Below are 56277 nucleotides of genomic sequence, written 5' to 3'. Positions count from 1 at the left end.
TCGTGTCGAACGGCACCCACTCGGCCCCGGCGCCGAGGAGCACCTGCTCCAGCCGTCCCGCCGCGCGCGGGTCCTCGAAGAACGCCAGGTGCCGCACCTCGACCGCGTAGGCGTAGGTCCCCGGCAGCCCGTGCAGGAAGCCCGCCAGCGCGCCGAGATCGCCCGGCCCGAACGCGCCGGGCAACTGCACCCACAGCGCGTGCGCCCGCGCGCCGAGCGGTTCCATCGCGTGGAGGAACGCGCGCAGGTCGTCGCTCCCGGACGCGCCGAGCCGGTGCTCGTGCGTGATCGTCCGGGGCAGCTTGGCGACGAGCCGGAAGTCGTCCGGGGCCTGCCGCGCCCACGACTCGACCGTGCTCCGCGCCGGGATCGCGTAGAACGTCGTGTTCCCCTCGACCGCGTTGCACCAGCTCGCGTACGCGCGCAGCCGCTCGCCGGGCGGAAGGGGATGGGGGAGGAACCGTCCCTGCCAGGGCGCGAGAGACCACATCGCGCAACCCACGTGAAGCCGCATGCACCGAACGCTACCGTCCGCGGCGCGCCTAGCGAATTGTCAGCCGACCGTCAGATCCGCGTGCGCCATGTCAGAGGTTTTCCGGGCCTGTTTCAGAACATCGGCGGCCGTCTTGTTGGCCGCGCCCGGCGTGCCTAGCGTCGGGAGCGTGCGAAAAACAGAGGGACGGGCCGAGAGAATCCGCGAGCTGCTGGACGAAGTCGCGCGGCTGCACGAACAATGCGGCCGGCTGCTCGGCGGCAATGTCCGGCCGGGAGTGGGGAAAATAGCGAAGAAGCCGCCCGCGGCGGCGCCGTTCAACATCGAGGCCGCCGAGGCGCGCTCGAAGATCCAGAGTTTTCTGATCCAGTGGGCGCGCGTCGTCGTGGTGCAGCGCCGGGTGTCGGCGCCGCGCTGCGAGGTGTCCGGCCTCGCCGCCTTTCTCGGCACGCACGCCGCGTGGATGGCCGAGCACCCGTCGGCCGGGGACGTCCCCGACCGGCTCGCGTCCCTCGCCGCGCACGCGCGCTACGCCGCGTTCCCCGAGGAGCGTCCGCAGTCCATCGGCCGGTGCGTCGAGCCGGACTGCGGCGGCCGGCTCCTGCGGCGCACCGAGCCGGCCCAGATCGAGTGCAGCCGCGACCCCGGCCACGTCTGGCGGTCACACCAGTGGCTGGACCTGCGCCGCCGCATCGGTCAGCGACCCTGAGCCGAGCCGGTACCCCACCCCGCGCACGGTGACGATCCACTCGGCGTCGCCGAGCTTGTGCCGCAGGGAGCTGACGTGCGTGTCGATCGTCCGGGTCGAGGCGGCCCAGTCGTCCTCCCAGACGCGCGACATCAGCTCCCTGCGGGTGATCACCGACTCGGGCCGGGAGGCGAGGATGCGCAGCAGCTCGAACTCCTTGCGCGTCAGCTCCACGTCGCCGCCCCGGACCCGCACCTGCCGCCGGTCCAGGTCGATCTCCAGCGTCCCGTGCGCGATCAGCCCGCGGACGCCCCGGCCGTGCGGCAGCACCCGGCGCATCACCGCCTCCATCCTGGCCACGAGTTCCCGCAGCCCGTACGGCTTCACCATGCAGTCGTCGGCGCCGGCCTGCAGGCTCAGCACCCGGTCCAGCTCCGTGCCGGCCCCGGTGAACGTGATCAGCGGGGCGTCGGTGCGGTCGCGCAGGGAACGGCAGACCTCGATCCCGTCGAGGTCGGGGAGGCCGAGGTCCAGCAGGACGAGGTCCGCGGTCGCCGCGACCTCCAGCGTCCGGCGGCCGGTGTCGACGAGGTCGACCTCGTAGCCGTGCCGGACGAGCCAGTGGACGAGATGTTCCGCCGTCCGGCAGTCGGGTTCAACGACGAGCACGCGCATCCTCAGCCCCAGTGTGGGTCGTGGAACCAGCAGATTCTCGCAGTGAATTTGGGGTCGCGAACACTCGTATTATGCGTTCGTGTGTTGTCGGCTTCAAGCTGACTGAGGGTAATTGGACTGGTCCGTTCATTCGCTATCTATAGCGCATGAGCTGGCGGTTTTAGATATTCTTCAGGTCAAGATGAGAGGGTTTCGGTTTTCTTATTCTGCCCACTTCCGGACACGCGGCGGGCGGGGCATCGCGCCCCGCCCGCCGCGTTCTTTCTAGACCGCCGATCCGGTCGGCGCCGCCGCCGACCGGGTGTGGACCACCTGGTAGGTATTCCAGTCATGGAAAGTGGACGACGCCTCGACCCGTTCGGTCGCGGCGCGGCGCTCGGCCGACTGCTCGTCCGCGCTCACGGCACGGAACGCCGCGAACGAAGCCTCGTCGTCCCACTGGGAGTAAACGACGGCGAACGGGCCGTCGAGCCCGCGTGCCGCGCGGCCCCGCAGGACGGTGTGCGAGCGGTAGCCGGGGACGTCCCGCAGCCACGCGTGGCCCGCGCCGAGCGCCTCGACCAGGTCGTCCAGGCCCCCTTCCGTCGCGCCGATGACCTGGATGACGGTGAAGTCGTCGCGGTCCGGGCCGATCTCGATCTCCGTCTGCTCCGGCGCCCGCTGGGTGTAGACGACGTCGGTCTGGAGCAGCTTGATGGACGTGGTGATCTCCCGGAACAGCGGGAGGGTGCGGTGCTTGAACTCCTCGCCGGCGTAGCGGGCCTCCAGGTCCTCGCCGCTGCGCCACTGGATGAAGTTGGCCGTCCCCGGGCTCTCCTTGCCGCTGTGGACGGTGCTGGAGATCCAGCCCGGATAGGCGGCGTTGTCGACGACGTCGCGCATCGCGCCGATCAGCTTGCCCTGCTTCTCGTCGGTGTCGGTGGTGAACAGGTTGAGGACGGTCAGGTACTTGCCGTCCGCGGCGAACGTGGGCATCTACGACTCGCTTTCGCTCGTTGATGATTCGCTCGTTGAGGTGGATGAGGGGTCGGGACCGAACCAGCGGGTCAGTGCGGTCGTGAGGTCGGCGCCGTCGTCGGTTCCCGGCGTCAGCCAGGCGACGTATCCGTCGGGACGGACGAGCAGCGCGTCCAGCGGGGCCTTGCAGTCGTGCTGGTCGGCCCGGATGATGTCCAGCCGGTCCGCCCAGGGTTCGGCGCGGGCGGACAGGCCGGCGGAGTCGTCCAGGATCAGCAGCACGCCGCGGCCGTTGTGGAGGAGGTCGTAGTTGGTGGTCTTCCGGTCGGGCAGGACGAGTTCCTCGTTCGGCAGCCGGCGGCCGAGCAGCGGGTGCGACCCGGGGCCGACGTCGTAGCGGACGTCCAGGCCCGTGACCATGCCGATCAGGTGCCGCTGCACGTCGGGGTAGAACATCAGCTCGCCGAAGACGTCGCGCAGGGGCTGCATCGCGTCGCCGTCGAGGTAGAGGAACCGCTGCACGAGCGTGTTCGCGACGATCCGCGCGCCGACCGGGTGCCGCTCGGCGTGGTAGGTGTCGAGCAGGGCGTCGGGCGCGTCGCCCTTCAGGACGGCGGCGAGCTTCCAGCCGAGGTTCACCGCGTCCTGCACGCCGGCGCTCATGCCCTGCGCGCCGATCGGCAGGTGGACGTGCGCCGCGTCGCCCGCGACGAACACCCGCCCGTCGCGGTAGCGCTCGGCCTGGCGGCTGGCGTCGGTGAACCAGCTCACCCACAGCGCCTCGCCGTCGTGGACGCGCTCGCCGCCGGTCAGCCGCTCGAAGCGGTCCGCGACCTCGGTGAACGACGGCGGGGTCGTCCGGCCGGTCGGGGCCATCGCGCGCTCGTAGGCGACGATGCGGTTCACGCCGTCGCCGAGCGGCAGCACCATCACCATGCCGCCGTCGACGCGCTCGCCGGCGAAGCGGGGACGCAGCTCGGGTCCGGACACGTCCGCCAGCCACACCTCGACGGTCGCCTCGGTGCCGGGGAAACCGATGCCCGCGAGGTTGCGGACCGTGCTGCGGGCGCCGTCGCAGCCCACGACGTACTCGGCGCGGACCTCGCGCTCGCCGTCCGGCGTGCGCATCCGGACGGTCACGCCGTCGGCGTCGGTCCCGAGGCCGGTCACCTCGTGCTCGCGGTGGATCTTCACGCCCAGCTCGCCGATCCACGCGGTCAGCACGGCCTCGGTCCGGGCCTGGTGCACGCCGCGGGCGCCGTAGGACCCGTTGTCGACGGCCGTGAAGTCCATGAAGAACCCGCCGAAGTGCCCGAACGGAAGAGTCTCCAGGGTTCCGAAGCGGGGCAGGAGTCCGCGCTGGTCGAACTCCTCGATGGTGCGGGCGGAGAAGCCGAGCGCGCGCGACTGCTGCATCGGCTCGGCGAGCCGGTCCACGAGCAGGGCGGGGATTCCGGCGAGCGCCAGCTCGCCGGCGAGCATGAGTCCGGTCGGTCCCGCACCGACGATGACGACACGGGGGTTCTCGTCGTCCACGATCTCTCCTTCAGGGGGGAGGGTCAGCCGTTCATGAGGTTTGTCAGGTCTTCCTGGGAGCGGTGGTGCGGGCGGGCGGGCGCGGTTCATGCTCGGCGCATGAAGCAGATGCACAGCGACCTGACGAACATCGACCGGACGGACGTCGCCGAACTGCTCGCCCGCTACCTGATCGGCCTGGACGCCGACCCCCTGGACGACGACTGGGCCGGCGGCCTGTTCACCGCCGACGCGGTCGTGGAGTTCCCGATGAGCGCGCACCGCGGCCTCGCCGGGATGGCCGGCTACCACCGCGACGCGCTCGGGAACTTCGCGGCGACCCAGCACCTCGGGTCGCCGCCGGCCGTCCAGGTGGCCGGCGACCGCGCCGGCCTGCGGGCGAATCTGACGTCGACGCACGTCCACCACGCCACCCGCGATGGCGGGCCGCCCGAGTTCTTCCGGACCGGAACGCTGGTCGACGGGGACGCCGTCCGCACGGACGCGGGCTGGCGCCTCACCCGGCTGTCGTTCCGCGTCCAGTGGATGGACGGGCGGCCGCCGGCGGGGTCTAGCTGATCCCGTCGAGCACGCGGTCGACGGCGATCTCGATGACGACGCGGTCCGGCGGGCTCGGCGGCGCGTAGGCGTAGCGCTTGGCGTACCAGCGCGCCCCCTCCTCCACGCGCGCCCGCTCGCCGGACACCTCGGCCGTCCCCTCCATGGACAGGAACTTCGGCCCGGCGACCTGGCAGATCGTCGCGCGTCCGCCGGGGCTCTCGATCACGTTGCGCGCCTTGCGCGACGCGGCCCGGGTGAGCACGCGGACGAGCCCGGCGCCGGGGTCGAAGGTGAAGCAGACCGGCACGCTGTGCGGCGTCCCGTCGGGACGGAGCGTGGTGAGGACGCCGACCTGCGCGTCGCTCACGAACGTCTCGGCCCGTCTGGTCAACTTGACGATGTTGGTCATGCTGTCTCTCCGGGTCGGGACGGTCAGCCGATGACGGTGTCGGGACGTTCGGACGCGCGCATCATGGGCAGCAGCACCAGCGCGAGGACCAGCGCGGTGACGGCGAACCCGGCGCCGATGACGAACGCCTCGTGGAAGCCGGACGCCTGGGCGTCCTTGATGCGGTCGGCGTTGCCCGCCGCCGCGTCGCGCAGATCCTTGATCTTGGCGAACGCGGCCGTCGCGACCACCGCGACGCCGAGCGCGCCGCCGCCCTCCTGGCTGGTGTTGATCAGCCCGGCGGCCAGGCCCGCCTCGTGCTGGCGGACGCCGATGAACGCCGCGACCTGGAGCGTCACGAAGGACGCACCGAGCCCGGCGCCCGCGACGATGAACGCGGGCAGCACGTGCGTGAGATAGCTGCCGTCCTTGGGCAGCCGGGCCAGCATGACCAGCCCGGCGGCGCTGAGGAACATGCCGGTGAGCATGACCGGTTTCGCCGCGATCTTGGTGGTGAGCGTCGAGGCGATGCCCGCGGCGATCGCGACGACGAGCGCGAGCGGCACGTAGGCCAGGCCCGTCTTGAGCGCCGAGTAGCCGAGGACGACCTGCATGAACAGGCTGGCGAAGAAGAACAGCGTGACCGTCGACCCGAACAGCAGGACGGTCGCGAGGTTCGCCGTCCGCATCGCGGTGTTGCGGAAGATGCCGAGCGGCATCAGCGGTTCCTTCGTGCGGCCCTCCACGATGAGGAACGCGGCGAGCAGGACCGCCGCGCCGGCGAGGCCGCCGATCGTCCGGCCGTCGCCCCAGCCGCGGTTGACGGTCTCGTTGAGCGTGTAGATGAGCAGGAGCAGCCCGGTGGTGAGCAGGATCGCGCCGGTCACGTCGATGCGGTGACGCCGCTCGGTGTCGCGGCTCTCGGGGGCGAGCAGCGGGGCGAGCAGCACCGCGATGATGCCGATCGGGACGTTGATGAAGAAGATCCAGCGCCAGCCGGGCCCCTGGGTGAGGATCCCGCCGAGCAGGACGCCCGCGACGGACGCGAGCCCGGTCAGGGCGCCCCAGATGCCGAGTGCGCGGGTGCGCTCGGGGCCCTCCTTGAAGGTGCTGGTGAGGATGCTGAGCGCGGCGGGCGCGATGAGCGCCGAGCCGAGGCCCTGGAAGCCGCGCGCGCCGATGAGGACGCCCGGGCTCTGGGAGACCCCGGCGACGAGCGAGCTGGCCGCGAACAGGAACAGGCCGATCTGGAGCATCCGGCGGCGGCCGACCACGTCGGCGAGCCGGCCGCCGAGGAGCAGGAAGCCGCCGAGGACCGTGCCATAGGCGGTGACGATGTACTGCAGGTCCGTCTCCGCCATGTCGAGGCTCTTCTGAATGTGAGCGAGCGCGACATTCACGACGGTCACGTCGAGGAAGACCATGAACTGGGCGACGCAGATGAACGCGAGCACGATCCCCGGCTTGTAGACGCGGCCGGGTGCGCTGGTTCTGGGCGGTTTGAGCGCCGGGGTTTCGGGACTGGCCACGAGCCGAACTCCTCTTAATCGGAAGGGGATTCCTCTTCAGGATAAGTAGAGCGCGGCCCGTTGGCCCTGTCAACGAATTCGGCACGTCCCGGCCGGGCGGGGACGATCCGCCCCGGCGCTCACGCCTCCGGCGCGGGCGGATCGACGATCCGGCACACCGCGGCCCCGGCCGCCACCGTGGCCCCGGCCTGCGCGGACAGGTCCCGGACGGTGCCGGACCGGTGCGCGGTCAGCCCCTGCTCCATCTTCATCGCCTCCAGGACGAGCACGGTGTCCCCGGCCGCGACCGGGGCGCCGTCGGCGACCAGCACCTTCACGACCGTCCCCTGCATCGGGCTGACGAGCGCGTCGCCGCCCGCGCCGGCGGGCCCGGCACGGCGCGCGGCGCGGGCCGGGGCGGGGCGCCCCGCCGCCGGCACGAGCGCCGCGCCGAGCGCGTCGCGCAGCACGACCTCCAGCCGCCGCCCGCCGACCTCGACCGTCACCCGACGGTGCCCGGCGTCGTCGGCCGGGGCGTCCGGCGCGTCCGCGTGCGGCGGGACGGCCCCGGAGAACTCCGTCTCGATCCAGCGGGTGTGGACGGTGAACGGCTCCCCGGTGAACGCCTCGTCCGCCAGCAGCGCCCGGTGGAACGGCACGACCGTCGGGATGCCCGCGACCTCCAGCTCGGCCAGCGCGCGCCGGGACCGCTCGATCGCCTCCCGCCGCGTCCGCCCGGTCACGATGAGCTTGCCGATGAGCGAGTCGAACTCCGCCGGGACGGCCGCGCCCTCGACGTAGCCCGCGTCCATCCGCACGCCCGGCCCCGACGGCGGCCGGAACCGGGTCAGCGTCCCGGCGGCGGGCAGGAACCCGCGCCCGGCGTCCTCGGCGTTCAGCCGGAACTCGATCGCGTGGCCGCGCACGGGCGGGTCGGACGGTTCCAGCACGCCGCCGTCGGCGATCCGGAACATCTCGCGGACGAGGTCGATCCCGGTCACCTCCTCGGTCACCGGGTGCTCGACCTGGAGCCGCGTGTTGACCTCCAGGAACGCGATCGTCCCGTCCGGGGCGAGCAGGAACTCGCACGTCCCGGCGCCGACGTAGCCCGCCTCGCGCAGCACCGCCCGCGACGCGGACACGAGCTGGCCGGTCTGCTCGTCGGTGAGGAAGGGCGCGGGCGCCTCCTCCACGAGCTTCTGGTGGCGGCGCTGGAGCGTGCAGTCGCGGGTGGAGACGACCATGACGTTGCCGTGCCGGTCGGCCAGGCACTGCGTCTCGACGTGCCGGCAGTTCTCCAGGTAGCGCTCGACGAAGCACTCGCCCCGGCCGAACGCCGCGACGGCCTCGCGCGTCGCGGCCTCGAACGCCGCCGGGATCTCCGCGAGCGTCCGCGCGACCCGCAGGCCGCGCCCGCCGCCGCCGAACGCGGCCTTCAGCGCGACCGGCAGGCCGTGCCGCCGCGCGAACTCCAGCACCTCTTCGGCGTCGGCGACCGGGCCGTCGGTGCCCGGGGCCAGCGGGGCGTTGACGCGGCGCGCGATGTCCCGCGCCGCGACCTTGTCGCCGAGCGCGGCGATGGCCGCGGGCGGCGGGCCGATCCACGTCAGCCCGGCCGCCGCGACCGCCGTCGCGAAGTCGGCGTTCTCGGCGAGGAACCCGTAGCCCGGATGGACGGCGTCGGCGTCCGCCCGCGCCGCCACGGCGAGGAGCCCGGCGATGTCGAGGTAGGTCTCGGCGGGGCTGCGCCCGCCGAGCGCGTACGCCTCGTCGGCGGCCCGGACGTGCAGCGCGTCGACGTCCTGCTCGGCGTACACGGCGATCGAGACCAGGCCCGCGTCGCGGCACGCCCGCGCGATCCGGACCGCGATCTCGCCCCGGTTGGCGATGAGGACCCGGCGCATCGGCGTCATCGGAGCCCGGCCCTGCGCCGCAGCGGGTTGTCCAGGCTGTGCAGCGAGCCGCCGAAGAACACCAGCGGGTCGCTGCCGGCGTCGTGGATCGCGAGGTCCACGACCTCCCCGACGAGGATCGAGTGGTCGCCGCCGCCGTACTCGGCGGCCAGGCGGCAGTCCAGGTAGGCCAGGGACTCGGCGAAGACCGGGGTCCCCGACGGGGTCCGCCGGTGGTCCACCTCGTCCAGCACGGCGGTGCTGCGCCGCGCGAACGCGTGGGCGAGCGTGCCCTGCTCGGCGTGCAGCAGGTTGACGGCGAACGCCCGCGATCCGGTGATGATCTCGTGCAGCCGGGACTCCCGGTGCAGGCAGAACAGCACGAGCGGCGGGTCGAGCGAGACCGAGGTGAACGAGTTGACGGTGGTGCCGGCGGTCATGCCGCCGTGCGCGCTGGTGATGACGGTGACGCCGGTGGCGAACAGGCCGCAGGTGCGGCGCAGCGCGGCGGCGTCCACGAGCCCGTCGGACGGTCGTGCGGTGGTCACGGGTGTCCAGCTCCTTTCGTCGGCCGGGCGGGTACCAGCACCGGCGGGTCCGCCGCGCCCGCGCGCCGGGGCAGGAACGGCCCGGTCATCGCGGTGGTGAGCACGGCCATCAGCACGAGGACGGTGAACATGCGGCCGTCGAGGACGCCGAGGCTCATCGCGGCGTTCAGGATGATCAGTTCGGTGAGGCCGCGCGTGTTCATCAGCAGGCCGAGCGTCGTCGCGTCCCGCCAGCCGAGGCCGGCCAGCCGCGCCGGCACCAGCGCGCCGCCGATCTTCCCGGCGCACGCGCACACCAGGACGAGGGCGAGTTCGAGCAGTCCGGGGCCGTCCAGCGCGCCGACGTCGACGTTGAGGCCCGTGACGATGAAGAAGACGGGGAGCAGGAGCAGGATCACGTCGTCCAGGGGCCGCCGGACGTGCTCGGCGAGGACGCGGGCCGGTTCGCGCGGCATGACGAAGCCGAACAGGAACGCGCCGAAGATGGCGTGGACGCCGATCCAGGTCGTCACCCAGGACGACAGGAAGACGCCCGCGCACAGCAGGGTCAGCAGGGCGGGCCACCGCTCGGTGGCCGCCCAGCGCCAGACGATCCGGCTGAGAAGGGGCCGCACGACGGCGGCCATGACGGCGAGGTAGAGGGCGAACAGCACGGCGATCCGGGCGAGGCCCGAACCGCTGCCGTCCGCGCTGACCAGCGCGGACACGTACGCCAGCAGGAACCACGCGAGGACGTCGTCGATCGCCGCCCCGGCCAGCGCGACCGCGCCGATCCGGGTGTCGGCGAGGCTGCTCTCGGCGAGCATCCGCGCGAGGACGGGGAACGCGGTGACCGACAGCGCGATCCCGAGGAACAGGGCGAACGGCAGGAACCCGACGTGCTTGCCCGCGACGGTGTCGTGCCGCGCGTACAGGACCGCCGCCGCGCCGACGCCGAGCCCGAACGCCAGCACGGCCGACGACACCGACACGCCGATCGCCGCGCCGACGTTGCCGCGGATGAGCCGCTTCTCGAACTCCCAGCCCACCGCGAACATGAACAGGACGAGCCCGACCTGCGCGACGGCCGACAGCAGCGGGCGCACGTCGTCGGGGAAGATCCGGTGGGACGGGTCGCCGGGCAGCGCGCCGAGCAGGCTCGGCCCGAGCGCGATGCCCGCGACCAGTTCCCCGACGACGGCGGGCTGCCGCACCGCCCGCGCGATCCGTCCGAACACCAGGCCCGCCAGCAGGACGAGCGCGATGCCCGCCAGCATGACGGCGATCCGCATGTCGGCGGCGTGGGCGCTCATCGCACGCCTTCCGCCACCCCGCTGACCCCGGCGGCGAGGAACTCCCGCACGGGCGGGCGCTCCAGCAGCTCGGCGAGCACCGTCCGCACCGGCGTGACCTCCGGTCCGCCGAGCAGCAGCAGGGTCTGCGCCTCGACGTCGCGCTGGACGCGTGCGCCGACGGCATGGCGTCCGGCGGCGTAGGCGTCCAGGAGCGCGTCGCCGGACACGCCCGCCACGGCCGCCGCGAGGCGGGGGACGAGCGCGGCGGCGTCCTGGAGCCCGAGGTTGAGCGCCTGCCCGCCGACCGGCATCTGCTCGTGGGCGGCGTCGCCCGCCAGCAGCACCCGGCCCGCGCGGTAGCGCTCGGCGAGCCGGCTGGCGTCGCCGAACGCGTCGCACCACAGCGGCTCGCCGCCGCTGACGTCCTCGCCGGTGACCCGCTTCCAGGTCGCGGCGAACTCGGCGAAATCGGGCGGCCCGCCGCGGTCGCGGGCCGGGGTGCCGAACGCGTGCGTCATCAGGCGGGTGACGCCGTCGCGCGTCGCGGCGATGGCGAGGCCCGCCGGCAGGCGCTCGAAGCGCCGGTCGCGGACGTCGACGCCGCGCACGTCGGCCCGGAGCAGTTCCCGTCCCGCCGCGCGGCCGGGGAACGCGATTCCGGCCAGCGCGCGGACGGTGCTGCCGACGCCGTCGCAGCCCACGACGTAGGAGCCGCGCACGGCGGTCCCGTCCGACGCGGTCACGGTGACGCCGGCGGCGTCCTGCTCCAGCGCCTCCGCCGCCGCGCCGCGCCGGACGGGCACGCCGAGTTCGGCGAGCCAGGCGCCGAGCTTGGCCTCCAGCACGGTCTGCGGGATCTTCCACTGCCCGGGGTAGGGCGTCCCGCCGACCGCGCCGAGGTCGAGCGGGAGCCCCCCGAAGTGGCCGCGCGGCTCGCGGGGGAGCCCGCCGAGCCGGGACAGCGCGCCCAGCTCGGCGAGGACCTCCATGGTGCGGGCGTTGAGTGTCGAGGCGCGCGACTCGTCCATCGGCGCGGTCCGCCGCTCCAGGACGACCGCGCGCACCCCGGCGGCCCGCAGCCCGCCCGCCAGCAGCAGCCCGACGGGTCCCGCGCCGACGACGATCACGTCGGCGCCGGTGTCGGTGCCCATGTCAGCGGCTCTCGGCGAACGTCCGGGCGTGGCCGAGCGTGGCCAGGCTGTTGGCGCTCAGCGCGCCCTGGACGTACGCGCGGGCGTCGGCGACGGTCGCGCCCGCGCCGAGGACCTTCTCCACCGTGTCCGGGTTGAGCACGACGGTGTGCTCGGAGCTGGCGGTGGAGCCCGCGCCGTCGTCCCGGAACAGCCACGTCCCGGTGTGGGCGGCCATGAGCGCGGGGACGGTCGTCTGCTTGTAGACGATCTTGTGGTGCGGGAAGCAGACCCGGACGGACTCGGTCGTGTGCGTCGACCCGTCCTTGGCCCGCGTGTCCATCTTCAGCGTCTGGAGGCCGGGCGTGGTCTCGGTCAGCTCCGCCCGCGCGACGTGCGGCAGCCGCTCGGGCCACAGCGCCGCCTCGTTGACGAACGCGAACGCGTCCGCGGCGGCCCCGTCGATCTGGACGGCGTCGGTGAAGGAGAACACCAGGTCCGCCGCCGCCAGCTCGGCGTGCCGCTTCAGCGACGCCAGCTCCGACCGGCTGTTGCGGTCGACGGCCCGGTCGATCCAGAGCAGGTCGTGCGGGTCGTCGTCGACCGCGCGGTAGTCGTGGCCGAGCACCACCCGGCACGTCCCGCCCGGGCCGGGCTCGACCGTCCACGTCCCGCCCATCGCCGCGACGGGCGGCGAGGACACCTCCTGGCGGAACTCGATCCGCCGCGCGGCGGGGTCGACCAGCCGCCGCGACGTCCAGTTCCGCACCTCGCCGTTCGCGGTCGCCCAGATCCGGATCCGCTCCGCGCCGCCTCCCTCGGGGACGCGCTCCACGTAGACGCTCGGCGGGAACACGTGGGGCCAGTCCTCCGCCCGCGCCAGCAGCCCGTAGACCAGGTCGGCGTCCGCCTCGATCGTCGTCTCGTGCTCCACCACGCGCTCGGCCGGTTTCGTCGTCATGTGCCTCTTCCTTCCGGATGGACGCCGCTGTCAGAAGTTGCCGAGACCGCCGCAGACGTTGAGCGCCTGCGCGGTGATCGAGGACGCCGGGTCGGTGACGAGGTAGCCGACGAGCCCGGCCACCTCCTCGGGCGTGCTGTACCGGCCGAGCGGGATCTTGGCCTGGAACTTGCGCAGGATCTCGTCCTCGGAGGTGTCCCAGGCGGCGGCGTAGCCCGCCCGCACCCGCTGCGCCATCGGCGTCTCGACGTAGCCGGGGCAGACCGCGTTGACCGTGATGCCCGTCGGCGCCAGCTCGTTCCCGAGCGCCTTGGTGAACCCGACGACGCCGTGCTTGGAGGCCGAGTACGGCGCGCCGAGCACGACGCCCTGCTTGCCCGCGGTCGAGGCGATGTTGACGATCCGTCCCCGGTCGAGGTTGCGCATCCCGCCCGTGGTCAGGACCTCGCGCGTCATGCGGAACACGCTGTTGAGGTTGGTGTCGATGACCGCGTCCCACAGCTCGTCGGCGATGTCGGCCGTGACGCCGCCGCCGCTGCGCCCGGCGTTGTTGACGAGCACGCCGACCGGGCCGTACCGCTCGACGGCGGCCCCGACGAACGCGGCGATGTCGGCGGCGGACGTGACGTCGCAGGCGCGCCCGTCCACGTCCAGGCCCTCGCCGGTGAGTTCCTTGACCGTCGCGGCCACCGACTCGGGCGTGCGGGCGCACAGGTACACCCGGTGGCCCGTCTCGGCGAGCAGCCGCACGCAGGCCAGGCCGATGCCGCTCGTCGCGCCGGTGACGATCGCCGTCCGCGCCGCGCCGTTCATGCCGCGTCCGCCTCGGCGAGCACCTCGTTGACGGCGGTCAGCAGGTCGCGCGGGGTGGCGGCCTCGCTGATGAGGCCGTCGTCCAGCGTGATGCCGTGCGCGCGCTCGATCCGGCTGCCGGCCTCCAGCAGGGCCAGGGAGTCGTAGCCGATCGCCTCGAACTCCAGGTCCATGACGTCGCCGTCGAGGTCGATGTCCTGGACGTCGCCCGCGGCCTCCCGCAGGATGCGCCGCAGGTCGTCGATGGTGAGCTGAGCCACCTGTCACACCTCTTCTCTCACGATCAGTGCCGAGTTGTTGCCGTCGTAGCCGCGGGCGAGGACCAGGGCGGTGCGGACGGGCCGCCGCCTGGCCTCGCCGACGACGAGGTCGAGCCCGTATTCGGGCATCGGGTCGGTTCCGGTCGTCGGCGGGACGATCCCGTCGCGGATCGCGAGCAGTGCGCACGCGACCTGCAGCGCCGCCGCGCCCGCGTACAGCCGGCCGGTCATGGTCTGCGGCGCGGTGACCGGGACGCCGTGGCGCCCGAACACCGCGCCGATCGCCGCCGCCTCGGCCGCGTCCAGCTCGCGGACCCCGGCGGCGTCGGCGAACACGACGTCGACGTCGGCGGGGGTGATCCCGGCGTCGTCCAGCGCCAGGCCGATCGCCCGCCGCAGGCCCGGTTCGCGGTCGCGTGCGTCCGGGCGCGGGTCGAACGTGGAGCCGTAGCCGGCGATGCGGCCGTAGGGCCGCGCGCCGCGCTCGCGGGCGGGCTCGGCCGCCTCCAGGACGAGGAACGCGCCGCCCTCGCCGGGGACGTAGCCGGACGCCGTCGCGTCGAACGGCCGGTAGCCGTCCGGGCTGAGCCGCCGGCTCGCGAGCTGCGCGACCCAGCCCCAGGAGCACACCGCGCCGTCCACGCCGCCCGACAGCATCAGCCGGCTCGTGCCGCGCCGCACCTGGCGGCGGGCCTGCGCGACCGCGTCGAGACCGCCCGCGTGGTCGGAGACGACCACACCGCACGGCCCGCGCATGCTGTGCCGGATCGAGATCTGGCCGGTGTTGACGGCGTAGAACCACGCGAAGGACTGGTAGGCGCTGACGTGCCGGCCGCCCTTGCTCCACAGCGCTTGCAACTCGCGCTGCCCGAACTCGAAGCCGCCCGCCGAGCTGGCCGTGACGACGCCGAGGTCGTAGTCCGACCACTCGCCGGGGCTGACGCCCGCGTCCGCGAGCGCGAAGTCCGCCGTGACGAGCGCGAGCCGCGTCATGTGGTCGGTCTGCGGCAGCAGGCGGCTGGCCAGGTGCTCCTCGGCCGCGAAGCCGGGGACCTCCCCGGCCAGCGCGCTCGGGTAGCCCGAGGCGTCGAACCGCCGGACGGGGCCGATCCCGCCGACGCCCGCGCACGTCGCCGCCCAGTAGTCGGCGGTGCCGAGGCCGTTCGGCGCGGTCACGCCGAGGCCCGTCACCACCACTTCGGCCCGCCGGGTCGCGATGGCCGTCATGCGACCCGCCGCAGGACCATGGCGCTCTGGAAGCCGCCGAATCCGCTCCCGACCGTCAGGACGACGTCCGTGCGGTGCTCGCGCGCCGTCAGCGGGACGTAGTCGAGATCGCACTCGGGGTCCGGGTTGTGCAGGTTCACCGTCGGCGGGACGACGTTGTGCTCGATCGCCAGCGCGCTCGCCGCGATCTCGATGGACCCGATCGCGCCCAGCGAGTGCCCGACCATCGACTTGATCGAGCTGACCGGCGTCCGGTAGGCGTGGTCGCCGAGGCTGCGCTTGAACGCCGCCGTCTCGTGCCGGTCGTTCTGCCGGGTGCCCGAGCCGTGGGCGTTGATGTAGTCGATCGCGGTGGCGTCCAGGCGGGCCTCGCCCAGCGCGGCGGTGATCGCCTCGGCCATCTCCCGGCCGTCGGGGCGCAGACCCGTCATGTGGTAGGCGTTGCACCGGTTGGCGAAGCCCGCGATCTCGGCGTAGATGTGCGCGCCGCGCGCCCGCGCCTGCTCGTACTCCTCCAGGACGAACATCGCCGAGCCCTCGCCGAGGACGAACCCGTTGCGGCTCGCGTCGAACGGACGCGACGCGTGCTCGGGGTCGTCGTTGCGGGGCGTCGTCGCCTTGATCGCGTCGAAGCAGGCGACGGTGATCGGGGAGATCGGCGCGTCGGACGCGCCCGCCACCATCGTGTCGACCGAGCCCTCGCGGATCAGCTCCACCGCGTAGCCGACCGAGTCGAGCCCGGACGTGCAGCCGGTGGAGACCACGGTGTTCGGGCCGGTGGCGTCCACCGCCCACGCGACCTCACGGGAGAACGAACTCGGGACGAAGTAGTCGTAGAGGTGCGGGACGGCGTAGCGGTGGTCCACGAGGTCGAGGCGTCCGCCGTCGCTGACGATGCGGTACTCCTCGTCCAGCGACGTCGTCGCGCCGACCGCGCTGCCGACCACGACGCCCGTCCGCTCCGGGTCGGGCGTGAGGCCGCTGTCGGCCACGGCCTCCCCGGCGGCGATGACCGCGAGCTGCGCGCCCCGGTCCATCCGGCGGATCTCCTGGGGGGTGAGGCCGCACGCCTCGGCGTCCAGGTCGATCTCGGCGGCGACGCGCGACCGGAACGGCCCGGCGTCGAAGAACGAGATCGGCCGGGTCGCGGTGCGCCCCTCCTCCAGCAGGTTCCAGAAGTTCTTCACACCGACGCCGCCCGGGGCGAGCACCCCGATGCCGGTGATCACGACACGTCGGTCCATCGTCAGGCGCTCCACTGGTAGAAACGCTCGGCCATCGCGTCCGCCGGGGATCGCCAGGTCGCCGGGTCGTAGGCCTCGATGAAGGGCCGCAGGTCGGCGCTGACGCGCTGGAAGAGCGGGTGGTCCTTCGCCTTCTCGATGCGCTCGCCGCCGTCGTCGCCGTCGAAGTCCTGGAGGTGGAAGTACAGGCCCCGGTAGGAGAAGAGCTGCCGCCTGCGGGTGCCCATCAGGCCGGGCATCTCGGTCTGGTCGAACGCGCCGAACAACTGCGCCACGGCGGCGTTGTCCTCCGGCTTCATGCGGGCGACGATGAGGCTGCTGTGCATGCCAGGGGTCTCCTATTTCTCTGTGGGTCGTCCGAGCCAGCGGTCCAGCGCGCTGCTCAGCGGGATCGGGTCGGCGCCGGTCCAGGCGACGTAGCCGTCCGGCCGGACGAGCAGGGCGTCGCCGGACGCGAGCGGGTCGCCGGGGGCGAGGTCGTGCGGGGCCGCGGTGACGATCCGGAGCCGTCCGCCGGTCCAGGGCGCGGCCTCGGCGCGCAGCGCGGCGTCGTCGGCGAGGTCGAGCAGGACGGCCGTCGCGTCGTGCAGCACCTCGGCCGTCGTGAGGAGCCCGTCGGGCGTGGTGAGCTTGCGCGGCGGGATCCGGCGTCCGAGGAGCGGGTGGTCGCCCGCGCCGACGTCGTAGCGGATGTCCAGCCCGCTGACCATGCCGGCCAGATGACGGGCGACGTCCGGGATCCGCATCAGCTCCTCGAACACCGCCCGCAGCGGCTCCACCTCGCTGCCGCCGAGGTAGATGAGGCCCTGGGCGCGCGTGTTGGCGAGCAGCCGCGTCCCGACGGGGTGCCGCTCGTCGTGGTAGGTGTCGAGCAGCTCGTCCGGCGCGCGTCCCGCCGCGACGGCCGCGAGCTTCCAGCCGAGGTTGAACGCGTCCTGGGCGCTGACGCTCAGGCCCTGGCCGCCCGCCGGGAGGTGCGTGTGCGCGGCGTCGCCCGCCAGCAGCACGTTCCCCTTCCGGTACCGCGTGACCTGCCGCGTCGCGTCGCCGAACGCGCTGACCCAGGTGGCCGTCGCCGTGTGCAGCGACTCGCCGGTGAGCCGCTTCCACGCGTCGGCGACCTCGTCGAAGGACGGGCTGCGGTCGCCGCGCGCGGGCGGCGTCCCGTGCTCGCACACGATGATGCGGTCCACGCCGTCGCCGAGCGGCGCCGACATGACCATGCCGCCGGGGAGGCGCTCGCCGATCTGCCGGGCGCGGACGCCCGCGCCCACGACGTCGGCGAGGTACATCTCCATCGTCGCGTCCGAGCCGGTGGCGTCGAAGTCGGCCAGGTTGCGGACGGTGCTCCGGCCGCCGTCGCAGCCGACGACGTAGCGGGCGCGCAGGACCGTCCGGCCCTGCGGGGTGTCGGCGGTGACCTCGACGGTGCCGCCGTCGTCGCGCAGGCCCACCACCTCGGTGCCGCGCCGGATGTCGGCGCCCGCCTCGACGGCCCACGCCTCCAGGACCTGCTCGACCTGCGTCTGCGGGATGCCGCGCGCGCCGAAGTGGCAGTCCTCCAGCACGCTGTAGTCGAGCGGGATGCCGCCGAAGTGGCCGCGCGCGCTCGTCTCGATCGAACCGAACCGGGGGAGCAGCCCGCGCTGGTCGAACATCTCCACCACCCGGGCGGTGTAGCCGAGGCCGCGCGAGCGGGTGGAGCGCTCGGGCAGCCGTTCCAGCACGATCACGTCCACGCCGCCGAGCCGCAGCTCGGCGGCCAGCACGAGCCCGGTGGGACCCGCGCCGACCACGATGACCGGTGCGTCCATCGACGCCTCCTTGTCGCGAAAGGGTTTCGGGAACGCGCAAGGCCGGACCGAGCGGGTCGGTCCGGCCTTGCGCGGGCGGTGTCAGCGCGTCCCGGCGCGCCAGCTCCGGGGCGGGACGTACACGGGCGGGAGCGGTGGGGGGCGGTGGAGGGCCGTCGCGGGCGGCGGGGCCTGCTCGGCCGCCGCGAGGACGGCGACGAGCGCGGCCAGCTCCACCGGCGTCGGGTCGCCCCGGACGATGCGCAGCCCGGTCACAGCGGGGGATTCCCGTGCTTGCGGGCCGGCGCGTCGGCGTGCTTGGAGCGCAGCGTCGCGAGCGCCCGGCACAGGACGGCCCGGGTCTGGCCCGGCTCGATGACGTCGTCCACCAGGCCGCGCTCGGCGGCGTGGAACGGGTGCATCAGCTCGGCCCTGTACTCGGCGATGCGCGCGGCGCGCACGGCCGCCGGGTCGTCGGCCGCCGCGATGTCCCGGCGGAAGACGATCTCGGCCGCGCCCTCGGCGCCCATCACCGCGATCTCGTTGGACGGCCACGCGAACGACAGGTCGGCGCCGATGGACCGGGAGTCCATGACGATGTACGCCCCGCCGTAGGCCTTGCGCATGATGACCTGGACGCGCGGGACGGTCGCGTTGCAGTACGCGTACAGCAGTTTCGCGCCGTGCCGGATGATCCCGTCGTGCTCCTGCCGGACGCCCGGGAGGAAGCCCGGCACGTCCACCAGGCTGACGATCGGGATGTTGAACGCGTCGCAGAACTGCACGAACCGCGCCGCCTTCTCGCTGGAGACGATGTCGAGCACGCCCGCGAGCCGCGCGGGCTGGTTCGCCACGATCCCGACCGTGTGGCCGTCGAGCCGCGCGAGCGTGCAGACGACGCTCGCCGCCCAGTCCGCGTGGACCTCCAGGTGCTCGCCGTCGTCCACGATCTCCGCGACGACCTCGCGGACGTCGTAGGAGCGCGTGGGCTCGTCCGGGACGATCTCGGCGAGCACCGGCGTCTCGCGGTCGGGCGCGTCCGCGCTCGGCACGGTCGGCGGGAGCTGCCGGTTGTTGTCGGGCAGCAGCGACAGCAGGTAGCGGACGTCCTGGAGGCACGCCTCCTCGTCGTCGTACACGAAGTGCGAGACGCCGGACTTCGACCCGTGGACCTCCGCGCCGCCCAGCTCGTCGTGGGTGACGTCCTCGCCGGTCACCGCCCGCACCACGTCGGGGCCGGTGATGAACATCTGCGCGGTGCCCCGCACCATGAACACGAAGTCGGTCAGCGCCGGCGAGTACGCGGCGCCGCCCGCGCACGGGCCGAGCATCACGCTGATCTGCGGGATCACGCCGGACGCCCGCGTGTTGCGGCGGAAGATCCCGCCGTACCCCGCGAGCGCCGTGACGCCCTCCTGGATGCGGGCGCCCGCGCCGTCGTTGAGGCTCACCAGCGGCGCGCCGGCCGCGATGGCCAGGTCCATCAGCTTGTGGATCTTCTGGGCGTGCGCCTCGCCGAGCGCCCCGCCGAACACGCGGAAGTCGTGCGCGTAGACGAAGACGGTGCGGCCGAGCACGGTGCCCCAGCCGGTCACGACCCCGTCGGAGTCGGGCCGGCGGCGCTCCATGCCGAAGCCCGTGGCGCGGTGCCGTCGCAGGGCCTCGATCTCGGTGAAGGAACCCTTGTCCAGGAGCAGCTCGATCCGTTCGTAGGCGGTGAGCTTTCCTTTACCGTGCTGTCTTCTGGTGGCTTCGGAATCGGAACTCTGGCGTGCGGCCGACTTACGGTCGATCAGTTCGGAGATAACGTCAGCAGTTGTGGGCACGAGTGACTCCTGTAGGAATCAGGAACTTCTCGGCGGGAGGATGGGGCCGGGATCATAGAGTGGGACCCGCACGGCCGTTCGGGCATGGCTCCGCCGCTGTCGAAAGTGTGACACACCGCCGGGAATCGTGTCAAACTCCTTTCGACGGTTCCTGACCCCCCTTTCGTCTGCCCGCAGCGGTTCAGTTTCTCTCAACAGGAAGTTCACATGCCGGAAACACGGTTCGTCCCGACAAAGCTGGCGGCACTCGCCGCGAACGTTACGGAGGCAACCATCAGGAAATGGGCGAGCAGAGGCAAGCTGACACGGCACGGGACGCCGGGACGCGCCCTTTACGACATCGAAGAGTTGCTCGCCCTGCGCGCGGCGGCGGAGGACCGGGCGGCGCGGCGGACCTAGCGGGCGGCGGCGTCGTCCCGGCCGGCGGGCGCGGCCGGCCAGCCGCCGGTCGTGCTCAGCCCGGCGACGACGATGTCGATGTAGCGGCGCCAGTCGCCGCTGCCCCGGTGGACGACCGCGGCGAGGCCGCAGGTGACCGACAGCAGGTCGGCGCCGGCGATGTCCTCCCGGATCCGCCCGGCGGCCTGGCCCCGGTCCACCAGCTCCATCAACTCGGCCTCGAAGGCGGTGCGGAACTCGTCCGGCGGCCCGGTGTCGGAGCCGAGCGTGCTCTCCACCACGCGGGAGAACACCAGGTCACGGCTCTCCACCTCGCCGATGTGGCGCAGCAGCTCGGTCATCGCGGCCAGGGGATCGGCGGTGTCGCGGCACTGCGCGCGGTAGTACGCCACGATGTCGGCGAACCGCTGCTGCGCGGTGGCGCGGACCAGCGCCTCCTTGGTCGGGAAGTGCCGGTACAGGGTGCCGACGCCGACGCCCGCACGGCGCGCGACCTCGTCCATGTTGACGGCCTCGCCGCGCGTGCTGAACAGCCGGCGCGCCGTCGCGAGGATCTTCGCACGGTTGCGCTCGGCGTCCGCCCGCTGGCGCTTGGGCTGGCGCTCGTCGGCCACAGACATCCGGAATCTCCTTCCGTCTGGGAGTCTACACGGTGCCCGGCGAGGCCCGTCGCAGGCCGCTGAGAAGGGAATTTCACCTTCGCCTGACATGGGGCCCACGCGGCTCTGTGGAAGTGTCCGCAGATCTTGCATTCAATGCCTTGTCTCGTCCGCCGCCGTGTAGAAAAGATGGCTTTACAGGCGAAACGGCGGAGGTCCGCATGGCCGTGGCTCACCCTTCCGAAAAGATCACCTACGACGTCATCATTCTGGGTTCGGGAATCGCCGGATCCCTCCTCGGGACGATTCTGGCGCGGCACGGGGCCAAGGTGCTCCTGCTCGATGCCGCATCGCATCCCCGGTTCGCGATCGGCGAATCCACGATCCCCTACACCCTGGTCTCCATTCGCACGCTCGCCGAACGTTACGACGTCCCCGAGATCGCGACGCTCGCGACGTTCACCGGCAATACCCGGGCCATCGGCCCGCGTTTCGGCGTGAAGCGCCACTTCGGATTCCTGCTCCACCACGAGGACCAGGCGCAGGACCCGAGGGAGGCCAACCAGTTCAACACGCCGAAGCAGCTCCTGCACGAGGCGGCCCACCTGTTCCGGCAGGACACCGACTCGTTCCTGTTCAACATCGCGATCGCCCGCGGCTGCGTCGCGCGGCAGAACTTCCTGGTCACCGACATCGACGTCGACGACTCGGGGGTGTCGGTCGCCGGGCGCGACGGCGAGTACCGGGGCCGCTACCTCGTGGACGCGAGCGGGTTCCGCTCCCCGGTCGCCCAGAAGTACGGCCTGCGCGAGGACCCGTGCCGCTTCAAGCACCACTCGCGGTCGATCTGGAACCACTCGCTGAACGTCACGCCGACCGACGACCTGTTCGACCACCCGCGCCGGCTCACCCCGCCCGTCCCGTGGTACCAGGGGACCGTCCACCACATGTTCGAGCGCGGCTGGGCGTGGGTCATCGGGTTCGACAACAACAAGGTGTCGCGCAACCCGCTGTGCAGCGTCGGGATGACCGTCGACCCGCGCTACTACCCGAAGCCCGACAACCTCTCGCCCGAGGAGGACTTCTACGAGCTGGCGGGACGGTTCCCCGACATCGCCCGGCAGTTCGAGGGCATGAAGCCCGTCCGGGAGTGGACGTCGACGGGACGGCTCCAGTACTCGTCCAGCACGACCGTCGGCGACCGGTGGCTGCTGCTGTCCCACGCGGCCGGCTTCCTCGACCCGCTGTTCTCGCGCGGCCTGTCGAACACCACCGAGGCCGTCAACGTCATCGCGTGGCGTCTCCTGCGGGCCGTCAAGGACGGCGACTTCTCCGCCGACCGGTTCGGCTACGTCGACAAGCTCCAGCAGGGCCTGTTCGACTACAACGACTCGCTGGTGAACTCGGCCTTCATCTCCTGGACCGACTACGACCTGTGGTCGGCCGTCTTCCGCATGTGGACGACGGGCGCGAACTCGGGCGTCCTGCGCCTCCAGCGCGCGCTCAGCAAATACCGCGCGGACGGCCGCGAACAACACCTTCTCGACCTGGAGAAGGCCGCCTACCCCGGCCTCTACTGGCCCGACCACGACGGCTTCGCCGAACTGTACGAGACGATGGTCAAGCAGTGCGAGGCCGTGGAAGCCGGCGCCACGACACCCCGCGAGGCGGCGGACCTCCTCTACGACCGCCTCCAGGCCGCGCCGTTCGTCCCGAAGCACTTCGGCTTCGTGGAGCGCGACGTCCAGTTCCTCCACCCCGACCCGGTGAAGTTCCTGCGCATGCTCAACTGGGCCCGCAAGCACGGCGACCCCGACACCTACGACATGATCGCCGTCAACGGCCGCGAGGTCGTCAAGGCCCGCCTGAAGGGCCGCAAACTCTTCTGACCCGCCGCCCGCCAGGGCCGCCCGCCAACCCCCGGGCGGCCCAGCGCACCGCCCAAGCCCGGGCTGAAAGGGAGGCGAAGTACTCCGGGGTTTCGGCGGTCCCGACCCGCGAGTCCGTGAAGATCAGCAATCGCAACATCGGAGAGCCGATGACGTGGGCCCTGTCCCGGACGCCCCTCCCGGTCCACCGAATCCCCGAACCCCGGAGCAGCCGCGTATCCGTCGTCTCAACCGCCGCCCCGGCCTACGCCTCCCGGGCTCCTGCCCGCCCGATCGGTGCCGGTCCGATCATTCCTGTGCCGTCGGCAGAACGAGGGCTGCTGTCACGATCAGTGGCGGCTTGGCGAACATCGATGCCTGCTGGTCGAGCAACTCCAGGCGCTTGCGGAGCCGGTGGTCGAGCTCGATGGCCTTGCCACGAAGACTGTCGGATGACTCCCTCGGTTTATCGCCGAGACGTTCCTTTCTGCCGGCGAGAGCGGCATCGGTGAGCAGCCGGTCGCGTTCGGTCGCGAGTCGCTCGGTGACGAGCTGGCGGGTTCTGGCGAGCTCGGTCGACCGCCGGGACCGGACCGCGGCGAGGTACTCGGGCTGCCGGTGCGAGATGATCCAGCTCGTGGCTCTGTCCTCGGCGTCCGCCAGCCACGGCAGATTCTTCGCCGCGCTTACTTCTGGAGTGTCGGGGGCTGCGTCAAGTACGAGATGCGGTGCGGACTCGGCGGGGGTGACCGTGCCGTTGCTGTCGATGTAGGCATAGCCGAAGCGCCGGGCGATGGACGCGCCGGTCGCATCGGCCACATTTTCGATCATGCCGACGAGAAGGTGCGGTTCTGCCAGTTCCGGTGACAGCAGGACGGTGCCGGCGTTGAGCGCGCCGCCGAACCGCCTGAGTGTTTCGTCCATGACCGCGTCGTGGAGCGGGTGCCCGAGGGCGAGGACATCCGCGTGTGCCGGACCGTCGGCGGGGACGGAGGAGAGATCGAAGGTGACCCGGCCGTAGCGCGCGGCGATGGGGGCTCGCTTCCCTGCCCGGATGTGAGCGGGAACATTGGTGATCTCGTAGTGCCTCCGTTCGCGTTGGACGATGCGACCTCCGAGCCGGGTGAAAGCCGCCTTGAAGGCCGCTTCGATGTAGTGAGGCTGGAGTCTGCGGGTGTGGGCGTTGCGCATGGAGGCATCCAGTGCGGCGAAGTCGGCCTCGGTGAAGTGATCGGACACCAGCGCTCGTTCGTCGAGCAGATCTTTGAGGCCGTCGCCGACCGATTGGTCGATCACCCGGTGCATCCTGGCTTTCACGTCGGGGCGCTCGCCGTACTGGATGGCGTCCATGAGAAGGGCACGAAGGGGGGTACCGGTGAACGCCTCGCCGAGGACGTCGAACACCTTGCCGCCGTACGCCTTGCGCTGCTCCTCGATCTTGAGCAGCAGCCGGGTGAAGACCTCGCCTTCGCGGGTGTTGGAGGCGACAAGGTTCCACAGGCGGCAGATCTCTTGTTGACCGATGCGGTGGATGCGGCCGAAGCGCTGCTCGATGCGGTTGGGGTTCCAGGGCAGGTCGTAATTGACCATGAGATGGGCGGCCTGAAGGTTCAGCCCCTCGCCGGCGGCATCAGTGGCGACGAGGAACTGGCATTCGGGGTTGTTCGTGAACTCTTCGGTGATCTGGCGCCGCTCGCTGCGGTGTACACCGCCGTGTATCGCCTTGACGGCGTCGGGCCGACCGGTCAGTGAACCGATGCGCGCGGTCAGGTATGCAAGGGTGTCGCGATGTTCGGTGAAGATGATGAGCTTTCGGGGACTGTCGTTCGCGTCCCGCGTGAGTGCGTTGTCCCGGAGGATCGCTGATAGTTCGGTCCACTTTCGGTCGGTGCCGAGATTGCGGACCTGCTCTGCGACCCGAACCAACTCGGTTAGTTCGCGCAGCTCGGCGTCGAATTCATCGACCGTCTGCGCGACCGTGGCGGCGTCGAGCAGTTCGTCTTCGACCTTCTCGATCTCTTCGGCACTGAAGTCGTCGGTGTCCAGGCCTTCCAGGTCGATGGGCGGCTCGGCCTCCCTGTAGGTACCGGCGAGGATCTCGTGTCTCTTTTGCTCCAGCCGCTTCGATCGGCGGACGAGACTCTTGTAGATGGCTTCCGGGCTGGAGGCGAGACGTCGCTGGAGGACCGTCAGCGCGAAGCCGACGGTGTTCCTTCGCTTCCCGCCGATCCGCTCGGCCCGGTTCATGCCCTCGCGAACGTAGGCGGTGACCTGCTCGTAAAGGTCGTACTCCAGCCTGGTCAGCTTGTAGGGGACGGTCTCGGCGATCCGCTCGGGGAACAGCTTCCTGCCTTCGAACGTGAGCAAATCCTCTTTGATCATCCGACGCATGATTCCGCTGGTGTCGGCAGTGGTCTTACTCCTGCCCTCGAATCTGTCCTTGTCGAGCAGCGTGAGGAAGAGTTGGAAGTCCTCCTCCTTGCCCGGATGCGGAGTCGCGGTCATGAGCAGGAGGTGGCGGGTGATGCGACCGAGCGACTCGCCGAGCTGGAACCGCTTGGTCTTCTCGAGCTTGCCGCCAAAGTAGTGGGCGCCCATGCGGTGCGCCTCGTCGACGATAACCAGATCCCACTCGGACTCCCCGAGTTGGGCTTGTAGCCGCTCGTTGCGGGAAAGCTGGTCCATCCGCGCGATCAGCAGGGGATTGGTCTCGAAGACGTTGAGGTTGGCCTTGGCCTCGATGAGCTGGTTGGTCAGCAGGTCGAACCGGAGACCGAACTTGAAGAACAGCTCGTCCTGCCACTGCTCGACCAGCCCGCCCGGTGCGACGACCAGGCATCGTTTCACGTCCTCACGCAGGATCAGTTCCTTGACGTAAAGTCCGGCCATGATCGTCTTTCCCGCGCCAGGGTCGTCGGCGAGAAGGAACCGCAGTGGTGTGCGCGGCAGCAGCTCACCGTAGACCGCTCGAATCTGGTGCGGCAGCGGCCGAACGTCACTGGTTGCGACCGCGATCATCGGGTCGAACAGGCCTGCCAAGGTTATGCGCTGGGCCTCCGCCGCGAGTTTGAATTCCGAAGCGGGGGCGTCGAAAGGGCGGCCGCCGGACCGCGCGATGCGAAGTCTGCTTTCGTCCTTGCGGAAGACGACCTGCTGCCCGAGAGAGCCCGTCGTCGTCTTGTAGGTCAACTCGAGGGCGTCGGTGCCGTGGCGCTGCACGGCGATGATCGTGAGGGCCTCCGCCGGGATGAGCCCTTCGATGCGGAGGCCCGGTTTGAGTTCCTCGAGCAGCACTGACGACCTCCCAGTCCGCAGCCCGCCATCGCCGGTGCGGAACCCGACATGTCGGTTCCCGGCCCCGGCGTCGGTGCCAGGGGTTAATCTTTGCAGCAAATCCGACCGATGGTCAGGTCCATGGAGCGACACGAACGACAGCAACTCCGCAGTATCACCGACGAGGTCGCCGGCTGGGTCGGGCAGGCACGCACCGTGCTGGCGCACCGCGACGAGATCGCCAGGGCGGCCGACGATGCCATCGAGTCGCTGCGCCGTGCCGTCGTCGCTCTCCGGCGGGATGAGGCGGTCGACTGGGCCGTGATGCCGTTGCGGACCGGCGACGGCCAACTCTTGGGACGGGTCGCCGAGCGAGTGCACCAGCCTTCGCTCGCACCGGCCGAGGACCGTACGTTGCGGCATCTGACCACGCAGGTGGCCGGGGCGTTGCACGACACCAAGTCGGTGGCCGGCGCGCGGCGTTTCTTCAGCGGCCGGGCGAAACGCGATGCCGGACAGGCCGCCGCGAGTTTCGTCCTCGACTTCCGCACCTGGGGTGTTTCTTCCGGCGTCCCGCAGCTCCTGGATCGCCTGAGCCTTCACGACGGCAGGACGTTCGACGTCGGCGTCGCAGATGCGCTCGGCGACTGGGTCGGATTCAGGAAGCGGATCGCTGATCTGGGGGATGCGCCGGAAGTCATTTCCAGTGCGGCCGTCACCGACCTTCCGGCCTCGATCGGGACGATCGAGAAAGCCCTCCGGGACGAGGCCCGCTACCGGGCCGCCGCCGTGTCCGCCGGCGAGGCCGTGCGGAGTCGCGAGGTCCAGCGGATGCTCGTGGAGATGCCGGTAGAGCGGCTCAAGGACGCCACCCGTGACAGGCTCCGCATCGGTCCCCTGGCCGATGCGGGCATCACCACCGTTCAGGCCGTCCTGGACTACGGGGCCCGCCTCGAATATCTGCCAGGCGTCGGTGCTACGACCGCCACGCGGATGCGTGGCGCGGCTCAGACGTTGTGGCAGATGACGTATGACGAGATGCCGGTCCGCATCGATATCAAGCAGCGCACCGACGAGACCACCGAGCTGCTTCGACGCCTTGGGGCATGGGACGCCATGCGCAAGACAAAGGGCGCTACGACCGACTTGACGCTCGCCGGCGCGCTGGCGCCGCTCGCGCGCGTGCTCCACCGGGACGTTAGCCACCTCATCGTGTTCGCGGTCGGCGCGCAGGTCGCGGAGCTCGGGAAGGCCGTCGAGGCGGTCCGCCGTCGTGCCCGGAGCATCGACGGCACGAGCGGGACTGCGGCCTCCGCCGATCCCTGGGACGACTTCCTCGGCCGGCCCGCCGACTACTTCGCCATGCTGTCCGAGCTGGGCTTCTTGACCGAAGACGAGCAGAAGACCCATGGGGACCTCCCCGATGACATCATCGAAGCGGTCCGGCGGCTCCAGCTCGACACCGAGTACCTGTCGGCGTCGCTGCGCGGCTACCAGAGCTTCGGCGCACGCTTCGCGCTCGCTCAGCGCAATGTGATCATCGGCGACGAGATGGGCTTGGGCAAGACCGTTGAGGCTCTGGCCGTTCTCGCTCATCTGCGCGCCAACGGAGGCCATTACTCGGTGGTGGTGTGCCCGGCGGCCGTGGTGACCAACTGGGTCCGCGAGATCTCTTCCAAGTCCTCCCTCCGTCCGCACCGCGTGCACGGCCCGGGACGCGAGGCCGCGGCGCGCAACTGGGTCCGCAGCGGCGGAGTCGCCGTCACCACCTTCGAGACTCTCGGCTGGTTCGAAAACCATGCGCGCGCAGTGGACGGCCTGGCCTGCGCGGTCGTGGACGAGGCTCACTACATCAAGAACCCGACCGCGCTCCGAACCCGCCGGACGAGGCAGCTCCTGGACGCCGCGGAGCGGTCGATCCTGCTCACCGGTACCCCACTGGAGAACCGCATCGACGAATTCCGCAACCTTGTGAGCTACCTGCGCCCCGATCTGATCGTGGATGCCGACGAATTCTCACCTCGACGCTTCCGCAGGCAGGTGGCGCCCGCATACCTGCGGCGCAACCAGGAGGACGTGCTGACGGAGCTGCCGGAACTCGTCGAGGTCGAGGAGTGGCTTCCGCTGTCGCGCGAGGACTCCGCTGCTTATCGGAACGCCGTCGCAGCGGGGAACTTCATGGCGATGCGCCAGGCCGCGATGCTCCAGGGAGCGAAGTCCGAGAAAGTCCGGCGGCTCGTCGAGATCGTCGAGGAGGCGGAGGACAATGGGCGCCGGGTGGTTGTCTTCTCGCACTTCCGCGAGGTGCTCGATCACGTGGTCCGGGCGCTGCCCCGGGACGTGTTCGGGCCCCTGACCGGCTCGGTACCGGCCGCGGCGAGGCAGACGATGGTCGATCAGTTCTCCGCCGCCGGAGACGGCGCTGTGTTGGTCTCGCAGATCGTGGCTGGAGGAGTCGGCCTGAACATCCAGGCGGCCTCGGTGGTCGTCATCTGCGAGCCCCAGCTCAAACCGACCACCGAATGGCAGGCCGTCGCGCGTGCGCACCGGATGGGACAGCTCGAATCGGTGCAGGTCCACCGGCTCCTTTCGGAGGAAGGAGCCGATCTCCGTGTCACGAAGATCCTGGCTCGTAAGCGGGAGCTGTTCGAGAACTTCGCGCGCGTCAGCGAGACCGCGGACAGCGCACCCGAGGCTTTCGACGTCTCCGAGGCCGAGCTCGCCCGCGAGGTGATCGCCGCCGAGCGCGAGCGACTGTTCTCTCAGGACGCTGCGAACTTGCCTGAAGGTGAGGAAGCCGTCTGATTGTGTTCGGCCGGTGAGCGCCCGACCGTCGTGCGTCCGTCGGCTGCGACCGGATCGTCGCCGCTCGCTGGACAGGGCAGCTCTCCGTCGGTGTGCCGGAGGTTCTCGGTGTCGTCGTCGTGCCGTTCGAACTAATAGAGCCGACCAGCGTGATGGCGTCGATCTTCCGGGTCGGCCGCGCAAATCTGTCGAGCGCACGATGCCTTATTAGCTGGGGCTGGCAGATCCGCTTGTCGACAACGACGACCGAGACGCTTCATGATCCGAGCGGTCACAAGTCGTCTGGGCGGGCAACGGTCGTGCGCCCATGTCGGCGTGCACGACCTGCCCGGGCTCCCAGTGACCTCGGGCCAGTCGATCAAGGTCGATCAAGCCGACCGGGGAGTCCCTCACCAGCCCACTCGTCGAACCCGTCGCCCGCATCCGTCGCCCCTCGCTGGCTCCGTGTTTGGCTCCCGCACTCCAGCTGTAGATAGGGATCTTGCTCATCACGGGGACGGGTCGGTATCGGATCGCGTGGAGGGGTCGCCGGCTGGCACGCTGCGTTCATGGATTTCGCGGAAGTGCTGCTCATCGGGGGGCGAGCCGGAGTCGGCAAGACGACGGTGGGGTGGGAGGTTTCGGCGTTGCTGCGCGCCGCGGCGGTGTCGCATGCGGTCATTGAGGGTGACTTCATGGGGCAGGTGCATCCGGCGCCGGAGGGTGACCCCCACCGTTCGGAGATCACCGAGAGCAATCTGACGGCCGTGTGGCAGAACTTCGCCCGGCGCGGCTACCGCCGTCTGATCTACACGAACACTGTGAGTGTGCTGCCTGAAGCGACCGGCATGTTCGAGCGTGCGATGGCGGCGGAGGTGCGCATTACGCGGGTCTTGCTCACCGCTTCCGACGCCACTGCCCGTGAGCGGCTGGTCGGCCGGGAAATCGGCTCGGAACTGGAGCAGGAGCTGAAGGGCAGCGCGCGCAAGGCGCGGCTTCTGGACCAGCGGGCATGCGCGGGGACCGTTCGGGTGGTGACGGACGGACGGCCTGTCGCGGACATCGCGCGCGAGGTGGTGGCCGCCACAGGCTGGGCCGGGCGGCGTGCCGCCCCCTGCTGAGGAAGTACCACCCGCGCCAGGCCGCCTACCGGCTCAAGGCGGGCGACGCCCGGCAGGGCAACGGCCTCGTGTTCTGCCCGCCGACCGGTACGCCGCTCGACGCGGCGAACGTGCGGCGCGCGTTCCGGCTCATCACCAAGGGTGCTGAGGCGATGAACGCCGTGTTCGGTGTGAGCAAGTCCGCGTAGGTCTGATGTGAGTGGCTCCCCGTTCGGCTCCCGAGAGGCCTTGAAAAGCAGAAAAGGGTCCCGAGGCGAAGCCTCAAGACCCTTTGACCTGCGGTTGCTCTGTCGGGACGGCGGGATTTGAACCCACGACCCCTTGACCCCCAGTCAAGTGCGCTGCCAAACTGCGCTACGTCCCGGTGCCCGCCGCAGCAGGCGTGATTACTCTAGCGCAGTCGGCAGCGCACTGCGTACTTCGTTTGGTGAGGGTGGTCGGGTGGGGGGTTCGGTCGGTCGGGGCTGGGTCTTGGCTGTGGTGGTCGTTGTGGGGGCCGGTGGGTGTTCGGGGGGCGAGCGGTCGGTTGCTTCGCCTGCTGCGACCTCGGCGTCTCAGCGGGTTGAGGCTTCGCCGACTGTGGTGCGGCGGGTTGCTCCGGCGGCGCCCCGTGGGGTCAAGGCGGGGTACGTCGTTTTTGATCGGGCGGCGAAGGCCGTTGTGGTGCAGCGGAATCCGCGGCTGACGTTCCGGTCGGCGTCCGTCGTGAAGTTGCTCATCGCGCTCGACTACCTGCAAGGGCGGGTGCGGGTGCCTGCGGGCGACCAAGAGTTGTTGCGGGTCATGTTGCGGTCTAGTGACGACAAAGCTGCGACCGCGCTGTGGAAGCGGGGCGGGCAGGGGTCGATCGTCCGGCGTCAGGCCGCGCGGATCGGGCTGCGGGATACGGCTCCGCCGCCCGCCGCGTTGCCGGGGTTTTGGGGGTATACGGCGTTGAGTGCGGCGGATGTCATCGCCGTCTACCGGTTCCTGCTGGACCGGGCGCCGAAGCGCGACCGGGAGCTGGTGCTGGGGCATCTGCGGCGGTCCACGCGGTGCGGGACGGACGGGTTCGACCAGTCGTTCGGCATCCCGTCCGCTTCGAAGCGGCCGTGGGCGGTCAAGCAGGGCTGGTCCGGGTTCGGTGAGCATCCCGCGGTGCCCTGCCGCGCGGCGGCGAACGCCGTCTTCCGGAGTGCCGACCTCGGGCTCGGGCGGCCTGTCCTGCACACCACCGGCTTGATCGAGAACGAGCGGCGCATCGTCGCGATTCTGACGCTGCAGCCCGCCGGGGCGGGGTTCGGGGCGTCGGCCGCGCGGCTGACGGCCTTCACGACGAAGATCGAAAAGGCCGCCGGATGAGGTGCGGGACGCGCGCGGACGGGTAGGGATCATGAAGCGGAAGACGTCCTGCGGCGGCTGGACGGCGCGAGAAAACGCAGTGCAAAAACCTGGCATGAGGACGAAATTGCCAGAGGCCGCCCTTCCTCGACCTATGTACCTTTTCTAGGACGAGAGGTCACACGAGAAGGGGGACGGGGGAGCACGCGTGAGCGCTGACGACGGCACGCCTCCTGCGGACGAGGGCTCCGCCGACGCCCGCTCCGCGGATCTCTCCGACCTGCGCGGCGCCGTCCGGGACCGGGCGCTCATCGCCGAGGCGCGCGGCGCGCTCGCGAGCCGGCTCGGCGTCCCGCCCGGCGAGGCGCTCCAGCACCTGATCTGGCTGGCCCGCGACATGGACCTGGAGCTGGCCGAGGCGGCGGCGCTGGTGGCCCGCGCGCCGGGCGGCGAGGAGTCCACGCCGGACGTGCCGCCGACCCCCGCGCCGGAGGTCGAGGAATCGCTCAACGCGCGTCCGCCCGGCGAGAAGGACCGCGAGGAGGTGCTGCGGTCGGTCACGGCCGCCAACACCTCCGGCGACGCCGAGACGATCGCCGCGCTCCCCGAGGACGAGCACGCGCGGGCCGTCCTGGACGCGACCCTCGACAGCGCCGCGCACCTGGTGCCCGTCCGCCGCGACGACGGCCGCGTCTACGACTTCCTCTACGCCGATTTGAACGACACGGCCCGCGACCTGTTCGGCCGGGGCGCCGACGAGCTGCGCGGACGCCGGCTGCTGCGGATGGATCCGGGCACGGCGCTGTCCGGCCTGTTCGACGCGTTCGTGAACGTCCTGGAGAAGGGCGAGGCGTTCCACGGCGGTCCGCTGGTGTATTCGACGGCGCAGGAGGGGGTTTCCAAGTCGTCGCGGATGACGGTGCGGGTGGTGCGCGTCCCGACGGGCATCTGCCAGACCTGGCGGTACCACTTCGAGGAGGACCGGGCGCGCCGCCGGCTGAACCGCGTCGAGCGGCTGGGCCGGCTCGGGTTCGGCGAGTGGGACCTGATCAGCGGCGAGGTGGAGTGGTCCACCCAGATGGCGGCGAACTACGGGGTGTCGGTGTCGGAGGCGCCGCCGTCGCCGGGCGATCTGGCGAAGGTCGTGGCGCCCGCCGACATCCCGCTCGTCGAGGACGCCCTCCAGACGCTGTTCACGCGGCTGGAGCCGGTCGAGGTGGAGCACCGCGTCGCGCTGTCGGGCGGACGGTACCGGTCGCTGTGGGTGTTCGCCGAACCGGTGCTGGACAGCGGCGGCCTGCCCGTCTCGGTCAACATCGTGTCGCAGGACATCACCCGGCGGCGCCGCATCGAGCGCGCCCTGACGCAGACGCGCCGCCAGATGCAGCGCCAGCAGGCGCGGACGGCCGAGCAGCAGCGGCTCGCGGTGACGCTGCGGCGCGCGATCCTGCCCGACGACAACGACGTCCGGCAGTTGCCGGGGCTGCGCGTCGCGGTGCGCAGCCTGGCCGCCGAGACCGCCGCGCGGATCGGCGGCGACTGGTTCGCGACCCGCGAGCTGCCGGACGGGACGGGCCTGTTCGCGATCGGCGACGTCGCCGGGCACGGCCTCCCCGCGGCCGAGGCGATGGCCCGCAGCCGCAACGGCCTGCTCGGGCTGGCGTCGACGGGGGAGCCGCCGGGACGGCTCGTCGGCTGGCTGAACGAGCTGGTCAACGACACCGAGCCGACGACGGGCACGGCGCTGGTCGGCCGGTACGACCCGGACGGGAACAAGCTCGGCTGGGCGTCGGCGGGCCATCTGCCGCCGATCCTGCTGCGCGGCGGGACGGCCGTGCAGCTCCAGGGCGAACCCGACCCGATGCTCGGCGCGGTCGCGGGCGTGGAGTACACGACGCACGAGATCCGCCTGTACCCCGACGACATCGTGTTCCTCTACACCGACGGGCTGGTGGAGCGCCGCGACGCCGACCTCACCGACGGCATCAACCGGCTCACCGACCTGCTGCGCGAGAGCCCGGCCGACCTGGCGCAGGTGATGGACCGCGCGCTGACGGGCATGCGCCCGGACCGGTCGGCCGACGACACGACGCTGTTCGCCGTCCGGGTGGAGTGAACGCCGGCACCGCCCGGGGCTCGGCCGCCCGCCGGTTAGGGTGACGGCATGACCCCCTCCCCGGACGCACGGCGCCGCGACGACCTGCGGGACTTCCTGCGCTCGCGGCGCGCAAGGCTCACCCCGGCCGACGTGGGGATGCCGTCGTCGGGACGGCGGCGGACCCCGGGCCTGCGCCGCGAGGAGGTCGCGGTCCTCGCGGGCGTCGGCGTGTCCTGGTACACGTGGCTGGAGCAGGGCCGCGACATCAAGGTGTCCGGCGAGGTCCTGGACGCCATCGCCGGGGCCCTCCGGCTGGACCGCGCCGAACGTGAGCACCTGTACCTGCTGGCCGGGCTGAACCCGCCGCGCGCGGAATCGGAGGCGGCCCCCGCGCCGACGCCGGAGCTGCGGCAGGTCCTGGACGCCTGGTCGCCCCGGCCCGGCTACATCCGCGACCGGCACTGGAACTTCCTGGTGATCAACGACGCGGCCCGCGCGTGCTTCGGCTACGGCGACGCCGACCACAACTGCCTGGTCACGTTCTTCACGAGCGCCCGCTACCGGCGGATGAACGCGCACTGGGCCGAGTCCGCGCCCGGCGTCGTCGCCCGGTTCCGCGCCGACGCGGCGCGCTTTCCCGAGGACCCCGAGTTCGCGCGGATCGCCGCCGGTGTCGCCGCCGCCAGCCCCGAGTTCGCCGACCTGTGGGACCGGCACGAGGTGACCGCGCCCGCGCAGGCCGTCAAGGCGATCCGGCATCCGGAGGCGGGCGACATGGTCTTCGACGCGGTCGTGCTCGCGCTGCCCGACGCGCCGGGCTGCAACCTGGTGCTGCACCATCCGCGTCCCGGCACCGGGACCGACGAGCGCCTCGAACGCCTGATGGCGCGGATCCGGCTGGCCCGCCCCGCCTGACAGGGTGGTGGTGGCACACCCAGGATCAACCGCGTCTGTTCCCCTCCGGGCGGACCGAGCAGGATCGTCACCGGGGCGGCGCCCGCCGCTCCGCTGCCGGAGGGAGAGCACAATGCGCACACGGGAATTCGCGGGCACGCCGGTCGGCGCGGTCGGGCTGGGCTGCATGGGCATGAGCTGGGCGTACTCGGCCGCCGAGCGGGACGACGACGCGTCGGTCGCGCTGATCCGCCAGGCGTTCGACCTCGGCGTCACGTTCATCGACACGGCTCAGATCTACGGCGTCGGACACAACGAGACGCTGGTCGGGCGCGCCCTGGCCGGGGGCCGCGAGGACGTGGTCGTCGCGACGAAGACGGGCCTGGTCGCCGACCGTCCCGACCCGTCGGCGATGCGCCGCCTGGCGACGCCCGAGCAGGTCAAGGCGTCGGCGGAGGAGAGCCTGCGGCGGCTCGGCGTCGACGTCATCGACCTGTACTACCTGCACCGCGTCGACCCGCAGGTGCCGCTGGCCGAGAGCTACGGCGCGATGGCCGAACTGGTCGCCGAGGGCAAGGTGAAGCGCCTCGGGCTGTCGGAGGTGACGGTCGCGCAGGCGGCGGAGGCGCACGTGATCCACCCGGTCGCGGCGATCCAGTCGGAGCTGTCGCTGTGGACGCGCGACGCGCTCGGCGCGCCCGGCGGCACCGCGGGCGCCGGCGCCGACCAGGACACGTCCGTGGCGACCGAGATCGGGGACGTCGTCGGCTGGTGCCGGGAGAACGGGGCGGCGTTCGTGCCGTTCTCGCCGCTCGGCCGGGGCTTCCTCACCGGGACGGTCACGTCCGCCGACCTGGCCGACGACGACTTCCGCTCCCGCAACCCGCGCTTCCAGGAGGAGGCGATGAAGGCGAACCAGCGGATCGTGGACGCGGTCCGCGCCGTCGCGGCCCGGCACGGCGCCACGCCCGCGCAGGCCGCCATCGCGTGGACGCTCGCGCAGGGCGACCACGTCCTCCCGATCCCGGGGACGAAGAAGGAGAAGTACCTGCGGGAGAACGCCGGGGCCGCCGACCTGGACCTGACCGCCGCCGACCTCGCGGAGCTGGACGCGCTCCCCGCGCCCGCCGGCGGACGGTACTGATGCGCGCCGTCGTCATCCCCGAGTTCGGCGCGGCGGACGTGCTGCGCGTCGCCGACCTGGCCGCGCCCGAACCGGGGCCGGGCGAGGTCGCGATCGACGTCGCGTACGCGGGGGCCAACTTCGCCGAGATCCTGTACCGGCGGGGGCTGGTGGACGTGCCGCTCCCGTTCGTCCCGGGCATCGAGGTCGCGGGACGCGTCCGCGCGACCGGCCCGGACGTCGCGGGCCTCGCGCCGGGAACGCCGGTCGCCGCGCTGACGATCGTGCACAGCGGCGGGTACGCCGAGGTCGCGGTGACGTCGGCGGACCTGGTCGTCCCGCTGGACGGGCTGGCGCCCGAGACGGCGGCGGGCCTGCCGTCCAACGGCACGACCGCGTTCCTCGCCCTGGACCGGGTCGCGCGGATCGAGCCGGGGGAGAGCGTGCTCGTCCACGCCGCGGCCGGGGGCGTCGGCGGGATGCTCGGGCAGGCCGCGCGGCTGCTCGGCGCGGGCCGGGTCGTCGGGACGGTCGGCTCCCCGGCCAAGATCGAGACGGCGCTCGCGCTCGGCTACGACGCGGTCGTGCTGCGCGACGCGCCGCTCGCGGAGCGGTTCGACGTGGTCGTGGACATGGTCGGCGGCCCGGCGCGGCGCGCGAGCCTGGACCTGCTCGCGCCGATGGGACGGCTGGTCGTCCTCGGCAACGCGTCGGGTGCGGACGACGTCGGGGTCCCGGCGAACGAGCTGTGGCTGTCGAACAAGACCGTCTCGGGGTTCAACATGGCCGACTTCGCGGCGCGGTTCCCCGCCGAGACGGGCCGGGCGCTGCGCCGGGCCGTCACGGCGGCGGGCGGGGGCGGGCTGCGGCTCGTCCCCGAGACGCTGCCGCTGGACGCCGCGGCCGAGGCGCACCGGCGGATCGAGTCGGGGAGCACGACGGGCAAGCTCGTCCTCGCCGTGTGAGTCAGCGGGCCAGGGCGAGGATCTCGTCCACCGGCCACTGGTCGGCGGCGTGCCGTCCGAGCTTGTGCGCGACGACCGTGCCGTCGGGGGCGATGAGGAAGTCGCCGGGCAGCCCGAGCCGCCCGCCGGACGGGCGGGCGGCCGGGAGCCGGTCGCGCCCCCGCGCCGCCCGGACGGAGGAGGCCGCGACCGCCCGCACGATCGTCGGCCACACGCGCGGGTCGAGCAGCGCCCGCCGCGCCCGCTCCACGCCGAACTCGCGGTAGAGGGCGCGGCCGGGGTCGGCGACCACGGCGAACGGCAGGTCGCGCGTGTGCTCGCGCAGTTCGTCGGCGGGGGAGTGGAAGACGGCGACCTCGCGGATCCCGGCCCGCTCGATCTCGTCGTGCCGGACGGCCACCGACCGCAGGTGCAGGTTGCACACCGGGCAGCCGGCGAACCGGCGGAACTGGAGGTGGACGAGCTGGCCGGGGTCGGGGACCGGCACCGGCGGCCCGTGGACGGCGGCCAGCTCGCGGAAGGCGACCTCGCGCATCGGTGGCTCCTTTTTAGGCGTATGGCGTACACCTACGAGCGTAGGCGTATGCCGTACGCTGTCAAGTCCGATGCCTCGTCGCCGCTCTCTGACCCGGCCGCAGATCACCGCCGCCGCGCTCGCCGTCCTGGACCGCGACGGCCTCGCCGCGCTGACCATGCGCGCCGTCGCGCGGGAGACCGGCGTCAGCACGATGGCCCTCTACCGCTACGTCGACGACCGCGGCGAGCTGGAGGAGATGATCGTCGACGCCGTCCTCGCCGCCGTCGACACGACGCCCCCGCCGCCGGGCCCCTGGCGGGACCGCGTCGCCGACCTCGCCGAACGCGTCCGCGCCGCCGTCGCCGCCCACCCGGAGATCCTGCCGCTGACCGTCGCGCACCGGCACCGCTCGCCGGGGCTGCTGCGCTGGTCGGAGACGGTCCTGGACGTCCTGTCCGGCGCGGGCGTCACCGGCGCCGCGCGGGTGGTGGCGCTGCGCTCGCTGACGGCCTACGTGATCGGCGCCGTCCAGCTCGAACACCTCGGCCCGCTCGCCGGACCCGGCACCGGCGTCATCGCCGCGCTGCCCGCCGACGAGTTCCCCCTGATGGCGGCGACCGCCCGCGACGCCGCCCGGATCGACGCCGCGGTCGAGTTCCGGCGCGGCCTCGACCTGCTGCTCGGGGGAATGGACGCCCCCGGCACGGCGTTGTCGGGCGAGGAGCACGGGCCGTAAAACGGGTCGCCGCGCGCGGCCGTCCGGCGCTACCGTGCGGAGTTCGTGCGGCGGCCGGTCGAGGGACCCGGCGCGCCGCCGCCTATCCTGCTCTGTGGTTATGAGGTCTTCGTTGAGTTCGCCGCTCGCCGATCTGCGGGCGCGCCTGCCCGAGCTGGCCCCGTTCGACCGGCACCGGCTGCGGCGCCGCCTGGACGGCGCGCAGAAGCTGCGCGACGAGGGCCGGCGCTCCGGCGTGGTCGCCCAGATCGCCGCCGAGGTCGAGGCCGCCGAGGCGCGGATCGCCCGGCGGCGCGCGGCCGTGCCCGCCGTGACGTATCCGCCGGAGCTGCCGGTCAGCCAGAAGAAGGACGACATCGCCGCCGCGATCCGCGACCACCAGGTCGTCATCGTCGCCGGTGAGACCGGGTCCGGCAAGACGACGCAGCTCCCCAAGATCTGCCTGGAGCTCGGCCGGGGCGTGCTCGGCTCCATCGGCCACACCCAGCCCCGGCGGCTCGCCGCCCGGACCGTCGCCGACCGCATCGCCGAGGAACTCGGCACCGAACTCGGCGAGGCCGTCGGCTACAAGGTCCGCTTCACGGACCGCTCCAGCGACGGCACGCTCGTCAAGCTGATGACCGACGGCATCCTGCTCGCCGAGATCCAGACCGACCGGCTGCTGCGCCGCTACGACACGCTGATCATCGACGAGGCGCACGAGCGCAGCCTCAACATCGACTTCCTGCTCGGCTACCTGCGCGAGATCCTGCCGCGTCGGCCCGACCTCAAGATCATCATCACCTCGGCGACGATCGACCCCGAGCGGTTCTCCCGCCACTTCGGCGGCGCCCCGATCGTGGAGGTCTCCGGCCGCACCTACCCGGTCGAGGTCCGGTATCGTCCGCTCGCCGAGGACGGCGACGACGCCGACCAGGTCCAGGGCATCCTGGAGGCCGTGGACGAGCTGGAGCGCGAGGCCCCCGGCGACGTGCTCGTCTTCCTCAGCGGCGAACGCGAGATCCGCGACACCGCCGACGCCCTCGACAAGCACCTGCGCCACCGGCGCGGCCCCGCGACCGAGGTCCTGCCGCTGTACGCGCGGCTGTCGTCGGCCGAGCAGCACCGGGTGTTCCAGTCGCACCGGGGGCGCCGGATCGTCCTGTCCACCAACGTCGCCGAGACGTCGCTGACCGTCCCCGGCATCAAGTACGTCATCGACCCGGGCACCGCGCGGATCTCCCGCTACAGCCACCGGCTGAAGGTGCAGCGGCTGCCGATCGAGCCGGTGTCGCAGGCGTCGGCGAACCAGCGCAAGGGCCGCTGCGGGCGCGTGTCGGAGGGCATTTGCGTCCGGCTGTACTCCGAGGACGACTTCGAGAGCCGTCCGGAGTTCACCGACCCCGAGATCCTGCGCACCAACCTCGCGTCGGTCATCCTGCAGATGACGGCGCTCGGGCTCGGCGACATCGCCGCGTTCCCGTTCGTGGAGCCGCCGGACCGCCGCAACATCAAGGCTGGCGTGGATCTCCTGCACGAGCTGGGCGCCCTGGACCCGGCGGAGAAGGACCCGAAGAAGCGGCTCACCGAGACCGGACGGCGCCTCGCGCAGCTCCCCGTCGACCCGCGCCTCGGCCGGATGGTGCTGGAGGCCGACGCCAACGGCTGCGTCCGCGAGGTGCTGGTCATCGCGGCGGCGCTGTCCATCCAGGACCCGCGCGAGCGGCCCGCCGAGCAGCAGCAGGCCGCCGACGAGCACCACCGCCGCTTCGCCGACCCCACCTCGGACTTCCTGTCCTACCTGAACCTCTGGAACTACCTGCGCGAGCAGCAGCGCGAGCTGTCGGGCAGCCGATTCCGCAGGCTGTGCAAGAACGAGTTCCTGCACTACCTGCGCGTCCGCGAGTGGCAGGACCTGCACTCCCAGCTCGCCCAGGTCGCCAAGGGCCTCGGCGTGACGGTCAACAGCACCGACGCGCCGCCCGACCGCGTCCACGTGTCCCTGCTGGCGGGGCTTTTGTCCCACATCGGCCTGATGGACACCGACACCAAGGACGAGCCGCGCGAGAAGCGCCGCCGCGGGCAGGAGTACCTCGGCGCGCGCGGCGCCAGGTTCGCCGTGTTCCCCGGGTCCGCGCTGTTCAAGAAGCCGCCGCGCTGGATCATGTCGGCGGAGCTGGTCGAGACGTCCCGGCTGTGGGCGCGCACCAACGCCAAGATCGAACCGGAGTGGGTCGAGCCGCTGGCCGGCCACCTGGTCAAACGGACCTACAGCGAGCCGCACTGGTCCAAGAAGCAGGCGGCCGTGATGGCCTACGAGACGGTCACGCTGTACGGCGTGCCGATCGTCGGGCGCCGCCGCGTCAACTACGGCGCGATCGAGCCGGACCTGGCCCGCGAGCTGTTCCTGCGCCACGCGCTGGTCGAGGGCGACTGGCAGACGCACCACCAGTTCTTCCACGACAACCGCGCGCTCCTGGACGAGGTCGAGGAGATGGAGCACCGCGCCCGCCGCCGCGACATCCTCGTGGACGACGAGACGCTCTTTTCTTTCTACGACGCGCGCGTCCCCGCCGACGTCGTGTCCGGACGCCACTTCGACGCCTGGTGGAAGCAGGCCCGCCGCACCGAGCCCGACCTGCTGAGCTTCGAGAAGTCGATGCTCATCAACGCGAGCGCCGGCGACGTCAGCGAGGCCGACTACCCCGACGCCTGGCAGCAGGGGCCGCTGCGGCTGCGGCTCACCTACCAGTTCGAGCCGGGCGCCGCCGCCGACGGCGTGACCGTCCACGTCCCGCTGCAGATCCTCAACCAGGTACGGCCGGACGGCTTCGACTGGCAGGTCCCCGGGCTGCGCTCGGAGCTGGTCACCGAGCTGATCCGGTCGCTGCCCAAGCAGCTCCGGGTCAACTTCGTCCCGGCGCCCGACTTCGCCCGCCGTGTCCTGGAACGCGTCGCGCCGCGCACCGAACCGCTGCTGGACGCCCTCGAACGCGAACTGACCGCTCTCGGCGGCGTGCCCGTCGCGCGCGAGGCGTGGGACCCGTCCCGGCTGCCCGCGCACCTGCGGCTGACGTTCCGCGTCGTGGACGCCGGCGGCGGCACCGTCGCCGAGGACACCGACCTCGACGCGCTCAAACGGCGGCTCGCGCGCGAGATGCGCGGCACGCTCGCGCAGGCGGCGTCGGCGGGCGGCATCGAGCGGACCGGGCTGACGTCCTTCCCGCCCGGCGAGCTGCCCCGCACCTACGAGCGGCGCCAGGACGGCTTCGCGGTCAAGGCCTATCCCGCGCTCACCGACGAGGGCGAGACGGTCGCCGTCCGGATGTACGAGACCGAGGCCGAGCAGCGGCGCGCGATGTGGCGCGGGACCCGGCGGCTCGTCCTGCTCAACGCGCCGTCGCCCGCCAAGCAGATCCGCGCCGGGCTCGGCAACCGCGCCAAGCTGGCGCTCAGCCACAGCCCGCACGGCTCGGTGGACGCCCTGTTCGCCGACTGCGTCACCGCCGCCGCCGACGCGCTCATCGCCGACGCCGGGGGACCGGCCTGGGACGAAGCGGGCTTCACCCGCCTGTACGACCGCGTCCGCGCCGACCTCTACGACGTCACGGCGGGCATCGTCGCGCAGGTCGAGCGGGTCCTCGCCACGTCCCACGAGATCGACCGGCGGCTGCGCGGGACGGTGAGCCTCACGCTCGTCCCGGCGCTCACCGACGCCCGCGCGCGGCTGGCGGCGCTCGTCCACCCCGGGTTCGTCACCGACACCGGACGGCAGCGGCTGCCCGACCTCGCCCGCTACCTCAAGGCGCTGGAGATCCGGCTCGACAAGCTCCCCGAGAACCCCGGCCGCGACCGGCAGCTCGCCCACCAGGCCGAGACGCTGGACCACGAGTACGAGGCCGCGCTGCGCCGCCTGCCGCCCGCGCGGCGCGACGACGAGCCCGCCCGCGCCGTCCGGTGGATGCTGGAGGAGTACCGGGTGAGCCTGTTCGCGCAGCAGCTCGGCACCCGCTTCCCCGTGTCGGACAAGCGGATCCGCAAGGCGCTGGCCCAGCTCACCGGCTGACGGCCCCGCTGTCCGGATGCGGCTGCGCGCACGGGTGAGCACGGGCCGTCGCGACGCTGTGGCCTGGGCGCATGCGATGCGCACAAAACAAACATCCGCCCCTCAGATCACTGCGTTCCCGGCTACTTGCCCGTAAGGTGCCTTCCATGCCGAACAGTGATGAGCGCGACATCAACGGCCCCGAGGAGGGGGCCGGGGCCGCCGGGGGCCGGGTGACCGGTGACGGCCCGCCGCGCGACTCCGCCACCCCTGTCCCGAGCCCGGCGGGCGCCTCCGCCGTGGCCCGCGTGGGCGACCCCGTCACCATCTGGCCCTGCGCGAACTGCGGCCGTCCCGTGCCGCAGCCGCCGGGAGCCGTCCGCGCCGTCCGCTACTGCCTGGACAACGAGGGCGCCTGCGCCGGCGAGGCCCGCGAGCGCCGCGAACGCGGCCGGGACGCCCCCGGGCTGACCGGCCAGGTCGCCGCCGCCTGGGAGATGGTCGAGCGGATGGAGAAGGCGGCCGACCTGCTCGCCGACTCCCTCACCGCCGAACTCAGCGTCGCGGGCGTCGAACGCCGCGTCGCCGAGGTCCGCGCCGAGGCCGCCCGCGAACTGGCCACCGCGCAGAGCGAGCGCGACATCTCCCAGCGCCGCGCCGACGAGGCCCGCCAGGAGGCCGCCGGCGCCCGGGAGCGCGCGGCGGCGGCCGAGGCCGAGGCCGGCCGCGCCCGCGAGGAGGCCCGCGCCGCCTTCGCCAAGCGCGACGCCGCGCAGCAGGCGTGGGAGGAGGCCCACGAGATCGCGCAGCAGGCGATGACCGCCAAGCTCGCCGCCGAGAGCGAGCGCGACCGCATCGCCGCCCGCGAGACCGAGCTGCTCGCCGCGCTGGAGGCCACCCGCGCCGAACTCGTCGCGCTGCACTCCCGGGCCGCCGAGAGCGAGAGCGCCGCCGAGGCGCAGCGCGTCGAGGCCGCCGTCGCGCGGCAGGCCGCAGAAGACCTGCGCGCCGCGATGCGCGACGGGGAGGCCCAGCGCCAGCGCGCCCTCCAGGCCGCGAGCCAGGCCGACGCCGAGCGCGCCGCCGCCGACCGCGCCCGCGCCGAGGCCGAGACCCAGACCGCGCGGGCCGCCGCGCGCGTCGAGGAGGCCGGCCGGGACCGCGACGCCGCGCTGGCCCGCGCCAACGCCGCGCTCGCCGAACGCGACCAGCTCACCGCGAAGATCAACGACCAGTCGGTGCAGCTCCGCCAGCTCGCCCAGTCGGTCGCCGAGCAGCGCGCCGCGCTCACGGCGCTCGCCGAGGAGCGCGACGCCGCGCGCGCCGAGGCCGACCGGGCGCGCCGCCAGATCGACACGTTCACGCACAACACGCTGTCGTCCAACGTTCCCCCGGCCACGCGGCCGGGCGGCGCGCCCGCGCCGATGGGCCAGCCGGTCGGGCCGCCCCCGCATCCGCCGGGCGCGTTCCCGCCCCCGCAGGCGGCGCCGCCCCAACCGCCCGAGTCCCGTCCCTACCAGGGCACCGGACGGCTCAACGGCGCGGGCGACCGCGAGGACCCGCTGTTCACCGGCCCCTGACCCGCCGCGCGATCGTCACCGGGGCCAGGCGACGGCCAGCACCACCAGCCCGCACCCGGTGACGATCAGCAGCGTGCTCGCACGGTCGCGGAACGCCGCCGCGCTCAGCTCGGCCGCGCGGCGGCGCAGCGGCGGCGCGTCGAACAGCGCGTGGCGGGCGCGCTCCCACGTCATGCCGAGGCACACGCACAGCGCCGCGAGGGCGACGATCAGCAGTCCGTTCACGTTCATCGGTCCGGCCTCCCGGGGTCTCGGTACCGAGTGAAGCCCGTGCGGGCGTCGCGCACCGTGTCCCGTGACGCGTTTTCGGCCGGTTCAGGCGAAGTGGGCGGGATCCACTTCGACCCAGATCTGCTCCGCGCGGCCGAGCAGCCGTCCGTCCGCCCCGTACAGCGCGGTCGCCGCGTGCTGCTTGCGCCCTTCCTGGCTGCGGGCGAGGCCGAGGACCATGCAGTCCTCGCCGGGCTCGGGCAGCTCCAGCACCCGCGCGGTCATCGTGCCGAGGACGGCGGGGCGTCCGGCCGGGTCGAACGACCAGCCGCCCGGGCAGTCCAGCGCGGCCCACACCAGCTCGGGCGTGACGGGACCGTCCGGCCGCCACGGCGCCGCGACCGTGCCGTCGCCGACCGGGCCGGGGGACAGCAGCAGCCCGTCGCCCGGCGCGCGCTCGGTCCCGCAGACGAAGCAGTGCGGGAACGGATGGTTCTCGATCGCCCGGAACTTCTCGGCCGCCTCGGCGGCGACCGCGGCGGGCACCGGCGGCGGCGGAGGCACCACGATCGCGCCCGCCAGCGCCTCGGCGACCAGGTCCTCGCCGTCCCACAGCCACGCGCCCTGCCACCGGTCGTCGGCGGGGGACACGCGCAGCGCGGTCTCCAGCGGCGGCGGGCGCCGCAGGGTCACGGTCACGGTGTCGGACGGGACGTGGGCGGCGAGCAGCCCGGCGACGTACCCCCCGTTGCCGGAACCGCCGGGACCGCGGAAGCGCTCGGCGATGATCACCCTGAACCCCCCGGAGTCAGTCGAACAGACCGACCATTCTAGTGATCCGGGGAACGTTCCGATCGTGGGACACGTGTGTTTCAGATCGCCCGCGACGGCGTCGGACGTCCCGGGCGCGTCGTGAAGAACACCGACAGCGAGCCGCGCAGCCGCGCCCGCACCGTCGCCTCGTCCACCGCCGCGCAGGCCGGGACGGGCGTGCGCTCCAGCGCCCGTTCGATGATCCGCTCGACGCCCCGATCAGCGACGAGCACCGAGCACGTGTCGCACGCGTACCAGGGATAGAGCATGTTCAGCACCGCGACGGCCGTGTCGTCGTCGGACAGGCCGCTGGTGTCCAGCTCGACCTCGAAGATGTCGGTGTCCTCGGGGTCCAGCGTGGGGTAGTAGAGCCAGTGCGCGTCGTCCTCGCCGCAGAAGTCGCAGGCCCGCGCCGGCGGGCGCGGCGTGCCCACCGCCAGCTCCAGTTCGTGGTCCCAGGGCTCGACCCGGCGGTTGTGCCGGTAGCCGACGGCGTCGAGCGAGCCCTCGCGGTTGTGGGTCACATCGTGGACCTCACCGCCGCAGTGGGCGCACATGAAGCCGATGTCCTCCATGTCCCTCCCCGAGTCGCCGAGGCACCGGGTCACACAGTATCCGGCGGTGCGGGTCCGTCCTACCCGGCCGCGGCGCCCTCCACGCGGGCCATCGCGCTCGGGTAACGTCGGGGTCACCGCGTTCCCCGTCCGCGCCCCGGCGACCCCGGCAGGCTTCCGTTCCCTGCCCTCCGGAGGTCCCGTCCCATGCCGTCCGTCGTCCTCAACGCCGACAAGATCGACCTCGTCCGCGAGCGCCGCACGCTGCTGGACCAGGTGTCGCTGACCGTCCTGACCGGCGAGCACTGGGCGCTGCTCGGCGCGAACGGCGCGGGCAAGAGCACGCTCCTCGGCATCCTCGGCGCCTACACGCACCCGACGCGCGGCACCGCCGAGATCCTCGGGCACCGGCTCGGCCGGGTGAACGTCCACGACCTGCGCGCTCTCATCGGCCACGTCAACCCGCGCCATCCGCTGGAGTCGGCGCGGACGGTCCGCGAGGTCGTCCTGACCGGCGTCACCGGGACGATCGAGCTGGTCCCGCGCTGGACGCCGTCGGACGCCGACCTGGCGCGCGCCGCCGAGCTGATCGCGCTGCTCGGCCTCGCGCGCCGCGCCGACGCCCGGTGGCCGACGCTGTCGCAGGGGGAGCGGGGCCGCGCGCTCATCGCCCGCGCGCTCATGCCGGACCCGCGTCTGCTGCTCCTGGACGAACCCGCCACCGGCCTGGACGTCGCCGCCCGCGAACTGCTGCTGTCCAGCATCGACGAACTGCGCGCGAGCCGTCCGGGACTGACGAGCGTCCTCGTCACGCACCATCTTGAGGAGCTGCCGAGCACCACAACGCACGCGCTGCTGCTGCGCGAGGGACGGGTGCTGGCGTCCGGCGCGGCCGATGACGTCCTCACGACCGAGCTGGTCAGCGCGTGCTTCGACCACCCGATCGCGATCGCGCGCCGCGACGGCCGCTGGTCGGCGACCGCCGGACGCCGCTGACCCGTCAGGCGTGCGCCGCCACCCGGTGCCGCGCGAGATGGGCCAGGATCGCCTGGTTCGCCTCCCAGCCGTCCGGGAACCGCACCGGCACGCCGAGGCGGACCGGCTCGGCGGACGGATGGGCGTCGAGCAGCTCGGGGATCCCCGCGCGCGCCACCACCAGGCACGCGTGCCGGTGCCGGGACGTCAGCACGCACAGCCGTCCCGACTCCAGATGGAACGCCGTCGCGTCCCGGCGGCCCGACAGTGGATGCAGCACGACCGTCACGTCGTACTCGCGGCCCTGCAACCGGTTCGCCGTGTCGACCGTGATCCCCGCGCCGTGCGAGCCGAGCGCGGCGCGGATCGCGGCGACCTGGTCGCGGTGCGCCGCGCCGATCGCGATCCGGTCCGCCCGGACGGGCTGCGAGCCCCGCTCGGAATGCGCGACCGGCCCGCGTTGCAGCACCCGCACCGCGAGCGCCGCCGTCGCCCGGACGGCCTCGGCGTCGGTGCGCAGCGCGTGCCGGGCGGGCAGCTCGTACAGCGCCCACCCGGACCGGGCGGCCTCGTCCAGCGCGCGGTCGTAGGACGTGCCCATCCCGCCCGCGCCGTACTCCAGCCGCCGGTCGCCGGGACCGGTGCCGGAGCGGAAACCGGTGAACGGGTAGAAGGCGCGCGACACCACCGGCGCGGCGGACGCGGGCAGCCGCCACGACACCGGCAGCCGGTGGACCGGCAGCTCGGGGTTGTGAGCGAGCAGCACGGCCACGGCGCTGCGCATCGGATCCCAGGTCAGGCCCGCCCAGCGCTCCACCTCGACGGACGAGAACGGGTCGAGCTGGCCGGGGTCGCCGACGAACAGCGCCCGCTCGAACCGTCCCGCGATGCGCAGCAGCATGTCCGAGCGCATCTGGTACGCCTCGTCCACGATCGCCCACGGCCACGAGCCGTCCGACAGCGTCGCCCACTTGGCGGCAGTCGCGATGACGACGGCGCGGTCGGCGAGGTCGTCGGCCTTCTGCGCCACCTTCACCGACGCGCACGCCAGAATCCGGTCGGGCGGCAGGTAGCCCGCCGCCGACAGCCGTCCGACGGTGAGGCCGGGATGCTCGGCGGCGATCCGCTCGATGAGGTCGTCCACCTGCTCGTTCGTCTGCGCGACGATCATCAGCCGCTCGCCCGCCGCGGCCAGGTGCCCGGCCGCGCGCACCACCAGCGTGGACTTGCCCGCGCCGGGCGGCGAGTCCACGACGACGCCGCGATGGGCGCCGCCGAGATCGGCGAGGACGTCGTCCACTACCGCCCCGGCGGCGGCCGACGGATCGAGGTCCTGGACGGTCACGACCACTCCTCCGCCGCGTCCGTTTCCGCAGGGACGTACTCGGCGGGCGGCCCGCCGTGCGTCCACGGCGTGTCCTCGCGCTCGGGGAACCGCGCCGGGCCGAAGGACGCGTCGGTGAGCGCCGTGAAGCACACGCGGTCGCCCGGGGCGGGCACCGTCCCCGGCTCGGGGACGAGCTTCCTGCCGAGCCCCCCGGTCAGCTCCACCAGCACGCCGCCGGTGCCGTACTCCACGATCCTCCCCTTCAGGGCCGGACGCTCCGCGCTGCACACCGGCGTCCCCGCGTCCAGCCGGACGGGGTCCTCGGTCGCGACCCGCACCCGGGGACGCAGCTTAGGGCGTTTGCCCGACTCGTCCAGCCGGGTGGGGTCCGCCTCGGTGACCACGCCGCCGAACGCCTGCCCGTTCAGCCGGTGCTCGGCCATGACCATCGGATCGTCGAAGGCGCGCTGCGCGTCGTAGGCGTCCTGCGCCCGCTCCAGCGCGTGCAGCCGCCGCGCCGCCGCGACCGCCGTGTCCCGCCGGGCCTGCGGGACGCCCTCGGCGAACGTCTGGTGGAACAGGGTGAACGCGTCCCGGTCGCGCTCCCAGCGGCGCGGGACGCTCGCGCCCTCCGGCAGCGCGCGCAGCAGGTCGACCGCGTGCCACACCAGGTCCCACGTGGGGGTGAGCTGGCCGGCGAGCGCCGCGCGGACCCGTTCCTCGGCGCGCGGGTCGCCGTCCGTCGCGTCGTAGGCCGCGACGGCCGGGGCCAGGACCTCGTTGTCGAACGTCGGATCGGTGGCCGGGCCGGCGGGCGGGCAGCGCACCGGGTCCTCGGCGCGGGCGGCGGCGGCCGGGCCGTCCAGGCCGTCGGGCGGGTCGATCCAGCCGAGCAGGGCGGCGAGGTTGCCGTCCTCCAGGGCGCTCTGCCCGGTCGCCCAGTGCAGCCGCAGCGCCTCGGTCGCCGCCAGCAGCAGCGACGAGCCCGGACGGTCGTGCCGCTCGGCGAACCACGTCGCCCAGCGGCCGAGCGCCGGGACGGACGCCTCCACCGCGTACGGGCCTTCGGTGCTGCGGAACCGCGTCGAGCGGCCCAGCAGCCGCAGGAACGCCACACCGCCCGGATTCGGGACGATGACCTGCGGCGCCTCGGCGTACCGGACGCGTTCGGTGCCGTCCTTCGCGGGCGGCAGCTCCTCGGCCGCGCCGCGCGACGCCTCCACGTGCTCCAGCACCACCTTCGCCAGCTCCGCCGCGAACGCGAACCGCAGGTCGCGGTTGCGCGGCTGCGGGACGGCCAGCAGCGTCGGATCGGCGCGGTCGGTGCCGAGCATGACCGCCAGCGGCGCCGCCGCCTCACCGGCGAGCCGGAGCGGGATCAGGACGAGCGGCGCGTCCGCCAGATGGCAGTGCCGGACGGTCGCGACCGGCACGGCCCGCCGCGCGTCCACCGCCTCGAGCCGCGCGAGCGCCGACAGCGCGCTCACGTCGCGCCGCCGAGCGCCTCGGCGCGCAGCCGCGCCGCCGTCCGCAGCAGTGCCGCCGTCTCGGCCAGCTCGGGCGGATCGGCGGCGCCGCGCGCCAGGTCCAGCGCCGCTGCGACCGTGTCGACGCCGCCGAGGTCGTCGCGCACGCCCCGGCCGAGCGCGCCCGTCGCCCCGCAGGCGCGCGCCTCGTCGCGGCAGAAGTAGGCCAGCTCGCAGCCCGCCGCGCAGTCGGGGGCGTACCGGGCCTCGACCGTCCGGACGGCGGCGCCGAGCCCGTCGTCCAGCGCGAACGACAGGTCCGGCGGGAGGTCGTCGAGGATCGCGTCCACCCGGGTGAGCCGGTCGAGCTGGCGGCGCAGCACCGCGAGCTGCGGCCGGACGTCCAGCGGCGTCGCCGACGGACGGTTGGAGAAGTTCTCCGGGCACACCAGGAACACTTCGTGCGACACGCGCTGCGGGTCGTGGCCCAGGTCCGCGACCAGTTCGCGCAGCGCCAGCACGTAGACCGCCGCCTGCCGGGCCGCCGCCGCGACCTGCTCGGGCTCGGCCTGCCCGTCGACCACCGCGAACGACTTGATCTCCACGACGTGGAACCGGCCGCCGAGCTGGAACGCGATCACGTCCGGCTCCAGGTACGCCGGGGTGCCGCCGATGTCCAGGCGCAGCAGCGGATGGTCGAACAGGGTGCCGTTGGCGTCGTCCAGTGCCCTCGCTAGCAGCTTCCTGGTGCGCGCGTGGCGGAACTCGCGGCCGCCCTCCTCGTCCAGGTCGTCGTAGCCGACCTCGCCGACGTCCAGGCCGAGCCGGTCGCGCAGCAGGGCCAGCAGCTCGGCGCAGCCGTCGGCCTTGACCTGCGCCTCGAACGCGTTCCCGCGCGTGATCGCGAACTGGGACTGGCCGAAGGGCGTGCCGAACCCGAGATGGCGGGCGACGGCGTCCTTGTCGATCCCGGCGGCGTCCAGCAGGCCGCGCCGCGCGCAGCCGGGGTTGGCGGTGAGCGCGGCGATCGTCCGGGCGTCGTGGTTGCGCGGCGGCGCCCCGGCGCGCAACCGGTCCAGGTCCGGCGCGGTGTCGGTCATCGTCGTTCTCCGTGGGGTCGGCCCGTCCGGTCGTGCGCGGACCCGAACAGGCGCTCGGCGGCGTCGAGGTCGGCCGCCCGGCGCGCCGCCCGCTCCCGGTCGCGGCGGTCGTCGGCCGCGTGGACCTCGAGTTCCGCGCGCGCCGCCGCGATCAGGTCCGCCGGGTCGACTGTACCGACGGCGGCGCCCGCCGCACCGGGAATGGCCGCCGCGAAACGCCGCAGCAGGCGCTGCGCCGCAACGCTGCGCCCCGCGTGCTCCGCGACGCGGACGGCGGCGGTCAGGAAGTCGGTGCGGCGGCTGAGCGGCCCGACCACGCGCCGCTCCAGCGGCCAGGTGCTCACCGCGAGCAGCCCGCGCGCCGGGGTCAGCAGATCGGCCGTCAGCGCCGCGCACACATAGAACGGACGGGCGTCCGGCGCCGCGCGGAACGACCGTTCCTCCGCGCGCCGCAGGACGCCGATCCGCGCGGCGGGTATCGGCGCCGCGAAGAACGCCGCGTGCACCGCGCCGACGAGCTTCGGCCCCGCGGGGACGCCGAGCAGCTCCAGCGCGCGGTGCGCCTGCTCACGGACGTCCGGTGCGCCGCGCTGTGATCTGTGCCGCTCGCCGTCGCGTTCGGCCGCGCGCAGTTCGGCGCGCAGTCGCCGCGCCGCCGTCCGGTCGCCCGCCGCGACCGCCCGGCGGACCGCCGCCCGCAACGCCGCGACGCGCTCCTGCTGCGCGGCGGCGGGCACGTCGGGGGACATGGCGTGGACTGTAGCGCGGGCCTCCGACAATCCGTCCGTCATCCCCGCTGGTCACGGCGCAGCGGATGGTCGTCGGGCACCTCCACCAGCACGATGCGGACGCCGTCGGGGTCCTCGATCCACATCTCCACCAGCCCCCACGGCTCGGTGCGCGGCTCCCGGACGATCGTCGCACCCGCCGCCGCGAGCCGCCGGTGCTCGGCCGCCGCGTCCCTGACCTGCAACCACAGCATCGTCCCTGCGGTCCCGGCCGCGTCGCCGTGGCCCGACACCTCCAGGAACCCCGGGCCGAGGAAGAAGACGGTGCCGGGATCGTCGCGCGGACCGAACTCGCGATACACCGCCAACCCGAGGACGTCCCGATAGAAGCGACGGGTGCGTGCGGGGTCGGTGGGCCGCAACAGGATGCGACTGCTCAGTACGTCCATGCCGCCCATCCTCTCCCGGACCCGCGCCCGGCATGCCAGCATGAGCCCCATGCCCACGACTCTGCTGATCCGGCACGGCGAGAGCGAATCCAACGCCGGCCTCCCGACGTACGGACCGGGAGCGGCCCCGCTCACCGCCCTCGGCCGCGCCCAGGCCGCGACGGTCGCGGAGTCGTTCACCGCGCCGCCCTCGCTCATCGTCGTGTCGCCGTTCCTGCGCGCCCGCGAGACGGCCGAGCCGACACGCGAACGCTTCCCGGACGTTCCTTGCGCGGAGTGGCCCGTCCAGGAATTCACCTACCTCGGCACCCTGCACGGCCGGGGGACCACGGTCGAGCAGCGCCGACCGCACGCGGCGGCCTACTGGGCCCGCGCCGACCCGTCGCTCGTCCTGGGCGACGACGGCGAGTCGTTCACCGCCCTCATCGCCCGCGCCCGCGCGTTCCTCGACCGCCTGTCCGCCCTCCCGGACGACGCGACGGTCGCGGTCTTCACCCACCGCCTGTTCCTGCTGGCCGTGACGTGGACCCTGGACACAGGGACCGTCACTCCCGACAGCACGGCCATGCGCGCCTTCCACCACTACGCCGAGTCGACCCCCACCCCGAATGCCTGCGTACGCCCCCTCACCCCGGCCCGCTCCCACCCGTAACCACGGTCGCGCCTCCGCGAACGTCCTCGAACCGCAGCTCCGCGCTCGCCCACGCCGGCGCGCCGCTGCGTCCGGTCCCACCGCGTTCGCATACGAGTCCCCTCATCTTTGAACCGCAGCTCTGCGCCCGCGTGCTCGCCCGCGCCGGCGCGCGCTGCGTCCGGTCCCGCCCGCTCGCATACGGTTCCCCTCATCCTTGAACCGCAGCTCTGTGCCCGCGTGCTCGCCCGCGCCGGCGCGCGCTGCGTCCGGTCGCACCCCGCTCGCATATGGGGTCCCTCATCGAGGGCTCATGCGTGCCACCTCGGCCGTGCGGACGCGCCGCTGCGTCCGGTCCCACGGCGCTCGCATACGGGTTCCCTCATCCGTGAACCGCAGCTCTGCGCTCGCGTGCTCGCCCACGTCGGCGCACCGCTGCGTCCGGTCCCACCCCGCTCGCATGCGGGTCCCCTCATCGAGGGCTCGCGCGTGGCAGCTCAGCCGTACGGGCGCGCCGCTGCGGCCGGTCTCACCTAGCTTGCGTCCTAGGCTCGCGCGTGGCAGCTCGGCCGTGCGGGGCGGTGTCCGCTCGTTCGGGTCTCAGCGGACGGCCGTCCGCCGGAGTCGCGGGGGACGGTCGTCAGCCGTAGGCGGGGTTCTCGACCGGCTCGGTGCCGTACGCGGCGGGGAAGGCGTCGAGCGTCAGGTCCAGGTGCGCCGACCACCAGCCCACCAGCGCCGAGGCGCCCGCGGGCTCGCGCTCGCCGCCGACGTAGCGGTGGCGCAGCGGGGCGACGTCGCACAGCCGCTCCCACCAGGCGCGGTGCACGGCCGCCTGGATCTGCCCGGCGTCCAGCGGGAACGCCGACCGGTGGCCGCGCACGAACGCTCGCACCCGCTCCAAGTCCAGGCCGCGTTCGTCGCCGGTGGCGAACAGGCTTGCGGCGGCGCGGACGACCTCGCCCGCTACCGGACCGGTCGTCAGCGCGTCCCAGCCGAGCACGGCCGTGACGTTCCCCGAGCCGCCGTAGCGCAGGCGACGGGCGTCGAACGCGCCGTGCAGGTGCCCGACGGTGCTCACGTCCAGTTCCGGCGGCTGGTGGTCGGCGAACTCCACGAGCAGCGCGCGGCGCTCGGCGAGGCGCCGCCCGGTGAGCGCGGCGAAGTCCGTCCCGTCGTGGGGGACGGCCGCCAGCAGCCGGTCGATCTCGGCGACCGCGTCGGCGGCGCGCGGCGTCGACACCAGCATCTCCTGCTGGACGGGCGGCGTGTGCTCGTCCAGCGCCGCGTGCAGCAGGCCGAGCAGTTCCCCGAGCCGCTCGCACTGCGCGTAGGTCAGCTCCAGGCCGCCGCGCCGCCGCCCCGCGACCCACGGGTACAGGACGTAGCCGGTGCCGCCCGCGACCACGAGCGTCCGGCCGGCGCGGGACGGGACGGGCGCCAGCACCGGGAGGCCCGCCGCGTCCAGCGCGGCGGTCACCCGGTGCCGGAACGCCATGCGCCGCCGGTCGGGCGCGGGGTAGGCCTTCAGCAGGAACCCGTCCGGCCCGGCGCCGATCCGCCACGCGCGCTCCGCGACCCGCACCGGGGCCTGCGCCGCGTCGAGCGCCCAGCGGCGCAGCGGGAGCGACGGCGGTTCGGTGTCGCTTGCGCTCTGAGACGTCGGCACGCAGCACCCCGGAGACGATCGAACGGATGTTCCCCGCCGACGCTACACGTCGCGGCGCGCGGCGTGGAAGGGAACGGGCCGCGCGCTCAAACGCGTTCGAGGACGACCACCGGAATCTGCCGGTCCGTCTTCTCCTGGTACTCGTCGTAGGCGGGCCAGGCGGCCGTCATCTTCGGCCAGAGCCGCGTCCGCTCGTCGTCGCTCGCGGTGCGGGCGCGCGCGGTGAACACGTCGTCCCGGACCTGCACAGTCACCCGGTCGTCGCGGAGGATGTTCTCGTACCACTGCGGGTGCTCGTCCGCACCGCCCTTGGACGCGACGATCACGTACGCGTCGCCGTCGGGCTGGTAGATCAGCGGCGTCGTGAACTCGCGGCCGGTGACCCGTCCCGTCGTGGTGAGGAGCAGCGTGACCGTGCCGTTCCAGTCGTGGCCGATCTTGCCGCCGGTCTCCTGGTACTTCTCGACGTGCTCCCTGCCGTACAGCATGGACCGTCCCTCTCTCAGTAGATGATCTTCATGGGCTCCGTCGCGTCGATACCCCGGACGCGCGCGTCCGACGCTCCCGGCGGGTATTTCGCGGAAATTTCAACGGCTCGGGTGCCGTGCGGCCTGGAGCGGTGCCGGTGCCAAACCCGGCCCTCCGAGTTCACCGCCGCTGAAGATCCACATTCGTCCGGGCGGGGGTGATGGAACGCGCCGTGATCGACTGCGGATGCATGACGCCGCCCTGTCATCCGAGTGAATAGACCCGGTCGGGAATTGGCGGCATGATCGACGCTCCGGCCCTGTGGCACAGGGATTTCCGGGCACCGCGCCGGGCGCCGCCGCGCGGTCGGCTCAGACGTCGCGCAGGATGTCGCGGAGGAAGACGATCGAGTCGTCGGGACGCGCCGCCGTGATGCACAGGTGGTTCATCGCGCGCATGTACGTGTCCACATCGGACGGCTTGTCGAGGTACAGCGCGCTGGTGAGCTGCTCCAGGAACACCACGTCCGACAGGCCCGGCTCGGCGAACCGCAGGATGGTGAACGGACCGCCCGCCGCCGCGTGGCCGCCCGCGTTGAACGGCACGACCTGCAGCGTCACGTTCGGCAGCTCCGACAGTTCCAGCAGGTGTTCGATCTGACGGCGCAGCACGGCCCGTCCGCCGAGGGGACGGCGCAGGACGCCCTCGTCGACGACCGTCCACAGCGTCGGCGCGCCCGGCTCGGTGAACCGGCGCTGGCGCGTCATCAGCAGGTGGATCCGCGGGTCGATGTCCTCCTCCTCGGAGGCGTCGGGGAAGCCCAGGCGGATGACGGCGCGGGCGTAGTCCTCCGTCTGGAGCAGGCTCGGCATGAACTGCAGCTCGTAGCTGCGCAGCAGCGACGCCGCCTCCTCCAGCCCGAGGTAGGTCTCGAACCAGCCCGCGAGGACGTCGCCGTACTGGTGCCACCAGCCCGGCGTGTTCGCCTCGCGCGCCAGTTCCAGCAGCGACGACCGCTCGGCCTGGTCCTCGACGCCGTACAGCGTCAGCAGGTCCGCGACGTCGCGCTCCTTGAACCCGACCCGGCCCAGCTCCATCCGGCTGATCTTGGAGTGCGAGCCGCGGATCTCGTAGCCCGCCTGTTCGGTCGAGATGCCCCGGTCCTCGCGCAGCCGGCGCAGCTTGTTGCCCAGCAGAATGCGGAGGACGGTCGGCCCGCCGCGGCGCGGGTAGCCGAGCAACTCTCCGCCGGTCGGTCCGTCGCCGTTCGAGGGCATCGAGACAGCAGCATCCTGGGGCAAGGTTCACCAGCCGGTCGGTTGGTCCACGTACAGGGGGCGGAAAGGGCAACGTCCATCGTAGGGGATCACGGCCTCTAGCGGGAGGCGTCAGATGATCACGTTCCGAGGTGACCAAGCTCTCCCGCCTTTCCGGTCAACTTCGCCGCGACGCCGTTCGTCTCGTTGACAGAGACGTCTCCGCGACTCAGTCCCGAGGGCGTCCGGCGGAACAATGGAAAACCGCACTGCTTGGGGGAATGCAATGACCGACCACCACTTTCCCGCTATCAATTTCCTCACCTCCGGCGACGTCGCCGAGGCCGACCGCACCGCCGCCGCGGCGGCGGTCCGCACGGCCCTGGACGAGGAGGGGACCGACGTGACGAGCGTCCAGGTGACCCTCAGCGTCGTCCCGGGCGCGGACGTTCCGCGCCCGGCGCTGGCGCAGGCGATCGTCGGCATCGACGGCCACCGCCTCCGCGCCCAGGCCGCCGGCCGGACGCTCCCCGAGGCGATCGGCCTGCTCCGCGACCGCCTGCACGTCCGCACGGCCTACCTCCGCGCCGGCTGACCCGCCCTGGCGGGGCCGCGCCGGGGCGGCAGGCGCGCCCGACGCCGGTCCGGCCGCCCGGCCGGACCGTCCCCCGGCACCACCGGCCCCGCCTCCTTCCCCGGCGGCGGCTCCGACGACCGGAGCCGCCGCCACCCCTTCACCAAGTCATTCGAACCACGCGACCAAGGCACCCCCCGTTCTTGGACCAGAAGGTCGCCATAACGATCCTTGCCGCGCCCCCACGGCCGGACCGGCGTCGCCCGGCCGAAGTCCAGGCTCTCCCTCTCCGGGACAGTGAGCCACCACCTTCGGTGCGGCCCCGGGAACGGGGGCCCGGCGGCCTGTGGCCCCTGACCTGTGGCCCCCTGAGACGAAGGTTCCGGTGTCTGCGGCGCCGGGCGCCATTGGCCGCGTTCGGCTCGTCCCGTGCCCGGCACGCGTTGCCGCGCGGTGCGCTCCTTGTCTCTGTTGGAGCGCGGGTGCCGTGACAACGGGCACGCATCGCGGGGGCGCCTCGGCACTTGGACGTTCCAAGTCGGGAACGCCTGCCGTGCCGGGTCCTGACGGCCCGGTGCCGGTGGACGCTCATAAGGCGGGCTCCGTGTCGTAGCCGAGGAAGTCGTACAGCGGTCTGGGCAGTTCCTCCCACAGCCACTCGTTGAGGGAGCCGGGAAAGCGGCTCGGCGGCCCCACATGGAGCAGGCGCGGGCCGAGCGGTTCCAGGAGCACCGGGACGGGGTCGTCGTCCCACACGGGCCCGTTCACGCCCCAGTAGCCCGCCAGGTCGTCGCCCGTGAGCGACGGCTCGCGCGGGAGGTGGTGGACGCCCGGCCGGTCCCCGAGGAGCAGCAGCCGCCGCGCGGCGGCGCGCAGGAGGTTGAGCGCGGCCAGGTCGTGCCTGCACGCCACGCCGCTGACGCGCAGCTCCGGCAGCCCGAGACGGCGCAGCCCCCGCGTCGTCATCTCCACGCACGCGCAACCGTCGACGTCGTCCTCGTCG

General features: G+C 72.9%; 51 protein-coding genes and 1 tRNA gene (2 of these 52 running past the window's edge). 17 read left to right on the top strand and 35 right to left on the bottom strand.

All coding sequences use genetic code 11. From position 1 onward, the window contains the following. Positions 1-514, bottom strand: partial view of a DUF72 domain-containing protein gene (locus BTM25_RS11915; RefSeq protein ID WP_103562985.1) — the 5' portion only. It extends 341 nt beyond the left edge of the window; the window shows 514 of its 855 coding nt (coding positions 1-514); its start codon is at positions 512-514; the stop codon falls past the left edge of the window. Positions 515-662: 148 nt separating this feature from the next. Between BTM25_RS11915 and BTM25_RS11910 the strand changes: the two genes are divergently transcribed. Next, a complete protein-coding gene (locus BTM25_RS11910; protein ID WP_146059038.1) occupies positions 663-1202 on the top strand; it encodes a hypothetical protein in 540 nt (179 codons plus the stop codon). Here BTM25_RS11910 and BTM25_RS11905 read toward each other — a convergent pair. The 3 genes from BTM25_RS11905 to BTM25_RS11895 all read right to left on the bottom strand — a co-directional run bounded on the left by BTM25_RS11905 (position 1155) and on the right by BTM25_RS11895 (position 4349). Next, on the bottom strand, positions 1155-1856 hold the full coding sequence (locus BTM25_RS11905; RefSeq protein ID WP_103562983.1) for a response regulator transcription factor: 702 nt from the start codon (positions 1854-1856) through the stop codon (positions 1155-1157). The genes BTM25_RS11910 and BTM25_RS11905 overlap by 48 nt on opposite strands. Before the next feature lie 264 nt (positions 1857-2120). After that, entirely contained in the window at positions 2121-2831 is a 711-nt protein-coding gene (locus tag BTM25_RS11900) for an antibiotic biosynthesis monooxygenase family protein (RefSeq protein WP_103562982.1), read from the bottom strand. Beyond that, positions 2832-4349, bottom strand: coding sequence for an FAD-dependent monooxygenase (locus BTM25_RS11895; protein ID WP_235828376.1), 1518 nt, complete (start codon positions 4347-4349; stop codon positions 2832-2834). 99 nt (positions 4350-4448) lie between these two features. Between BTM25_RS11895 and BTM25_RS11890 the strand changes: the two genes are divergently transcribed. After that, on the top strand, positions 4449-4907 hold the full coding sequence (locus tag BTM25_RS11890; RefSeq protein WP_205648090.1) for a nuclear transport factor 2 family protein: 459 nt from the start codon (positions 4449-4451) through the stop codon (positions 4905-4907). On the opposite strand, the gene BTM25_RS11885 is transcribed toward BTM25_RS11890, so the two are convergent. From BTM25_RS11885 to BTM25_RS11815, 15 genes are all read right to left on the bottom strand, one after another. After that, positions 4900-5298 (bottom strand): pyridoxamine 5'-phosphate oxidase family protein, encoded by a 399-nt coding sequence (locus BTM25_RS11885; protein ID WP_103562979.1) that lies wholly within the window; start codon positions 5296-5298, stop codon positions 4900-4902. The genes BTM25_RS11890 and BTM25_RS11885 overlap by 8 nt on opposite strands. 23 nt (positions 5299-5321) lie before the next feature. Then, entirely contained in the window at positions 5322-6806 is a 1485-nt protein-coding gene (locus BTM25_RS11880; protein ID WP_205648089.1) for an MFS transporter, read from the bottom strand. Positions 6807-6925: 119 nt separating this feature from the next. After that, complete coding sequence (locus BTM25_RS11875; protein WP_103562977.1) at positions 6926-8689, bottom strand: acetyl/propionyl/methylcrotonyl-CoA carboxylase subunit alpha; 1764 nt, start codon at positions 8687-8689, stop codon at positions 6926-6928. Positions 8690-8694: 5 nt separating this feature from the next. Continuing rightward, a complete protein-coding gene (locus tag BTM25_RS11870) occupies positions 8695-9225 on the bottom strand; it encodes a flavin reductase family protein (protein ID WP_205648088.1) in 531 nt (176 codons plus the stop codon). Beyond that, positions 9222-10517, bottom strand: coding sequence for a cation:proton antiporter domain-containing protein (locus tag BTM25_RS11865; RefSeq protein WP_103562976.1), 1296 nt, complete (start codon positions 10515-10517; stop codon positions 9222-9224). The genes BTM25_RS11870 and BTM25_RS11865 overlap by 4 nt, the downstream gene beginning before the upstream one ends. Further along, on the bottom strand, positions 10514-11650 hold the full coding sequence (locus BTM25_RS11860; protein WP_103562975.1) for an FAD-dependent monooxygenase: 1137 nt from the start codon (positions 11648-11650) through the stop codon (positions 10514-10516). Before BTM25_RS11860 ends, BTM25_RS11865 begins: the two co-directional genes overlap by 4 nt. A 1-nt stretch (position 11651) precedes the next feature. Next, positions 11652-12590: an aromatase/cyclase gene (locus BTM25_RS11855; protein ID WP_103562974.1), complete on the bottom strand. Its 939-nt coding sequence runs from the start codon at positions 12588-12590 to the stop codon at positions 11652-11654. A 30-nt stretch (positions 12591-12620) separates the two neighbouring features. Continuing rightward, complete coding sequence (locus BTM25_RS11850; protein WP_103562973.1) at positions 12621-13403, bottom strand: SDR family NAD(P)-dependent oxidoreductase; 783 nt, start codon at positions 13401-13403, stop codon at positions 12621-12623. Continuing rightward, positions 13400-13663 carry an acyl carrier protein gene (locus tag BTM25_RS11845; RefSeq protein WP_103562972.1) on the bottom strand — a complete coding sequence of 88 codons (264 nt, stop codon included), beginning with the start codon at positions 13661-13663 and terminating at the stop codon, positions 13400-13402. Before BTM25_RS11845 ends, BTM25_RS11850 begins: the two co-directional genes overlap by 4 nt. Before the next feature lie 3 nt (positions 13664-13666). Then, entirely contained in the window at positions 13667-14890 is a 1224-nt protein-coding gene (locus BTM25_RS11840) for a ketosynthase chain-length factor (protein WP_103562971.1), read from the bottom strand. Beyond that, positions 14887-16134 (bottom strand): beta-ketoacyl-[acyl-carrier-protein] synthase family protein, encoded by a 1248-nt coding sequence (locus BTM25_RS11835; RefSeq protein WP_103564581.1) that lies wholly within the window; start codon positions 16132-16134, stop codon positions 14887-14889. Before BTM25_RS11835 ends, BTM25_RS11840 begins: the two co-directional genes overlap by 4 nt. 2 nt (positions 16135-16136) lie before the next feature. After that, positions 16137-16460, bottom strand: coding sequence for a TcmI family type II polyketide cyclase (locus tag BTM25_RS11830; RefSeq protein WP_103562970.1), 324 nt, complete (start codon positions 16458-16460; stop codon positions 16137-16139). Between the two features lie 12 nt (positions 16461-16472). Continuing rightward, a complete protein-coding gene (locus BTM25_RS11825; protein ID WP_103562969.1) occupies positions 16473-17948 on the bottom strand; it encodes an FAD-dependent monooxygenase in 1476 nt (491 codons plus the stop codon). 81 nt (positions 17949-18029) lie between these two features. Next, complete coding sequence (locus tag BTM25_RS11820; RefSeq protein WP_168212104.1) at positions 18030-18203, bottom strand: acyl-CoA carboxylase epsilon subunit; 174 nt, start codon at positions 18201-18203, stop codon at positions 18030-18032. After that, the gene (locus BTM25_RS11815) at positions 18200-19753 is read right to left on the bottom strand and encodes an acyl-CoA carboxylase subunit beta (protein WP_103562967.1); all 1554 of its coding nucleotides are present in this window, start codon (positions 19751-19753) and stop codon (positions 18200-18202) included. Before BTM25_RS11815 ends, BTM25_RS11820 begins: the two co-directional genes overlap by 4 nt. A 207-nt stretch (positions 19754-19960) precedes the next feature. Here BTM25_RS11815 and BTM25_RS11810 point away from each other — a divergent pair, with 207 nt between their 5' ends. Beyond that, positions 19961-20152: a hypothetical protein gene (locus BTM25_RS11810; protein ID WP_103562966.1), complete on the top strand. Its 192-nt coding sequence runs from the start codon at positions 19961-19963 to the stop codon at positions 20150-20152. On the opposite strand, the gene BTM25_RS11805 is transcribed toward BTM25_RS11810, so the two are convergent. After that, positions 20149-20772, bottom strand: a complete 624-nt coding sequence (locus BTM25_RS11805) for a TetR/AcrR family transcriptional regulator (protein WP_168212103.1) — start codon at positions 20770-20772, stop codon at positions 20149-20151. The genes BTM25_RS11810 and BTM25_RS11805 overlap by 4 nt on opposite strands. 200 nt (positions 20773-20972) lie before the next feature. Between BTM25_RS11805 and BTM25_RS11800 the strand changes: the two genes are divergently transcribed. Further along, entirely contained in the window at positions 20973-22640 is a 1668-nt protein-coding gene (locus BTM25_RS11800; protein ID WP_103562964.1) for an NAD(P)/FAD-dependent oxidoreductase, read from the top strand. Between the two features lie 288 nt (positions 22641-22928). On the opposite strand, the gene BTM25_RS11795 is transcribed toward BTM25_RS11800, so the two are convergent. Then, positions 22929-25913 carry a DEAD/DEAH box helicase gene (locus BTM25_RS11795; protein ID WP_103562963.1) on the bottom strand — a complete coding sequence of 995 codons (2985 nt, stop codon included), beginning with the start codon at positions 25911-25913 and terminating at the stop codon, positions 22929-22931. Positions 25914-26033: 120 nt separating this feature from the next. Here BTM25_RS11795 and BTM25_RS11790 point away from each other — a divergent pair, with 120 nt between their 5' ends. Together BTM25_RS11790 and BTM25_RS11785 are read left to right on the top strand one after the other, a co-directional pair. Beyond that, a complete protein-coding gene (locus BTM25_RS11790; protein ID WP_103562962.1) occupies positions 26034-28697 on the top strand; it encodes a DEAD/DEAH box helicase in 2664 nt (887 codons plus the stop codon). Positions 28698-29245: 548 nt separating this feature from the next. Continuing rightward, on the top strand, positions 29246-29797 hold the full coding sequence (locus BTM25_RS11785) for an AAA family ATPase (RefSeq protein WP_205648087.1): 552 nt from the start codon (positions 29246-29248) through the stop codon (positions 29795-29797). Between the two features lie 290 nt (positions 29798-30087). Here BTM25_RS11785 and BTM25_RS11780 read toward each other — a convergent pair. Then, positions 30088-30161: transfer RNA gene (locus BTM25_RS11780), tRNA-Pro, on the bottom strand. A 215-nt stretch (positions 30162-30376) separates the two neighbouring features. Between BTM25_RS11780 and BTM25_RS11770 the strand changes: the two genes are divergently transcribed. The 5 genes from BTM25_RS11770 (at position 30377) to BTM25_RS11750 (ending at position 36197) form a co-directional block, all read left to right on the top strand. Continuing rightward, complete coding sequence (locus BTM25_RS11770; RefSeq protein ID WP_146059037.1) at positions 30377-31138, top strand: serine hydrolase; 762 nt, start codon at positions 30377-30379, stop codon at positions 31136-31138. A gap of 187 nt (positions 31139-31325) precedes the next feature. Continuing rightward, entirely contained in the window at positions 31326-33233 is a 1908-nt protein-coding gene (locus BTM25_RS11765; protein WP_103562960.1) for a PP2C family protein-serine/threonine phosphatase, read from the top strand. A gap of 48 nt (positions 33234-33281) precedes the next feature. Further along, positions 33282-34130, top strand: a complete 849-nt coding sequence (locus BTM25_RS11760; protein ID WP_103562959.1) for a helix-turn-helix transcriptional regulator — start codon at positions 33282-33284, stop codon at positions 34128-34130. A 112-nt stretch (positions 34131-34242) separates the two neighbouring features. Beyond that, a complete protein-coding gene (locus BTM25_RS11755) occupies positions 34243-35253 on the top strand; it encodes an aldo/keto reductase (RefSeq protein WP_103562958.1) in 1011 nt (336 codons plus the stop codon). Further along, complete coding sequence (locus BTM25_RS11750; protein ID WP_103562957.1) at positions 35253-36197, top strand: quinone oxidoreductase family protein; 945 nt, start codon at positions 35253-35255, stop codon at positions 36195-36197. The genes BTM25_RS11755 and BTM25_RS11750 overlap by 1 nt, the downstream gene beginning before the upstream one ends. Before the next feature lies 1 nt (position 36198). Here BTM25_RS11750 and BTM25_RS11745 read toward each other — a convergent pair whose 3' ends face one another. Beyond that, a complete protein-coding gene (locus BTM25_RS11745; protein WP_103562956.1) occupies positions 36199-36732 on the bottom strand; it encodes a peroxiredoxin-like family protein in 534 nt (177 codons plus the stop codon). A 70-nt stretch (positions 36733-36802) separates the two neighbouring features. Between BTM25_RS11745 and BTM25_RS11740 the strand changes: the two genes are divergently transcribed. The 3 genes from BTM25_RS11740 to BTM25_RS29960 all read left to right on the top strand — a co-directional run bounded on the left by BTM25_RS11740 (position 36803) and on the right by BTM25_RS29960 (position 43054). Next, complete coding sequence (locus tag BTM25_RS11740) at positions 36803-37450, top strand: TetR/AcrR family transcriptional regulator (RefSeq protein WP_103562955.1); 648 nt, start codon at positions 36803-36805, stop codon at positions 37448-37450. 112 nt (positions 37451-37562) lie between these two features. Beyond that, positions 37563-41495 (top strand): ATP-dependent RNA helicase HrpA, encoded by a 3933-nt coding sequence (gene hrpA, locus BTM25_RS11735; protein ID WP_207657001.1) that lies wholly within the window; start codon positions 37563-37565, stop codon positions 41493-41495. Positions 41496-41641: 146 nt separating this feature from the next. Next, positions 41642-43054: a coiled-coil domain-containing protein gene (locus BTM25_RS29960; RefSeq protein WP_235828375.1), complete on the top strand. Its 1413-nt coding sequence runs from the start codon at positions 41642-41644 to the stop codon at positions 43052-43054. A gap of 15 nt (positions 43055-43069) precedes the next feature. Here BTM25_RS29960 and BTM25_RS11725 read toward each other — a convergent pair whose 3' ends face one another. From BTM25_RS11725 to BTM25_RS11715, 3 genes are all read right to left on the bottom strand, one after another. Then, positions 43070-43285, bottom strand: coding sequence for a hypothetical protein (locus BTM25_RS11725; protein WP_103562953.1), 216 nt, complete (start codon positions 43283-43285; stop codon positions 43070-43072). 84 nt (positions 43286-43369) lie between these two features. Further along, positions 43370-44056 (bottom strand): hypothetical protein, encoded by a 687-nt coding sequence (locus BTM25_RS11720; protein ID WP_103562952.1) that lies wholly within the window; start codon positions 44054-44056, stop codon positions 43370-43372. Between the two features lie 80 nt (positions 44057-44136). After that, positions 44137-44652 carry a hypothetical protein gene (locus BTM25_RS11715; protein WP_103562951.1) on the bottom strand — a complete coding sequence of 172 codons (516 nt, stop codon included), beginning with the start codon at positions 44650-44652 and terminating at the stop codon, positions 44137-44139. 186 nt (positions 44653-44838) lie between these two features. Here BTM25_RS11715 and BTM25_RS11710 point away from each other — a divergent pair, with 186 nt between their 5' ends. Further along, on the top strand, positions 44839-45627 hold the full coding sequence (locus tag BTM25_RS11710) for an ABC transporter ATP-binding protein (protein WP_103562950.1): 789 nt from the start codon (positions 44839-44841) through the stop codon (positions 45625-45627). Between the two features lie 4 nt (positions 45628-45631). Here BTM25_RS11710 and BTM25_RS11705 read toward each other — a convergent pair whose 3' ends face one another. From BTM25_RS11705 to BTM25_RS11685, 5 genes are read right to left on the bottom strand one after another with little or no spacing between them, the layout of a single operon-like run. Continuing rightward, positions 45632-46951: an AAA family ATPase gene (locus BTM25_RS11705; RefSeq protein WP_235828374.1), complete on the bottom strand. Its 1320-nt coding sequence runs from the start codon at positions 46949-46951 to the stop codon at positions 45632-45634. Continuing rightward, the gene (locus BTM25_RS11700) at positions 46948-48420 is read right to left on the bottom strand and encodes a hypothetical protein (protein WP_103562948.1); all 1473 of its coding nucleotides are present in this window, start codon (positions 48418-48420) and stop codon (positions 46948-46950) included. Before BTM25_RS11700 ends, BTM25_RS11705 begins: the two co-directional genes overlap by 4 nt. Beyond that, positions 48417-49499 (bottom strand): hypothetical protein, encoded by a 1083-nt coding sequence (locus BTM25_RS11695; protein WP_103562947.1) that lies wholly within the window; start codon positions 49497-49499, stop codon positions 48417-48419. Before BTM25_RS11695 ends, BTM25_RS11700 begins: the two co-directional genes overlap by 4 nt. Beyond that, on the bottom strand, positions 49496-50248 hold the full coding sequence (locus BTM25_RS11690) for a hypothetical protein (protein ID WP_103562946.1): 753 nt from the start codon (positions 50246-50248) through the stop codon (positions 49496-49498). Before BTM25_RS11690 ends, BTM25_RS11695 begins: the two co-directional genes overlap by 4 nt. Positions 50249-50286: 38 nt before the next feature. Further along, positions 50287-50676 (bottom strand): VOC family protein, encoded by a 390-nt coding sequence (locus BTM25_RS11685; RefSeq protein WP_103564579.1) that lies wholly within the window; start codon positions 50674-50676, stop codon positions 50287-50289. 49 nt (positions 50677-50725) lie between these two features. Here BTM25_RS11685 and BTM25_RS11680 point away from each other — a divergent pair, with 49 nt between their 5' ends. Further along, positions 50726-51328, top strand: coding sequence for a histidine phosphatase family protein (locus BTM25_RS11680; protein WP_103562945.1), 603 nt, complete (start codon positions 50726-50728; stop codon positions 51326-51328). A 619-nt stretch (positions 51329-51947) separates the two neighbouring features. Here BTM25_RS11680 and BTM25_RS11675 read toward each other — a convergent pair. The 3 genes from BTM25_RS11675 to BTM25_RS11665 form a co-directional block, all read right to left on the bottom strand. Further along, positions 51948-52976: a phosphotransferase gene (locus BTM25_RS11675; RefSeq protein ID WP_103562944.1), complete on the bottom strand. Its 1029-nt coding sequence runs from the start codon at positions 52974-52976 to the stop codon at positions 51948-51950. A gap of 86 nt (positions 52977-53062) precedes the next feature. Next, positions 53063-53464 (bottom strand): nitroreductase family deazaflavin-dependent oxidoreductase, encoded by a 402-nt coding sequence (locus BTM25_RS11670; protein ID WP_103562943.1) that lies wholly within the window; start codon positions 53462-53464, stop codon positions 53063-53065. A gap of 351 nt (positions 53465-53815) precedes the next feature. Continuing rightward, a complete protein-coding gene (locus BTM25_RS11665) occupies positions 53816-54721 on the bottom strand; it encodes a helix-turn-helix domain-containing protein (RefSeq protein WP_103562942.1) in 906 nt (301 codons plus the stop codon). Between the two features lie 265 nt (positions 54722-54986). Between BTM25_RS11665 and BTM25_RS11660 the strand changes: the two genes are divergently transcribed. After that, positions 54987-55295: a hypothetical protein gene (locus BTM25_RS11660; protein ID WP_103562941.1), complete on the top strand. Its 309-nt coding sequence runs from the start codon at positions 54987-54989 to the stop codon at positions 55293-55295. 567 nt (positions 55296-55862) lie between these two features. On the opposite strand, the gene BTM25_RS11655 is transcribed toward BTM25_RS11660, so the two are convergent. Beyond that, positions 55863-56277, bottom strand: the final stretch of a protein-coding gene (locus BTM25_RS11655) for a hypothetical protein (protein ID WP_103562940.1). The gene runs 449 nt beyond the window's last position; the window shows 415 of its 864 coding nt (coding positions 450-864); its start codon lies off the right edge, out of view; it ends in the stop codon at positions 55863-55865.

Origin of the sequence: Actinomadura rubteroloni, from assembly GCF_002911665.1 — a bacterium.
GTDB classification, from domain to species: Bacteria; Actinomycetota; Actinomycetes; order Streptosporangiales; family Streptosporangiaceae; genus Spirillospora; species Spirillospora rubteroloni.
This window is presented reverse-complemented; position numbering and strand designations above follow the sequence as displayed.

Excerpts from the sequence above, each read along its gene's own strand:
- BTM25_RS11905 (WP_103562983.1), bottom strand. The coding sequence starts at position 1,856 with ATGCGCGTGCTCGTCGTTGAACCCGACTGCCGGACGGCGGAACATCTC.
- BTM25_RS11900 (WP_103562982.1), bottom strand. The coding sequence starts at position 2,831 with ATGCCCACGTTCGCCGCGGACGGCAAGTACCTGACCGTCCTCAACCTG.
- BTM25_RS11890 (WP_205648090.1), top strand. The coding sequence starts at position 4,449 with ATGAAGCAGATGCACAGCGACCTGACGAACATCGACCGGACGGACGTC.
- BTM25_RS11885 (WP_103562979.1), bottom strand. The coding sequence starts at position 5,298 with ATGACCAACATCGTCAAGTTGACCAGACGGGCCGAGACGTTCGTGAGC.
- BTM25_RS11875 (WP_103562977.1), bottom strand. The coding sequence starts at position 8,689 with ATGCGCCGGGTCCTCATCGCCAACCGGGGCGAGATCGCGGTCCGGATC.
- BTM25_RS11865 (WP_103562976.1), bottom strand. The coding sequence starts at position 10,517 with ATGAGCGCCCACGCCGCCGACATGCGGATCGCCGTCATGCTGGCGGGC.
- BTM25_RS11860 (WP_103562975.1), bottom strand. The coding sequence starts at position 11,650 with ATGGGCACCGACACCGGCGCCGACGTGATCGTCGTCGGCGCGGGACCC.
- BTM25_RS11855 (WP_103562974.1), bottom strand. The coding sequence starts at position 12,590 with ATGACGACGAAACCGGCCGAGCGCGTGGTGGAGCACGAGACGACGATC.
- BTM25_RS11850 (WP_103562973.1), bottom strand. The coding sequence starts at position 13,403 with ATGAACGGCGCGGCGCGGACGGCGATCGTCACCGGCGCGACGAGCGGC.
- BTM25_RS11840 (WP_103562971.1), bottom strand. The coding sequence starts at position 14,890 with ATGACGGCCATCGCGACCCGGCGGGCCGAAGTGGTGGTGACGGGCCTC.
- BTM25_RS11835 (WP_103564581.1), bottom strand. The coding sequence starts at position 16,134 with ATGGACCGACGTGTCGTGATCACCGGCATCGGGGTGCTCGCCCCGGGC.
- BTM25_RS11830 (WP_103562970.1), bottom strand. The coding sequence starts at position 16,460 with ATGCACAGCAGCCTCATCGTCGCCCGCATGAAGCCGGAGGACAACGCC.
- BTM25_RS11825 (WP_103562969.1), bottom strand. The coding sequence starts at position 17,948 with ATGGACGCACCGGTCATCGTGGTCGGCGCGGGTCCCACCGGGCTCGTG.
- BTM25_RS11810 (WP_103562966.1), top strand. The coding sequence starts at position 19,961 with ATGCCGGAAACACGGTTCGTCCCGACAAAGCTGGCGGCACTCGCCGCG.
- BTM25_RS11805 (WP_168212103.1), bottom strand. The coding sequence starts at position 20,772 with ATGTCTGTGGCCGACGAGCGCCAGCCCAAGCGCCAGCGGGCGGACGCC.
- BTM25_RS11800 (WP_103562964.1), top strand. The coding sequence starts at position 20,973 with ATGGCCGTGGCTCACCCTTCCGAAAAGATCACCTACGACGTCATCATT.
- BTM25_RS11790 (WP_103562962.1), top strand. The coding sequence starts at position 26,034 with ATGGAGCGACACGAACGACAGCAACTCCGCAGTATCACCGACGAGGTC.
- BTM25_RS11785 (WP_205648087.1), top strand. The coding sequence starts at position 29,246 with ATGGATTTCGCGGAAGTGCTGCTCATCGGGGGGCGAGCCGGAGTCGGC.
- BTM25_RS11760 (WP_103562959.1), top strand. The coding sequence starts at position 33,282 with ATGACCCCCTCCCCGGACGCACGGCGCCGCGACGACCTGCGGGACTTC.
- BTM25_RS11755 (WP_103562958.1), top strand. The coding sequence starts at position 34,243 with ATGCGCACACGGGAATTCGCGGGCACGCCGGTCGGCGCGGTCGGGCTG.
- BTM25_RS11750 (WP_103562957.1), top strand. The coding sequence starts at position 35,253 with ATGCGCGCCGTCGTCATCCCCGAGTTCGGCGCGGCGGACGTGCTGCGC.
- BTM25_RS11745 (WP_103562956.1), bottom strand. The coding sequence starts at position 36,732 with ATGCGCGAGGTCGCCTTCCGCGAGCTGGCCGCCGTCCACGGGCCGCCG.
- BTM25_RS11740 (WP_103562955.1), top strand. The coding sequence starts at position 36,803 with ATGCCTCGTCGCCGCTCTCTGACCCGGCCGCAGATCACCGCCGCCGCG.
- BTM25_RS29960 (WP_235828375.1), top strand. The coding sequence starts at position 41,642 with ATGCCGAACAGTGATGAGCGCGACATCAACGGCCCCGAGGAGGGGGCC.
- BTM25_RS11725 (WP_103562953.1), bottom strand. The coding sequence starts at position 43,285 with ATGAACGTGAACGGACTGCTGATCGTCGCCCTCGCGGCGCTGTGCGTG.
- BTM25_RS11715 (WP_103562951.1), bottom strand. The coding sequence starts at position 44,652 with ATGGAGGACATCGGCTTCATGTGCGCCCACTGCGGCGGTGAGGTCCAC.
- BTM25_RS11710 (WP_103562950.1), top strand. The coding sequence starts at position 44,839 with ATGCCGTCCGTCGTCCTCAACGCCGACAAGATCGACCTCGTCCGCGAG.
- BTM25_RS11695 (WP_103562947.1), bottom strand. The coding sequence starts at position 49,499 with ATGACCGACACCGCGCCGGACCTGGACCGGTTGCGCGCCGGGGCGCCG.
- BTM25_RS11690 (WP_103562946.1), bottom strand. The coding sequence starts at position 50,248 with ATGTCCCCCGACGTGCCCGCCGCCGCGCAGCAGGAGCGCGTCGCGGCG.
- BTM25_RS11685 (WP_103564579.1), bottom strand. The coding sequence starts at position 50,676 with ATGGACGTACTGAGCAGTCGCATCCTGTTGCGGCCCACCGACCCCGCA.
- BTM25_RS11680 (WP_103562945.1), top strand. The coding sequence starts at position 50,726 with ATGCCCACGACTCTGCTGATCCGGCACGGCGAGAGCGAATCCAACGCC.
- BTM25_RS11670 (WP_103562943.1), bottom strand. The coding sequence starts at position 53,464 with ATGCTGTACGGCAGGGAGCACGTCGAGAAGTACCAGGAGACCGGCGGC.
- BTM25_RS11665 (WP_103562942.1), bottom strand. The coding sequence starts at position 54,721 with ATGCCCTCGAACGGCGACGGACCGACCGGCGGAGAGTTGCTCGGCTAC.
- BTM25_RS11660 (WP_103562941.1), top strand. The coding sequence starts at position 54,987 with ATGACCGACCACCACTTTCCCGCTATCAATTTCCTCACCTCCGGCGAC.